At 61.4% G+C, this 42,214-nt stretch carries 36 protein-coding genes, 1 other RNA gene and 1 pseudogene; 16 read left to right on the top strand and 22 right to left on the bottom strand.

The annotated features are described in order from the left end of the window. Nucleotides 1–265 (bottom strand): annotated as a pseudogene (locus ACINK1_RS08090) (DUF302 domain-containing protein); the annotation flags it as partial. A 319-nt stretch (nt 266–584) separates the two neighbouring features. Here ACINK1_RS08090 and ACINK1_RS08085 point away from each other — a divergent pair. Next, a complete protein-coding gene (locus ACINK1_RS08085; RefSeq protein WP_395760065.1) occupies nt 585–2,942 on the top strand; it encodes a hypothetical protein in 2,358 nt (785 codons plus the stop codon). Nucleotides 2,943–3,010: 68 nt separating this feature from the next. Further along, on the top strand, nt 3,011–5,047 hold the full coding sequence (locus ACINK1_RS08080; RefSeq protein WP_376800060.1) for a mechanosensitive ion channel family protein: 2,037 nt from the start codon (nt 3,011–3,013) through the stop codon (nt 5,045–5,047). A gap of 24 nt (nt 5,048–5,071) precedes the next feature. Here the strand turns inward: ACINK1_RS08080 and ACINK1_RS08075 are convergent, their stop codons facing one another. Then, nucleotides 5,072–6,964 (bottom strand): autotransporter domain-containing protein, encoded by a 1,893-nt coding sequence (locus ACINK1_RS08075; protein ID WP_376800059.1) that lies wholly within the window; start codon nt 6,962–6,964, stop codon nt 5,072–5,074. Nucleotides 6,965–7,197: 233 nt separating this feature from the next. Continuing rightward, nucleotides 7,198–7,881: an SDR family NAD(P)-dependent oxidoreductase gene (locus ACINK1_RS08070; RefSeq protein ID WP_376800058.1), complete on the bottom strand. Its 684-nt coding sequence runs from the start codon at nt 7,879–7,881 to the stop codon at nt 7,198–7,200. A 260-nt stretch (nt 7,882–8,141) separates the two neighbouring features. Between ACINK1_RS08070 and ACINK1_RS08065 the strand changes: the two genes are divergently transcribed. Next, nucleotides 8,142–8,663, top strand: coding sequence for a response regulator (locus ACINK1_RS08065; RefSeq protein WP_376800057.1), 522 nt, complete (start codon nt 8,142–8,144; stop codon nt 8,661–8,663). Nucleotides 8,664–8,675: 12 nt separating this feature from the next. Here ACINK1_RS08065 and ACINK1_RS08060 read toward each other — a convergent pair whose 3' ends face one another. Beyond that, complete coding sequence (locus ACINK1_RS08060; protein ID WP_376800056.1) at nt 8,676–9,404, bottom strand: LuxR C-terminal-related transcriptional regulator; 729 nt, start codon at nt 9,402–9,404, stop codon at nt 8,676–8,678. 140 nt (nt 9,405–9,544) lie between these two features. Here ACINK1_RS08060 and dapE point away from each other — a divergent pair, with 140 nt between their 5' ends. Both dapE and ACINK1_RS08050 read left to right on the top strand, forming a co-directional pair. Then, nucleotides 9,545–10,726, top strand: a complete 1,182-nt coding sequence (gene dapE, locus ACINK1_RS08055; RefSeq protein ID WP_376800055.1) for a succinyl-diaminopimelate desuccinylase — start codon at nt 9,545–9,547, stop codon at nt 10,724–10,726. Between the two features lie 3 nt (nt 10,727–10,729). Beyond that, nucleotides 10,730–11,320 carry a hypothetical protein gene (locus ACINK1_RS08050; RefSeq protein ID WP_376800054.1) on the top strand — a complete coding sequence of 197 codons (591 nt, stop codon included), beginning with the start codon at nt 10,730–10,732 and terminating at the stop codon, nt 11,318–11,320. On the opposite strand, the gene truA is transcribed toward ACINK1_RS08050, so the two are convergent. From truA to def, 3 genes are read right to left on the bottom strand one after another with little or no spacing between them, the layout of a single operon-like run. Beyond that, entirely contained in the window at nt 11,261–12,064 is an 804-nt protein-coding gene (gene truA, locus ACINK1_RS08045; protein ID WP_376800053.1) for a tRNA pseudouridine(38-40) synthase TruA, read from the bottom strand. The genes ACINK1_RS08050 and truA overlap by 60 nt on opposite strands. Beyond that, nucleotides 12,064–12,996, bottom strand: coding sequence for a methionyl-tRNA formyltransferase (gene fmt / locus ACINK1_RS08040; RefSeq protein ID WP_376800052.1), 933 nt, complete (start codon nt 12,994–12,996; stop codon nt 12,064–12,066). Before fmt ends, truA begins: the two co-directional genes overlap by 1 nt. 44 nt (nt 12,997–13,040) lie before the next feature. Then, nucleotides 13,041–13,556, bottom strand: coding sequence for a peptide deformylase (def, locus tag ACINK1_RS08035; protein WP_376800114.1), 516 nt, complete (start codon nt 13,554–13,556; stop codon nt 13,041–13,043). Between the two features lie 111 nt (nt 13,557–13,667). Here def and ACINK1_RS08030 point away from each other — a divergent pair, with 111 nt between their 5' ends. After that, nucleotides 13,668–14,828, top strand: coding sequence for a DNA recombination protein RmuC (locus ACINK1_RS08030; RefSeq protein WP_376800051.1), 1,161 nt, complete (start codon nt 13,668–13,670; stop codon nt 14,826–14,828). An 11-nt stretch (nt 14,829–14,839) separates the two neighbouring features. On the opposite strand, the gene recR is transcribed toward ACINK1_RS08030, so the two are convergent. After that, nucleotides 14,840–15,445: a recombination mediator RecR gene (gene recR / locus ACINK1_RS08025; RefSeq protein WP_376800050.1), complete on the bottom strand. Its 606-nt coding sequence runs from the start codon at nt 15,443–15,445 to the stop codon at nt 14,840–14,842. A gap of 141 nt (nt 15,446–15,586) precedes the next feature. On the opposite strand from recR, the gene ACINK1_RS08020 reads away from it, so the two are divergent. Further along, nucleotides 15,587–16,564, top strand: a complete 978-nt coding sequence (locus ACINK1_RS08020; RefSeq protein ID WP_376800049.1) for a hypothetical protein — start codon at nt 15,587–15,589, stop codon at nt 16,562–16,564. A 9-nt stretch (nt 16,565–16,573) separates the two neighbouring features. Here the strand turns inward: ACINK1_RS08020 and ACINK1_RS08015 are convergent, their stop codons facing one another. The 3 genes from ACINK1_RS08015 to ffs all read right to left on the bottom strand — a co-directional run bounded on the left by ACINK1_RS08015 (nt 16,574) and on the right by ffs (nt 18,945). Beyond that, on the bottom strand, nt 16,574–16,894 hold the full coding sequence (locus tag ACINK1_RS08015; RefSeq protein WP_376800048.1) for a YbaB/EbfC family nucleoid-associated protein: 321 nt from the start codon (nt 16,892–16,894) through the stop codon (nt 16,574–16,576). Further along, the gene (locus tag ACINK1_RS08010) at nt 16,882–18,753 is read right to left on the bottom strand and encodes a DNA polymerase III subunit gamma/tau (RefSeq protein ID WP_376800047.1); all 1,872 of its coding nucleotides are present in this window, start codon (nt 18,751–18,753) and stop codon (nt 16,882–16,884) included. Before ACINK1_RS08010 ends, ACINK1_RS08015 begins: the two co-directional genes overlap by 13 nt. Nucleotides 18,754–18,847: 94 nt before the next feature. Beyond that, nucleotides 18,848–18,945: signal recognition particle sRNA small type (ffs, locus tag ACINK1_RS08005), an RNA gene on the bottom strand. Between the two features lie 176 nt (nt 18,946–19,121). Here ffs and nudC point away from each other — a divergent pair. Beyond that, on the top strand, nt 19,122–20,087 hold the full coding sequence (gene nudC / locus ACINK1_RS08000; RefSeq protein ID WP_376800046.1) for an NAD(+) diphosphatase: 966 nt from the start codon (nt 19,122–19,124) through the stop codon (nt 20,085–20,087). Nucleotides 20,088–20,096: 9 nt separating this feature from the next. On the opposite strand, the gene ACINK1_RS07995 is transcribed toward nudC, so the two are convergent. Together ACINK1_RS07995 and ACINK1_RS07990 are read right to left on the bottom strand one after the other, a co-directional pair. Further along, nucleotides 20,097–20,969 carry a prephenate dehydratase gene (locus ACINK1_RS07995; RefSeq protein WP_376800045.1) on the bottom strand — a complete coding sequence of 291 codons (873 nt, stop codon included), beginning with the start codon at nt 20,967–20,969 and terminating at the stop codon, nt 20,097–20,099. 41 nt (nt 20,970–21,010) lie between these two features. Then, a complete protein-coding gene (locus ACINK1_RS07990; RefSeq protein ID WP_376800044.1) occupies nt 21,011–21,757 on the bottom strand; it encodes a 3-deoxy-manno-octulosonate cytidylyltransferase in 747 nt (248 codons plus the stop codon). A 256-nt stretch (nt 21,758–22,013) separates the two neighbouring features. On the opposite strand from ACINK1_RS07990, the gene ACINK1_RS07985 reads away from it, so the two are divergent. The 7 genes from ACINK1_RS07985 to ACINK1_RS07955 all read left to right on the top strand — a co-directional run bounded on the left by ACINK1_RS07985 (nt 22,014) and on the right by ACINK1_RS07955 (nt 31,334). Continuing rightward, nucleotides 22,014–22,523 (top strand): c-type cytochrome, encoded by a 510-nt coding sequence (locus ACINK1_RS07985; protein ID WP_376800043.1) that lies wholly within the window; start codon nt 22,014–22,016, stop codon nt 22,521–22,523. 117 nt (nt 22,524–22,640) lie between these two features. After that, nucleotides 22,641–24,494: an extracellular solute-binding protein gene (locus tag ACINK1_RS07980; protein WP_376800042.1), complete on the top strand. Its 1,854-nt coding sequence runs from the start codon at nt 22,641–22,643 to the stop codon at nt 24,492–24,494. A gap of 2 nt (nt 24,495–24,496) precedes the next feature. Then, nucleotides 24,497–26,359, top strand: coding sequence for an extracellular solute-binding protein (locus tag ACINK1_RS07975; RefSeq protein ID WP_376800113.1), 1,863 nt, complete (start codon nt 24,497–24,499; stop codon nt 26,357–26,359). Next, entirely contained in the window at nt 26,359–27,471 is a 1,113-nt protein-coding gene (locus ACINK1_RS07970) for a microcin C ABC transporter permease YejB (RefSeq protein WP_376800041.1), read from the top strand. Before ACINK1_RS07975 ends, ACINK1_RS07970 begins: the two co-directional genes overlap by 1 nt. A gap of 20 nt (nt 27,472–27,491) precedes the next feature. After that, nucleotides 27,492–28,613 (top strand): ABC transporter permease, encoded by a 1,122-nt coding sequence (locus ACINK1_RS07965; RefSeq protein ID WP_376800112.1) that lies wholly within the window; start codon nt 27,492–27,494, stop codon nt 28,611–28,613. After that, nucleotides 28,610–30,241 carry an ABC transporter ATP-binding protein gene (locus ACINK1_RS07960; protein ID WP_376800040.1) on the top strand — a complete coding sequence of 544 codons (1,632 nt, stop codon included), beginning with the start codon at nt 28,610–28,612 and terminating at the stop codon, nt 30,239–30,241. The genes ACINK1_RS07965 and ACINK1_RS07960 overlap by 4 nt, the downstream gene beginning before the upstream one ends. Before the next feature lie 136 nt (nt 30,242–30,377). Further along, nucleotides 30,378–31,334: a glyoxylate/hydroxypyruvate reductase A gene (locus ACINK1_RS07955; RefSeq protein WP_376800039.1), complete on the top strand. Its 957-nt coding sequence runs from the start codon at nt 30,378–30,380 to the stop codon at nt 31,332–31,334. Here ACINK1_RS07955 and ACINK1_RS07950 read toward each other — a convergent pair. The 3 genes from ACINK1_RS07950 to ACINK1_RS07940 form a co-directional block, all read right to left on the bottom strand. Further along, nucleotides 31,331–32,077 carry a C40 family peptidase gene (locus ACINK1_RS07950; protein WP_376800038.1) on the bottom strand — a complete coding sequence of 249 codons (747 nt, stop codon included), beginning with the start codon at nt 32,075–32,077 and terminating at the stop codon, nt 31,331–31,333. The two genes, ACINK1_RS07955 and ACINK1_RS07950, sit on opposite strands and share 4 nt — an antisense overlap. A 2-nt stretch (nt 32,078–32,079) precedes the next feature. Further along, nucleotides 32,080–32,430 carry a MarR family transcriptional regulator gene (locus tag ACINK1_RS07945; protein ID WP_376800037.1) on the bottom strand — a complete coding sequence of 117 codons (351 nt, stop codon included), beginning with the start codon at nt 32,428–32,430 and terminating at the stop codon, nt 32,080–32,082. Nucleotides 32,431–32,493: 63 nt separating this feature from the next. Next, on the bottom strand, nt 32,494–33,900 hold the full coding sequence (locus ACINK1_RS07940; RefSeq protein WP_376800036.1) for a M17 family metallopeptidase: 1,407 nt from the start codon (nt 33,898–33,900) through the stop codon (nt 32,494–32,496). A gap of 114 nt (nt 33,901–34,014) precedes the next feature. On the opposite strand from ACINK1_RS07940, the gene ACINK1_RS07935 reads away from it, so the two are divergent. Then, nucleotides 34,015–34,941 carry a tetratricopeptide repeat protein gene (locus tag ACINK1_RS07935; RefSeq protein WP_376803887.1) on the top strand — a complete coding sequence of 309 codons (927 nt, stop codon included), beginning with the start codon at nt 34,015–34,017 and terminating at the stop codon, nt 34,939–34,941. A 52-nt stretch (nt 34,942–34,993) separates the two neighbouring features. Here ACINK1_RS07935 and ACINK1_RS07930 read toward each other — a convergent pair whose 3' ends face one another. From ACINK1_RS07930 to ACINK1_RS07905, 6 genes are read right to left on the bottom strand one after another with little or no spacing between them, the layout of a single operon-like run. After that, entirely contained in the window at nt 34,994–35,968 is a 975-nt protein-coding gene (locus ACINK1_RS07930) for a type II secretion system F family protein (RefSeq protein WP_376800034.1), read from the bottom strand. A gap of 11 nt (nt 35,969–35,979) precedes the next feature. Next, entirely contained in the window at nt 35,980–36,978 is a 999-nt protein-coding gene (locus ACINK1_RS07925; RefSeq protein WP_376800033.1) for a type II secretion system F family protein, read from the bottom strand. Nucleotides 36,979–36,982: 4 nt separating this feature from the next. Next, nucleotides 36,983–38,458 carry a CpaF family protein gene (locus ACINK1_RS07920; RefSeq protein WP_376800032.1) on the bottom strand — a complete coding sequence of 492 codons (1,476 nt, stop codon included), beginning with the start codon at nt 38,456–38,458 and terminating at the stop codon, nt 36,983–36,985. A gap of 27 nt (nt 38,459–38,485) precedes the next feature. Further along, complete coding sequence (locus ACINK1_RS07915) at nt 38,486–39,805, bottom strand: CpaE family protein (protein ID WP_376800031.1); 1,320 nt, start codon at nt 39,803–39,805, stop codon at nt 38,486–38,488. Nucleotide 39,806: 1 nt separating this feature from the next. Further along, complete coding sequence (locus tag ACINK1_RS07910; protein WP_376800030.1) at nt 39,807–40,529, bottom strand: CpaD family pilus assembly protein; 723 nt, start codon at nt 40,527–40,529, stop codon at nt 39,807–39,809. A 24-nt stretch (nt 40,530–40,553) separates the two neighbouring features. Further along, complete coding sequence (locus tag ACINK1_RS07905) at nt 40,554–42,086, bottom strand: type II and III secretion system protein family protein (protein ID WP_395760064.1); 1,533 nt, start codon at nt 42,084–42,086, stop codon at nt 40,554–40,556. Between the last annotated feature and the right edge of the window lie 128 nt (nt 42,087–42,214).

Raw genomic sequence — 42,214 nt, 5'->3', positions numbered from 1 at the left:
TGCGCCGGGCAAAATCATTGCGATAAACCCCCAGAACACGATTTCCCGCGATTGTGAAGCCTTGCGCCTTGGCACCGTCGGTGGCGCTGGCGAAATTGACGATGTTCATCTGATTGGCCTTCACGGCTGCTTCGGTGCGCGCGACCAGCTCGGCAAATGACAGCTTGGTTTCAATGACGATCCAGCCCGCCGGTGTCTTGAACGGGGCGGCCGAGGCGGAACACATTGCCAGGACAGCAATCATGAAAGACAGGATCAAACGCATAGCTTCCTCCCAAATGATCTCGAAAATTTTTGCCAGGCCCGAGACGCCAGAGTTACACGGGGCACGATCCAGCAGGTAGTGACGAGTTCGTGACGATATCGTGTCGCCAAGGGATTGGCAAAGCGGTCACCAAGTCACGGAATGTTGTGAGAGCATTCGCCTTACATGCAGATTGAGGCCGGCGGCGGGCGCCAATTCATTCGACGTTAATGTGATCAATCACATTTCTTGCGTCATCAGTCACGGTGGTTGCGACCATCTTTTGCTGTTTTCTATCTGTAAACCGGGGCAGCGCAGTCTGGCGCCAGATCAACTGAAAATGACCAAAAGATACGGGCTGGTTCTGATCCTCTTCACGTTGGTCTGGCTGTTTGTCTGTTGGCCCTGGCTGTCAGGTGCGCTCACGATTCCCTATGACGCCAAGGCGCATTTTCAAGCCCAGATCCAGTTTCTGGCGCGCGCGATCCATGACGGGCAATCGCCATTCTGGACACCCCATGTGTTTGCCGGCTCACCGCAGATCGCCGACCCGCAGTCGCTGATCTTCTCACCGGCCATCCTGCTGGCGCTCCTCAGCCGCGACCCTACATTCTGGATGGTTGACGTTTTCACCTTTTCGCTTCTGCTCCTCGCGGGCTATGCCGTCATCGCTTTTTTCAAGGATCGCGGCTGGCATCCAGCCGGCGCCCTGCTGGCGGCATGCATCACGGCCTTCGGTGCCTCGGCCGCGTGGCGCATCCAGCATATCGGACAAATCCAGAGCCATGCTTTCCTGGCGATATCGTTGTGGCTGCTTGCGCGTGCGCTGCAACGCGGCACGGTGATGTGGGGTTTTTGTGCCGGGCTGGCGGCTGGCGTGATGATCGTCGAGCCTGATCAGGTCGCCTATCTCGGATGCATCGTGCTCGCGGCGATTATTGCTGACTATCTTCTGGTGCGTGGAGAGATTGCGGCGCGTTTCAAATCACGCCTGCCGATGTTGGTTGCGGCTGTCGCCGGCGGCGCGCTCGTTGTCACGGGGCCGCTGCTGATGACGCTCCTGTTTGCTGAAGCCTCGAACCGGCCGGATATTTCCTTTGCCGAGGCAACGCGCGGTTCGCTGTCACCGGCAGCCTTTCTGACCTTTCTTTTCGGCGATCTCTTTGCTGCCGCCGAGCGCACGCGCCCCTATTGGGGGCCGTCCAGCGAAATCTGGTCACCACAGAATTATTTCCTCTCACCCAACATGACGCAGACCTATTGCGGGGCGCTGGCTGCGCTGCTGCTGGGTGTCAGTTTTGCCTCACGCCTGCTGTGGGTGCGCGAGATGCGGGTCTATGCCTGTCTGCTGGTTTTCAACGTCATCTACGCGTTTGGAAATTTCACCCCCGTCTTTCAGTGGATGTTCAATCTTCTGCCGGGAATTGACGCCTTCCGCCGGCCGGCCGACGCAACGTTCACCTTCGGTTTCATCATCGCCATTGTGAGCGGCTATGTGCTGCATGCCCTGATTGCCGGCAAGGTGGTGTTCACGGTCTGGCGGTGGCGGCTGCTGGCGATAGCGATGATCAGCGCAAGTGCCGCGGCGCTGGTGGCGGGTTATTCGGTCGGCCATTTTTTGGACGCCACGCGCAATCTCGGGCGTGGCCTGCTGTGGCTCGCCGCCGGTGGCGCGCTGCTCACCGCTCTTATGCACCGGAGTGTCTTGCGACCGAACCGGTATTACGCACCGGTTATGCTGTTTCTGCTCGCCGTTTTCCTCGCCGCTGATTTCAGCGCCAATAACGGACCAAGCGAATCCACTGGCCTACCGCCAAAGACCTACGAGGCGCTGAAGCCCGACACCGATAATGCGACGATCAAATTCCTGCGTAGCCATACGCAGGTGGCGGCGAAAGATGCCCGGCGTGATCGCGTCGAACTGCTCGGCGTCGGCTTTATCTGGCCCAATCTCGGCATGGTCCACGGGTTTGACCATACGCTTGGCTACAATCCGCTACGGCTTGCCGATTTCACTGCCGCAACGGGTGCCGGTGACACCATTGCCGGGCCTGACCAGCGCCATTTCACCAAGCTCTTTCCCTCCTATCGCTGCGTGCTGGCTGACCTTCTGGGCTTGCGATTCATCGCTTCGAGCGTCCCCATCGAGCAGATCGACAAGCGCATCATGCCGGGCGATCTCACCATCGTCGAGCGCACCAAGGACGCCATCATCTATGAAAACAAGCGCGCCCTGCCGCGCGCCCTGTTTGTGCGCGATTTCCAGGTGGCGGATTTCGATCAGCTGATCTCTTCCGGGCAATGGCCCGATTTCGACCCGAGGCGAACGGTTCTGCTGGAAAATGCGCCTGACCCCGTCAATGTCCCGGCCGTCAGGGAAAACATCCGGCTGACGGCGGCAGAGACCGCCCTGCGCGAGAGCGGGCCGCATGTCAGCGCCTTGCAACTCAATGAATATCACAACACGATCATTCGCCTGACGGTTGACAGCAGCACCTCCGGCTTCGTGGTGCTCAACGATGTGTGGCATCCGTGGTGGCGCGCAACGATCGATGGCGAGGCCGTCGACATCCTCAAGGCCAACGTGCTGTTCCGCGCCGTTGCCGTCTCCCCCGGGCGCCATGAGATTGTCTTTGAATTCAAACCGTTCGCCGGAGCGATCGCCGAACTCGGCGAACGGCTCTTTGACCAGCAGTGATGTCTCAGGCTTCCGCAACGGCGCATCCTCTTCTATAGTTTGGAAGATATTTGCCGGGGATTGCCAAAATGCTCTCAGTATTCCGCAGGAACGACCTGCGTCACGGTCTCGGCGCACTGACGCTTTTGATCCTGACGGGCGGCGTGGCGCGCGCGGCGGGGGAAGTCAGTTTCGGCGTTCCGCGCGGCATGGTGTCGCGCATGGTCAGCAATTTCGGCCAGATCCGCGATCACGTCAGCGGCGTTCTCTCGGCACTCCCTCATGTGCCGCAGGAGCTGGCGCAGACCATCAAGGCGATCATCGCCTCGTCCGGTGATCGTGGGACGCTCGCACTGGCGTCCGGAGTCATCCTGATCCTGCTGATTTTACCGAAGTTGCTGGCGAGGGTGCCGCCACTGAAAGCGTTGCGGCCTGATGTTCCCGAGCGCTCACTGGCAGGGGCTGGCAGACGGCTGGCGTTCGACGTTGTCGATCTTGCCGTCATGGTGCTGCTGGCGATCATTCTTGCCGATGCCGTTTTTTCCTCCAATGCGCTCATCGACCGGTTTTGCCTTGCGCTCATCGATACGACGTTGCGCCTGCGGCTGGCGATGTTCATACCCTTGGCCGTGCTGCGGCCGGGCGAAAGCGTCTTGCGGCTGGTGCCGGCCAATGACGTTCAGGTGTCGCGCGCGATGCCCCTTGTCTGGGTGGTGGTCGGACTGGCGGCATCCTTCATCACCCTCATTCCGGTTCTTTTCGAAGCGGGCATCCCCGCCGTCCATACGGCCGATGAGCCGTGGCGCGCGGGTCAGGCTCTGGCCGTCATAGTCGGCAGCCTTGTCAGCCTTGGCGCGCTATGCGCGGTAGAGCGGTTTTTTTCAGCAGCCCAACCCGCTCAGCCCGCGATGAGAATGTCCGGCCTTCTCCTTGTCGGCATATTCTGGGCGGCATGGACTTACGGCGTGATCTCGCTTGATTTTGACTTTTATTATGCTTTCGCCGGGCTGGCGATCCTGGCCGCCGTGACCCTGCTGGTCGATCGTTTCCTGCTGCTGGCCACGGCCCAGATGTCCAAGGCAGCCGATGGCCTGCCTGATTCTGCGATGGCCTATGCGGCGGCGTTGTGCCGCTGCGCCCGCGTCGCAGCCCTGGCAACGGCGTTCGTCCTCCTCAGCCGTTACCTTCTGTCGCAAGCGCTCGTCATGTTCACCATCGAGCGCTGGGCCAACATTGAAGGGGGGCTGGTCAGCGGCCTCCTCTATCTGGTTGGCGGCTACGTCTCCTACGAACTCACGCGCGTGTGGGCGCGCATCAAGTTTGGCGTACGCACGCAACCCCTGGTGCCCGGCATCGACGACGGGGACGACCCTGAACCAGCGTCCCGCCTGTCAACCATCATGCCGCTGGTGCAAGGCTTCGTCGGCGTCACCATCCTGGGCGTTGCCATTATCGCAGCGCTGTCCGAAATCGGCGTCAACATCACGCCCTTGCTGGCAGGTGCCGGCATCTTCGGCCTTGCCATCAGCTTCGGATCGCAATCGCTCGTGCGCGACATTGTCGCCGGCCTCTTCTTCATGGTCGATGACGCCTTCCGCGTCGGTGAATATATCGAGGCCGGGCGGCTGCGCGGCACGGTGGAGCGTATTTCACTGCGCTCGTTACGGCTGCGCCATCACAACGGGCAGATGCATACCGTGCCTTTCGGCCAGCTTGGCTCGATCACCAATCACAGCCGTGACTGGCTGACCGTCAAATTCAATCTGCGCTTTGCCGGCGATACCGATCTTGAGAAAGTGCGCAAACTGGTCAAGCGCATTGGCCAGGACCTGCTGAATGACCCTGAAATCGGCCGCGAATTCCTGCTGCCGCTCAAAATGCAAGGCATTGCCGACGTCGTCGAGAATACGTTGATCCTGCGCTTCAAATTCACCGTCAAGCCAGGCAAGCCAACGATTGTCCAGCGCGAAGCGCTGAAGCAGATGGTGCTGGCGTTCCGTCAAAGTGACATTGCATTCGGCTCTCCTGGCGTCATCGTCCAGGGTGATAGCGAGCGACAGAAGGCGATCGAAGGAGCTGCCGGGGCGGCCATCATCAACGCGGCAAAACCGGCGGCGGCGGAATAATTGCTTCCGCCGCCTGCGTCGATATCAGAATTTGAAGCTGGCGCCGAGCGAGCCCTGGTGACGTGTCTGTCCGCGATCACCGGTTGAGCCGCGATAGTCAGCGCGCGCGACGATGGTGCCAAACGACCAGTCAAAACCACCGCCATAGACCACACCGACACCGACCGGGTTGGCAATCTGCACGGCGAAAGCCTGCGCGGTGTTATTGGTCAGCCGGCCGGTGACGGAGCCTGCCGAACCGGTGAGGTAATCCTCATAACCGATCAAAGCGCGCAGCGTTGCCTGGTCATTGAAGGCGTAGGCAGCACGCAACTCGAAGGCTCCCGCCAGCGCATCGACAACCCGGCTGTTGAGGCTGACGGCGGCGACGACGCCGGTCTCGGTAAAGCCGTCAACAGTGGTGCGCAGGTACTGGAAGCGGCCTTTTGGCGTTACGGTCAGCTTGTCGAATTTGTAGTCATGACCCAGTTCACCAAGGACACTCGCCGAATAGCCCGTCGGGTTGGCCTCGTTAACCAGAGGTCCAAGGGTGCGGCGCTCATAATTATCGTAACGATCGAAGCTGGCGCCGCCGCCGAAATTGACAAACGATCCGCGACCGAAGTCCCAGCGAGCGAGGATGTCACCGCCAATCTGCGTGGCATTGAGCTTGATCTGACGGTTGCCGTCGGCAAGCCGGTTGCCGCCAGCAACCTCGCCGGTGGTGAAGTAGAAGGAGGCGCCGAGCGTGATACCATCGCCGATATTCCGCAGGCCGCCCAGTCGTACGCCGCCGGTGGTGTAATCGTTCAATGGCGTTGATGTGGTGCCGGCTGCGGTCAGAATGCCATTGGCGGACCGGCTATTGGACGAGCCGGCATCGCCGGTGCCGTAGATGAAGAACTGCCATTGCCCGCTGGTCGGGACGACACGGCCAAGCTGATCAACCGCACCGAGGGCGGCCGAGCGGCGCAGGGCAAACGAGGTGTCGGAGAGGACCTGATCGGCGGTGGCGGCGATGGTCGGAGCCTGCAGATATTGCTGCACGGTGGCGGCAATCAGGCTGTGGCCACGCTCGGTGGGGTGAACGGTGTCAAAAAACAGGAAATTGTTGAACTGCGCCGGGCTTGCCGCACAGCTCGGAGTGAGGAGGCAGGCCTGGGTCACGTTGGTGAAGCCAAACGAAGCCGGATTGGCAACGATTGCCCGAAAGATCTCATCGACCGGGACCGAGATAATGTTCGTATTGGGCAAGGCGGCGGCAGCACCGGTCAATTGCGCCAGCAAGGCCCGGTTGAAATTGCCTGAGGCGAGCCCTGCCAACTGGGCATTGGCGGCAACCGTATTATAGGCCGGCAGAGAGGCGAAATCGGGCAGGTTGAAGACCAGCAAGGTCCGCGCGCCCGCCGCCGACAGCTGGCGCACCTGATTGCCGATATCGACCGCCGCCGTATTGGTTACGGTGACAGCTGCGCCCGGCGCCGCAGCCACCGGAATATCGCCGATGGCGACCTGATTGGTCAGATCAAAGATGTTGTTGGCGCCGCCCCATAACGACACCACGTCACTGGTGCCAAAACGGCCACCGCGGGCAAGATAGGTGTTGATCTGTGTCTGGATCGAAACGGGCTGGGTCGCTGTCCCCGCCGCAGTCTGGGCCCCGCCAAAGGCGAAATTGATATTGCCGGTATTGGGATTGACGGTGGTGAAGAAATTCGTCGACGGCCCGAAGAGCTGGGTGATCCAGGTCGGCCCGTTGGAAAATTGCTGCAGGCGCAAGGGGAGATAGTTGGGAACCGCTCCGCCAAACACCGTGGCGACATTGCCCTGATCGGTCAGACTGTCGCCAAAACCGACGATACGATCAAATTGCTGTGCCTGAGCAGACACTGCGGCGCCGGCGCATGTCAAAACGGCTAACAGAGATGCGCGAAGCATGTTGGACGACATGATACCCCCCCGGAAACAGTCAAGCGCATGAACAGCGCGTGTTGCCGGAAAAACTATCTTACTGCCCGTTTAACAGGCAAGCGCGCCTCGACCGGTCCAGGCCTTTCCACGTCGGTTTTGTGACGAAAGCATCGTTTTGTGTCCGTTTTGTCACAACAACTTACGTAACGTAAGGAACGATTGCGACGAGTTCTGCGATCCGACCACGAGCCCGGCGATTCTCAGAACTTTTCAACCCAGGGTCGTACCTCGATCTCCCAGCTCCAGCAGGAGCGCTCCTGGTTGATGAGGTCGAGATAGGCGCGGGCGATGGCGTCGGGATGGAGCTTGTCGTGCTTGCCTTCAGCATCAGGATAACGGGCGGACAGAATAGCCCCGTCGATGATGACATGGGCAATATGGATGCCTTGAGGATGGAATTCGCGAGCCATGGACTGGGCAAGCCCGCGCAGGGCAAACTTGCCCATCGCAAAGGGCGCCGACTGGGGATAGCCTTTCACGCCGGCCGAGGCGCCGGTGAAGAGGATTGTGCCGCCGCCACGCTTCAGCATCGCGCGCACCGCCTGCTGGCCGACGAGGAAGGCACCGAACGCGGTGATATCAAGTGTTTTGCGCACATCACCAGGGTTGAGGTCGGCAAGCGGGCCACGGACACGAAACGACGGATTATAAATCACCACGTCGAGATCGCTGCCAACCTCGGAGAACAGAGCGGCGACGTCGTCTGCGTCACTCGCATCGCATGTGTGGACGCTTGCTTTCGTCGCCCTGGCAAGATCGCCGAGTTTGGCGATGTTGCGGGCGGCAAGGGCCACTGAGTAGCCCTCACCATGCAACAGACGGGCGAGCGAGGCTGATAATCCATCGCCGACGCCGACGATAAGGGCCCTGCACCTTGCTGACATGCTGTTCTCCTTTGGCGTGATGCGTTCTACCGTCCGCCTGGCAGCTCTGCCAAACACGATCGATGCACGACTTCGTGACGATCCGGGCGGAAAAATCCATGCAGGCAACGCGGCCAACTGGCCAGCGAATCATACCATTTTGTCGATTTGCCGTTCCCGATTTTTGGTGACGTCGATCTCAGGTTGCGCTTGCCAACTTTAAGACGTTGGAAATTGAGCAATGCTTGAATGGCTTAAGCCAGCAGGTAGCAGAAAGCTGCGTGGTACAAGACGGAACGGATCGCCCGGAGGGTGAAATGCTGGTTGAGCGACGAGAGATTGCCGATGTCCATTTCCTCCTGGTTGAGGATGATGCTGACGAGGCGGCGTTGCTGCGCCGTGTGCTGCATCGCTCCTCGCACCATATCTATTGCCGCGAACTGGTGAATGGCCGCCAGGCTGTGGACTACATCCGCCGCGTGGCAAACGACAGCGCTGTCGGCCTCCCGGACCTCATTTTGCTCGATATCCAGATGCCGGTCATGACCGGTCTTGAATTTCTAGCCTGGCTACGGGCTGATGCCCGCTACAACGCCGTTCAGGTTGTCGTCCTCACAGGCGTTCGCGACGATGCGATCCTGCGTCAGGCGCTGGCGCTCGGCGCCAATGCCGCGCTCAACAAGGAACTGCGCCGCGAGGATGCCGACACGTTACGGCAGATGATTATCGATGTGTGGTTTCACGGCGAAGTCTACTATTTCGCCGAACAAACCGATGCGCCAGGCGCATCGCTGATGCCATAAACTGTCGCGTGTTTAAGCAATCACGCCGCTGCGCAAGGCCTCTGCCACGGCGTGCGAACGGTTCTGGGCGCCAAGCTTCGCGGCCGCATGCTTGAAATGGGTTTCGACCGTCGTCTGGGCGATATCAAGCAGTCCGGCGATGTCTTCCGACGTCCTGCCTTCGCTTGCCCATCTGAGGCATTCGACCTCGCGTGGCGTCAGCCGTCGCGGTTTACCCGAAAGGCGGGCATAGCGTTGCGAGATGGAACGCAGCAGGGGAAGGGCGATGGCGCCGATCAAGCCTTCGTCGATTGCGCTCAACGGCCGATTGCGGCCAGCCCATATCTCGCTTGCAAGACCAGCCCGTCGGGGAACAGCAAACAGCCATTGCGGACCCAGTTCAGCCATATCGGCGACCGACACCTGCGCTTCGGCAAGCAAGGATGCCTGCGTCATATCCGCCGGTGTCAGCACACCGCCACGCGCGCGCCGCGCGGCAGTCGCGAGAGTGCCGAAATGCCAGTGCGCGGCAAGGGCGCGCGCCTGTATACGGCTGCTCCAGGTCGAAAAAAGTATCCTGACGCTTCTGTCACTCGTCTCATCCTCGACCATCATCACCAGGTGCAAATGGTCAAGCTCAAGCACACGGCGCAGATGCTCGGCCATCGTTGGCGGCGGGGCCAAGGCCGTCGGCACGCTTGAAACAGAAGACGGAACGCCGGTTGAACCACGAAATTCCACGGTCGGTCTGATCAGGTGCATGGGAGGCTCATTCTTTTGGAGCGAGTGAACGAATCAACCTATCCCATAACGGGAATAATAAATAAACACACTTTATGCGTGTGTTGTAAATTTCTCTTGCCCGGTTGACCGGCGGACATGCCCCGCTTAATCCCCGCACCATGGGCACTATATCCTCATCACCCGCTTCCGCGCTGACGCTGGCCCAAGGGCTCATTCGCTGTCCGTCGGTGACCCCTGCGCAAGCTGGTGCGCTTGACTACCTCGAAGAGGTCTTGCGACCAGCGGGGTTTATGACCGAGCGCCCGGTATTCCATGACGCCGGTACGCCGGACGTTGAAAACCTTTATGCGCGCATCGGCACATCATCACCCGTGCTGGCGTTCGCGGGGCACACGGATGTGGTACCGCCGGGCGATATCACAGCCTGGTCAGCCCACCCGTTCGCAGCTTTGATCCGGGACGGCCTGCTCTATGGCAGAGGGGCAACAGACATGAAGGGCGGGATTGCCGCCTTCACCGCCGCTGCCCTTGACCATGTCGCGCAGGGCCGCCTCGCCCATGGATCGATCGTCTTTCTGATCACGGGCGATGAGGAAGGGCCGTCGGTCAACGGTACCGTCAAACTGCTCGACTGGGCGACCAGACGCGGCGAGCGCTTCGACCATTGCATTGTCGGGGAACCAACAAGCAGCGAGAGCGTCGGTGATACCATCAAGATCGGCCGGCGCGGCTCCTATTCGGCAAACCTGACGGTGCGCGGGCGACAGGGACATGTCGCTTACCCCCATCTGGCGGATAATCCGCTGCCGCGGCTGATGGCACTGCTGGCTGAACTCGCCTCACCGCTCGATCATGGCACGCCGTGGTTTGACGCATCGAACCTCGAGATCGTCGGGGTCGAGGCCGGCACCGGTGCCTTCAATGTCATTCCCGAAACGGCGCGGGCAAAGCTCAATGTCCGCTTCAACGATCTGTGGACGCTTGAGCGACTTGAGAGCGAGATCAGACGCCGCCTTGATCCGGTCGCCGGACCCTCCGCCTACGCGCTCGAAGCGGTGCGCGGCAATTCGCAGGCCTTCCGTACCGAACCCGGCGCCTTTCTGGACCATGTCGCGCAGGCCGTCGCGGCAATGACCGGCAAGACGCCCGCCTATTCAACGTCCGGCGGCACGTCGGATGCGCGCTTCATCAAGGATTACTGCCCGGTCATCGAGCTTGGCCTTGTCGGCAAAACCATGCATCAGATCGACGAACATGTGGTCATCGATGAGCTTGCCCGACTGCAAGCGATCTACGCTGCGGTTATCGCTACTTATTTCGATCATTCGGCCAGGGCGTGAGCGATGCCAAGCGGAGCCGACATCAGAGAAGCGATGGCCGGGGCGTGGCGCCTCTTCTGTGGCGATCCCAAGGGGCTCGAGCGTTTTGATCTGTCGGCTGAAGGGTTCTTCCGCTCCTTCTGGGTGATTGTCCTGGTGGCACCGATTTATGCCTCATCGGTGCTGACCGAACGCAACCTATTGCTGAGCGAGCGTTTCTCGTCTGACGATTTCAGCGACGGGCGGTTCTTTCTGGTGCGAGCGCTCACCTTCATCGTCGACTGGTTCGCGTTTCCGCTTGTCATGGTCGTCGTCACCCGCAGGCTGCAGCTGGGGGCGCGTTATGCGGCCTACATCACCGTCAGAAACTGGACCGCCCTGCCCTCGGCTGCCCTTACGTCGCTGCCAACGATTGCCTATGGGCTTGACCTCGTCCCCATTCTGGTGACGACGCTTGCAACCTACGTCTTCCTGATTGTTGTGCTCAGATTTGGCTGGTTTATCGCCAGATCCGTGCTGCAAACGAGTGCAGCGATCGCGGCGGCAATCGTTGCCCTAGACCTCGCCCTCAGCCTCCTCATCGGCCGGATCGGTGATGTCCTCGCCGGCCTGTGACGGCGCGGCATAAGACACGCTTGTGAGATAAAGGCCGTCGGGAGGGGCGAGCGCGCCACAGCGCTCGCGCGAGCGGGCCTCGAGAATTTCAGCAATCCACTCGTCAGGCCTGGTGCCCTCGCCTACCCGCTTCAGCGAGCCCACCATCGAGCGCACCTGATTGTGGAGAAACGAACGCGCCTCGACCTCAACGATCACCTGGTCGCCATGACGGCGCACAGCCAGATGACGCAGCGTCTTCATCGGCGATTTCGCCTGGCAATCGACATTGCGGAAGGTGGTGAAATCATGATGGCCGAGGAGATGGCGGGCGGCATGGTTCATGGCGTGCGCATCGAGGCGGCGGCGCGCATGCCAGACGAGCCCGCTGTCAAGTGCTGGCGGGCTGCGGCGGTCGAGAATAAGATAGCGATAAGCGCGCCCGCGAGCACTGAAACGGGCATCGAAACCGTCCGCCACCTCGGATGCGCCGAGGATCGACACCGGATGGGGGCGCAGCATGGCGTTGATGCCATCGCGCAGGCGGCCTGGCGCCCAGGAGCGCGGCAGATCGGCATGGGCGACCTGGCCCAGCGCATGGACGCCGGCATCGGTGCGGCCGGCGCCGTTGACGCGGATCGTCGCGCCGGTGAGCGCGAACAAGGCGGCCTCGATGACGCCTTGCACGGTCAAGGCATCGCTCTGATACTGCCAGCCCCTGAAAGGGCGCCCGTCATACTCGATATCGAGGCGATAACGCGGCATCAGCGCACAGTCATGCCGGGGGCCAGGTCAAGCCCGCGCAAGGCGGTGTCGCGGTCCATGACCTTGCGCCCGGCACGCTGGACAAGCAAAGGGCGGACCGCGCCTTCAGCGCAGGCGATGGCAAGTCGATCATCGAGGATGGTTGCCGGCGGCCCGGAGGCGTCAACATATTCACAGCGCAGGATCTTGAGACGCTCGCCCCCCTGCGGTGTCATGATCTCGCACCAGGCGCCGGGAAACGGCGACAAGCCATGAATGTGGCGACGCACAACGCTGGCCGGCTTCGCCCAGTCGATGCGGGTCTCGCCCTTGTCGATTTTGCGCGCATAGACAATTCCCGCATCGGCCTGCGGCGTGAAGCTCAACGTACCAGCCTCCAGGCGGCGCAAGGCGTCCACCATCAGGCCAGCGCCGACAATCTTCAAACGATCATGCAGATCACCCGTCGTATCGTCACAGGACAGCAAAGAGCGGGCACTCATCGCCACCGGGCCGGTATCAAGCCCCCTCTCCATGCGCATGACCATGACGCCAGTCTCCTCATCGCCCGCCATCACTGCGCGATGAAGGGGTGCCGCCCCGCGCCAGCGCGGCAATAAAGAGGCGTGGAGATTGAGGCAGCCATGACGCGGGATCGCCAGCACCGCAGGCGGCAACAGCAGACCATACGCAACCACGAGGATGACATCAGGAGCCGTAGCAGCGAGCGCGGCCACATCCGCGCCATCACGAAAATCGACCGGCGTCCTGATATCAAGGCCGTGCCGGCGGGCTGCCAGTTCAACCGGCGTGGCAACAACGCTCATCCCGCGCCCTGCCGGGCGGGCAGGCTGGGTATAAACCGCTGTCACGCGATGCCCGGCCGCAAGTACCGCCTCAAGCGTCGGCACGGCGAAATCAGGTGTTCCCATGAAAACGACGGAAAGAGGCATGGTGTTCCTGTTGCACAAAGCTGGCGTCCCGACAGTGGGCCGGGCTATTTTTCGGCCTGTCTTGCTGCCTTGGCAAATTTCTTGATCACGAGCTGTCGCTTCAGCCGCGACATATGGTCGATGAAAAGCACGCCGTCGAGATGATCGATCTCATGCTGGAGGACGGTAGCGAGCAGACCCTCAGCCTCGACCTGATGGGCATTGCCTTTCATGTCTTGGAAGGCCACGGTGATACGCGCGGGGCGCTCGATCTCGCCGTAATACTCCGGGATCGACAGACAGCCTTCCTCATAGCCAACCAGTTCGTCGGACGAGGCCAGGATCTGCGGGTTGATGAAGGCCTGGGGCGCCGGCGGCTCGTTCTTGCGTGCCAGATCAACCGTGACCACACATCTGGCGACGCCAATCTGGATGGCGGCAAGACCAATACCGGGCGCCTTGTACATGGTTTCGAACATGTCGACGATCAATTGCTCCAGCTCGCCGTCAAAGGCTGCAACCGGCAGGCTTTTCTGGCGCAGGCGCGCATCGGGTAAGGTCAGGATCGGGCGGACTGTCATAGCCGCGAGATAGGGCGCGCTGGCGTCAGCGTCAATCATGGGCAGGCGAAATTCAGTGAATTTGTTCACGGTTCGGTCTCATCAAACGCGTAAATCAGCTAGAGTGGTGTCATGATCGATTCGATTCTTGTCATTGGTGGCCGCCCGCTCGACGGGTTTGAGCTGGTGCTTCTCGCCGGGCTTCTATCGGGGGTGCTGATGGCCATTCTGGCCTGGCGCTCATCACGCCTGCAGACGCGGCTAGCTGGCGAAGCGCAGGCGCGGGCACGCGAGATGGAAGACCGTTTGCGCGATGTCATGGCAGGCCAATCAGAACTTGCCGGCAGGCTTTCAACCATGACCCACCTGATCGGCGAGCGGCAGAGTGACATGCATCAGGCCATGAGCGAGCGGCTTGACGCGGTCGGACATCGGCTGGGGCATGGGCTGCTCGAATCAGCCCGTTTTACCGGCGATCATCTGACAAAACTCAATGAGCGGCTGGCCGTCGTCGAGGGTGCCGGCCAGGCCATCGGCGCGCTGGCTGACGAGGTGGTCGGGCTTAAATCCATTCTATCCAACAAGCAGGCGCGCGGCGCTTTCGGCCAGGCGCGGCTTGAAGCCATCATACAGGACAGTCTGCCGCCGAGCGCCTATGCTTTTCAGCCAACGCTGTCCAACAACAGCCGGCCCGATTGCATCGTGCGCCTGCCGACGACAAGCGAGGTGCTGGTTGTCGATGCGAAATTTCCGCTCGAAGCGATTGCCGCCTGGCGCCATGGCGGCGATGGCGAGATGGCAAGGGCTGGCGAGCAACGCGTGCGCGGGGATATCGGCCGGCACATCGATGACATAGCGCGCAAATATCTGCTGCCCGGGGAGACGCAGGATATCGCCTTGATGTTTGTCCCTTCCGAATCGCTCTTCGCTGACATTCAGGAAAGCTTCTCCGATGTCGTGGAGCGGGCGTTCAAGGCGCGCGTCGTGCTGGTCTCGCCCTCCCTGCTCATGCTTGCCGTCCAGGTGGTGCAATCGCTGGTGCGCGATGCGCGCATGCGCGATGAGGCGCGGCGTATCCAGGTCGAGGTCGGGCGATTGCTGGAAGATGTGCGGCGGGTGAGCGAGCGGGCAGGCGCGCTTGACAAGCATCTGCGCAAGGCCGGCGAGGATGTGACAGGTCTCATCCTGTCAACTGAAAAGGTGACCCAGAGGGGGCTGCGTATCGCCACCGTTGATTTGTCAGAAGGTGAACCGCCGGCGGCGCAACTGCAACGGCCGCTCGCGGCTGAATGAGATGACAGCCCTCAGAACGGCAGGCGCGCCCGCAACGCCGTCGTCAGCGTCCCCTCATCGAGATAATCAAGTTCGCCGCCGACCGGCACGCCATGGGCAAGGCGCGTGACCTTGACGCCGGTCGCGGCCAGAAGATCGGTGATGTAATGGGCCGTCGTCTGGCCTTCGACGGTGGCATTAAGGGCCAGAACCACCTCATCGATCTTCTCATCAATGATACGCCCCGGCAGCACGGCCAGATGAAGGCGGTCAGGTGTCACGCCATCCAGCGCCGACAAGGTTCCGCCCAGCACATGGTAGCGCGCACCGGCGGCGGCCGCGCGCTCCATCGCCCACAGATCGGCGACATCCTCAACGATGATCAGCATGCCTCCCTGGCGCTGCGGATCGCGGCAGATCGAACAGGGATCGAGTGTATCGACGTTACCACAGGTGCGGCAGACGATAATCTTCTCGGCGACATCACGACAGGCCACGGCCAGCGGATCGAGCAATTGTTCGCGCCGTTTGATCAGAGCCAGCGCCGCGCGGCGGGCAGAGCGCGGACCAAGCCCCGGCAGACGGGCCAGAAGCTGGATCAGGCGATCTATTTCAGGGCCGGCACTGTAGCGGATCATAGGCACTCCGGAGGGGTCAGACTCAACCAGGCGGGATTTACCATGTTCGGCTGTCCATGCACCAAGTTTAGCCATGAACGCTTGCCAGTATGTCACAATTGCAGTAGCAGCCCGGTTTGGCTGCGATAACAGAGCAGGCACATGTCGCGTTTTATCTGTATGCTGATTGCTGGAGGGCTTGGCGCCCTGTGTGCGGGGTGTTCGAGCCTTGAAGGATCGAGCCCGCTCGCCCTGCCAGCCTTTCCAAGCCTGCCGGCATTCTCGGCCGCCGAACCGGCGGCAAGCCCGGGAACGCGCCCGGCTGTCGACCCCTTGGGTGTCAACGCTCCGACGCCGCCTGCCATTCGCGCCGCCAGCAATGATCCCCGGGGCCTGACAGCGCCGGAAGCCAATATTCTGGCAAGCTCCGGGCCGGTCAAGGCTGCCGTTCTGCCGGCGCTGATCGGGCTTGGCTACAAGGTTGCGACCGACACCCCCTATTCAACCGTCCTCACAAAGCTGTCGGGATCGCGCCTGTCGACGATCCGCCTTACCGTCACCTTCGCCTCTATCGGCACGCAGACGCGGGTGATTGCCGATTTGCGCCGGACCGCGAGTGGCAGCAGCGAGATCGAGCCGGCGCTCGATCATCCCGACCGCGATGCCATCCAGGCGCGCCTCAATCAGGTCAAAGCGCAGCTTGACGCACGACCAGCGCCGCCGCCTGCACCAGTGGCAGGTTCGGGGGCGACCGGCGCGCCCTCGCCGCTGACGCAAGCGCAACCGGTAGCCGCGCCCCAGCCAGCCCAACCGGCTCTGCCCGCGCTCCAGCCGGTGACGCCGGCACCACCAGTGGCGGCCGCACCCGAACCCCCGCCCGCCAATCAGCCGGCCGAACAATCCTGGTTCCCGCAGATTCCGTTTCCGCGGCTCGGCGGCGAGCCGAGCAGCGCGGTCGTTCAGCAGGCAACACCCAATATCGAGGCGCAGCGCCCGGCCCGACGTTCAGACAATCCGTTCAGAGAATTGATCCCCAATCTGCCGCCGCCCAACCTGCCCAATTTATTCCCGGCAGCGCCCTCCGACGCAACGCCTGATGACCGGCCGCTGCGCAAGGGCCAGACCCGCGTCAGATTGTAAGTTCGAAAATCAGAAAGGCAGCTTGAAGCCCGGCGGCAGAGGCAACCCCGCCGTCAGGCTCTTCATCATGTCGCCCGAAGCTGCTTCCACCTTGCGCCGGGCATCGGCGTGGGCAGCGATCAACAGATCCTCAAGGATATCCTTTTCGCTGACAAGCAAAAGCGACGGGTCGATCGCAACGGCTTTAAGGTCGCCCTTGCCGTTGAGGCGCACCCTGACCAGGTCGCCTCCGGCGAGGCCCTCGATCTCGATGCGCTCCAGATCATCCTGCGCCGCTTTCATCTTGGCCTGCATGTCCTGGGCCTGCTTCATCAGCTTCATGATGTCCATGGGGCACTCTCATCATTGTCATCATCTGGAACGGTCATGCCGGCGTCACCTGCCCCGGTCGGCTGCGGTGCGTCCGGCATGCGGATATCGATGATCTCGGCGCCGGGGAAACGGGCGAGAATAGCCGAAACGCTCGGGTGCGAGCGGACGTCGTCGACCAGCATCTGTCGCTCGACGTTTGCCTGCTCTTCCAATGTCGGCAGACCCTGCTCCTGCGACAGGGTGATGAGCCAGCGCTCGCCCGTCCATTCCTGCAGTTTGCGCTGCATGTCGGGAACAAGCGTTGCGGCCTGGCCGTCGCGAAACCGAAACTCAATTCGCCCCCGCTCGAAGCGCACGAGGTGGATCGAACGCTCCAGCGCGGTTTTCAGGCGGATGTCGCGTTTATGGTGGGCGAGAGCTACCAGATCCTCGAAGCGCAGCAATTCGACAATCGCCGTCGGGCGGGCGTCAGCGAGTGCTGCGGGCGCGGGTGACTGGCTCACCAGGCGCGGTGTGGTGCGGGTGGCGGCCTTAGCCGGTCCCGGGCCGGGTATCGCCTGCGAAACGACCTCAGAGCGAGCAGAGGGCATATTTTCCGATTGCGCTCCTGTGGCGGCAGGACCAGCCGCCGGCCCGCGCCCGGCGGGTGGCGGAGATGTTTCACGGCTTGGCGCCGGCGCACCTGTTTCGTCGCCCCGCTGCAACCGTTTCACCACATCCTCAGGGCTTGGCAATTCAGCGACATGACACAGGCGGATGAGCAGCATTTCAACCGCGCTTGCCGGGCGCGGCGCCTCTTTCAGCTCCTCGCTGCCTTTGAGCAACATCTGCCAGGCGCGTGACAAGGTGGCCTGCGACAGCCCGGTGGCAAGCGTGGTGATGCGCTCGCGCTCGGCCTGCGGAACGGCATCGGAGCCCGCTTCGATGCCGACAATCTTGGCGCGGGCGAGCGCATGAACGGCTTCCGCCATTTCGCCAACCAGGATCGCCGGGTCGACCCCGTCGCGATAATGCGCAGCGAAGAGATCAAGGGCTGCAGCGGCGTTGCCGCGCATAACCGTGTCAAGGAGATCGAAAATCCGCATGCGGTCAGCCAGCCCCAGCATATGGCGCACGGTTTCTGCGGTGATCGCCTCCTCGGCGGACGCGTTGGCCTGATCGAGAAGCGAGAGGGCGTCGCGCACCGAACCTTCGGCGGCACGCGCGATCAGCAAGGCCGCGTCCGGCTCAAGCATCATGGCCTCGGCGCTGGCGATCTTGTTGAGATGGGCGCTCAGCACGTCGATATCGATACGGCGCAGATCGAAGCGCTGGCAGCGCGACAATATGGTGACCGGTACTTTACGAATTTCAGTGGTGGCAAAGATGAATTTGACGTGCGCAGGTGGCTCTTCAAGGGTTTTCAGCAGCCCATTGAATGCTGCTTTCGATAACATGTGCACTTCGTCGATGACATAGACCTTATAGCGCGCGCTCATTGGTGTGTAGCGGGCGGCATCGCTGATCTCGCGGATGTCATCGATACCGGTATGGGACGCGGCGTCGATTTCCATGACATCAAGATGGCGGCCCTCAATGATGGCCTCGCAATGAATGCCATGGGTGGGCATGTGAATGGTCGGATGATCGGCCATGCCCGGCAATTGGTAATTGAGCGCGCGGGCAAGGATACGCGCCGTCGTCGTCTTGCCGACACCGCGCACGCCGGTCAGCATCCATGCCTGTGGCAGTCTGCCCGTTTCGAAAGCATTGGACAGGGTGCGAACCATTGCCTCCTGGCCGATCAGATCATCGAAGGATCGCGGGCGGTATTTGCGGGCAAGGACGCGATAGGCACGAAGCGGCGTGGCGGGCGGCTTTATGATGTTGTCAGCCATCTTGTACCCTCGGGCGGTCAGATTGGTTCCGCCGGCCCGATCGCGCCTCAGCGCTGGCAGGACGCTGGATTGCCGCCAGATTCGGCCTGGCAAAGGTGGGAGGCTGAACAACAACCCGCGCCGAATTCGTTAGGGCTGCTTCCTCTCGGACCTGACCCGATTGGCGAGCGGCACGCCTGCCGCCAACCTCCCGGGCCCTATATGGAACAGAAGCAGGGCCCTGTGCAAGGCAGACGGCGAGCGAACGTGCCTTGACGGCGCAGGCGCATCGCTTAAACCTGTGTACGGCCAACCGATGCGGCCCATCGCAGCTGGTTTCATCGCGGCGGTTTTGGCCATCCGCCCCGCCCTTCCGCCGGGATTTTTTGATGCTCAATGCCGATCCTCTCCCTGTCGGGACCGCGCCCGCCTTTGTCGCCGACGAGCCCAGCGCGCGCGCCGGCTATGGCAATAATCCGCTGGATCGCAAGGCGGAATGGCGCGATGACGAGGCGCGCCTCGCGTCGCTGCAAACGGCGACAGCGCGGATGATCGTCTATGCCGCTGACAAGGCCGTGCTCGGGGCACCCCCGGATTTTTCATCCACCATGACGATTGCAACAGCAGCGGCACTTGGCGCTGCCCCTGACATTTTTCTCGGCATGCGTGGCGATGTCGCCTATTTCGCCGGCATGGCGGATGAAGAGAGCGACAGCCTCAAAGCCAGGGGTTTTGTGGTGATCGATCTGCGCTCCATTGGCGTTCAGGGGCTGGTGCCGTCGCAGGATCTGGCAATTCTCGGCCATGCCAAGGGCATTCTCGCCTGGCACGCCACTCACCCGCATTGCGCGCGCTGCGGCGCCAGAACCGTGATCGCTTCCGCCGGCTACCGCCGGGAATGCCCGTCGTGCAAGGCGAGCCATTTTCCGCGCACTGATCCGGTAGCGATCATGATGGTGGTGCGCGGCGATTTCTGCCTGCTGGCGCGCAAGCAGGCCTTTGCGCCGGGCATGTATTCCTGCCTCGCCGGTTTCATCGAGCCTGGAGAAACGCTGGAGGATGCAGTGCGCCGCGAGACGATGGAGGAGGCGGGGGTACGCGCCACACGTGTCGTCTTTCACGCCGCCCAGCCCTGGCCGCTTCCCTTCAGCCAGCTGATGATGGGATGCCTTGCGCAAACCAGCGATGAGGCGATCACGCTTGACCACACCGAGCTTGAGGATGGCCGCTGGTTCAGCCGCGCCGAATGCCGCATGATGATCGATAATACCCATCCGCAAGGGCTTTTCTGCCCGCCGCCGATGTCGATTGCGAACCTGCTGCTGCGCGACTGGCTGGATGGCAGGCTGGCGTGAGCTGCGGCCCTATTTCCCGCCCGGCACTTCCAGCGGCTCGCGGAAATTGTCGCGGAAGGGATGGGCGGGGTAGACGCCCAGCAAGGTGAACTCCCGGCAGTAATAGGTCATTTCGTCGAGCGCCCGCGCCAGGCCCGGATCGTCGGGATGGCCCTCGACATCGGCGTAGAACATGGTGGCAAAGAACTGGCCCTCGAGCATGTAGCTTTCGAGTTTCGTCATGTTGACGCCATTGGTGGCAAAACCGCCCAGCGTCTTGTACAGGGCGGCTGGAACGTTGCGTACGCGAAAGACAAAGGTGGTGATGCAAGGCTGGACACCGCGCACCGGCACGCGCTTGTCCTTGGCAAGGATGACGAAACGGGTCGTGTTATGGGCCTCATCCTCGACGTTGCGGCGCAGGGTATCGAGGCCGTAAATCTCGGCGGCGACGTCGGAGGCAAAGGCAGCGCGCGTCAGATCGCCCGATTGGGCCACTGCGCGGGCAGCCCCGGCATTGTCGGCCGCCACCACGCCCTTCAATTTCAATTCGCGGATGATCTTGCGGCATTGGCCAAGCCCCATGACATGGGCTTCCACGGTTTTGATGGTTTCCGTCGTAGCCCCTCTGGGGGCGAGAAGCTGGAAATGAATCGGCAGGAAAAATTCGCCAACGATCGATAATCCTGATCCTGGCAACAGGTGATGCACATCTGCAACACGTCCGGCCAGCGAATTTTCAAGGGCAATCATCGCCAGCGAGGCGCCGCCATCCTGCACCGTCTGAAAGCAATCCTGGAACGTGTCGCAGCCGACCGCCTCCCAACCGGGAAAGACCGAACGGCAGGAGGTGTGCGAGTAGGAGCCGGGCTCCCCCTGATAGACGATGGTGTTGCTGGTCATGGGCCCAAGGTCTGCTTGCGTGTTTAAGGTTTGCTGGCGGGTCAAAGAGGGGCGCTGGCGAGGATCGCCCGCGCCCGGTCAAGGTCTTCAGGCGTGTCAACGCCCAGCGGTACCGCATCGACGATGGCAATGTCGATGCGCATGCCATTTTCCAGCGCCCGCAGCTGTTCCAGCTTCTCGCGCTGCTCAAGTGGCGATGGCGGAAGCGCGCAAAAGCGCAACAGCGCCTCGCGGCGATAGGCGTAAAGGCCGATATGGTGGAGAAGCGGCCCCTCTCCCCAGGGAGCGGTTGAGCGCGTAAAATAGAGCGCTTGCAAACAGTTAGGGCTATTTGTGAGCGGCGTTGCCACGGCTTTGACGACATGGCTGGCGGTACGTTCCTCCGCGCGCGTGATGATCGCCGCAAGGGTACCAATATCGGTCGCTGCATTGCCCAGAAGGTCAGCCGCCCGGCGCGGCAAGGCTGGATCAAGCGTTGGCAGATCACCCTGCACGTTGATGATGATGTCATGGCTGGCAACGGGATCGACAATCGTCAACGCTTCGCGGATCCGGTCGGACCCCGAGGCGTGATCAGCGCGCGTGAGGACTGCCCGTCCGCCCGCCGCTGCAATGACGGCGGCGATTTTCGGCGAATCAGTTGCCACCACCACCGGCCCCAGATCAGCCGCCAGGGCCCGGCGCCAGACATGCACGATCATCGGCACGCCATTGATATCGGCAAGCGGCTTGTCGGGAAGGCGCTGGGCGGCCATGCGCGCGGGGATAAGGATGATCGGTCGGGTCATGGTTGGCGTCAAAAAGTAGCACGGGGAGGACGCTTATAATGGATTGCATCCAACAAATGAAAGGCTATACGTAGCGCGTTTTGTCTCGTCATGCGCTTTGCCCCGGGTCATTGATGGTCTCTTCGACCGGGCAAGGACAAGTGGAGAGTGATGGCGAGAGGGGTGAGCGGCGGCGGGATAACATGCACCTCCGCCAAACGACGCCGATCTAGGGAGCTACCGGGTTATGGAATCTTTTGAACAAACCAAAATCGCCATGGCTTTGTTGTTGATGCTGACGCTCACCGTTGGCCTGTCCATTCTCGCCGGCGGGCTTTACGCAGTCGAAAAGCCGGCAAAGCCCGGTTATGCGGTGGCGGTTGCTGAAACGGCGGCGCCAGGTGCGGCAGCAGCAGCCGCAGAGCCGGAAACGCCCATCGCCGAATTGCTGGCGAGCGCGGATGTCAAGCGCGGCGAACAGGCCTTCCGGCCCTGCACCCAATGTCACACACCTGACAAGGGAGGGGCGAACAAAGCCGGCCCGAACCTGTGGGATATCTACGGCGCCAACCGAGCCTACATCGCCAGCTTCAATTATTCCGAGAGCTTCAAGAAAGCGAAAGCGGAAGGAACGAAGTGGGATGCCGAATCGCTTAACAAATTCATCGCCAATCCCCGGACTTACGTGAGCGGCACGGCGATGGCCTTTGCCGGTGTGCGCAAAGCAAGTGATCGCGCCGACATCATCGCCTATCTGCGCTCGCTGTCGGATGCGCCCAAGCCGTGAGGCAAGCGATCAGGTCACGCGTTTGTGGCCTTGGCGGCGCCTTGCCGTCCGCCTAATGTGATCATCAGGGTCGCGCCACTATCATCGGGCAGTCACGGTGTGGCCACGAGGAGGATCATGCGGGCGTTTTCAGCCGGATTGACACTTATCTTTGGTCTCCATTGCCTCGCGATGACGCTTGCCGTGGCGGCGGAACCGGAATGGCGCCACGGCGTGTCGCTTACCGGCGCGCTCAAATACAAACCCGGTTTCGAAGCCTTTGACTACGTCAGGCGCGATGCGCCCAAGGGCGGAACCCTGCGGCTCAGCACAGCTGGCGCCTTCGATTCACTCAATTTCGTTATTCCCCGCGGCAATCCTGCCCCCGGCCTTGAAAGCTACGTCTACCAATCCTTGTTCGTCCATGGCCTCGACGAGCCGGTGTCAAGCTATGGCGAGCTTGCCGAGGCGGTGCGCTACCCGGATGATTTCGCGTTTGTCACGTTTCGTCTCAACCCGCAGGCGCGCTGGCATGACGGCAAGCCGGTCACCGTCGACGACGTGATCTTCTCCTTCAACGCCCAGGTCACGAATGATCCTTCGAAGCGGCTTTATTACCGCGACGTCGTCAAGGTCGAGAAAACCGGCAGCGAGGACGTGACGTTCACCTTCGGGCATCCCGGCAATCGCGAAGTGGCATCGATCCTGTCGCAGTTGCACATCCTGCCCAAGCATTGGTGGGAAGGAACCGACGCACAGGGACGCCGGCGCGACATCACCCAGACGACGCTCGAGCCGCCGCTTGGCTCAGGCCCCTACAAGGTGAAATCCATCGATCCGGGCCGCGCGATTGTCTATGAGCGGGTGAAGGATTGGTGGGGAGCCAAACAGCCGACCAATGTCGGGCGCTATAATTTCGACGAGCTGCGCATCAGCGTCTTTCGTGATTCGACTGTCGAACTCGAGGGGTTCAAGGCAGACGAGATCGACTGGCGCAGTGAGAACAGCGCGCTGCAATGGTCGACCCAATATAACTTCCCGGCGGTCCAGGACGGGCGGGTGGTGAAAGAAAACTTCCCCGAGCGGGCCTCCGGCCGCATGCAGGGATTTGCCTTCAACATCCGCAAGGCAAAATTTTCCGATCCCCGGGTCCGGCTTGCCTTCAACTACGCCTTCGATTTCGAGGAGGCGAACCGCTCGCTGTTCTACGGTCTTTACAAGCGGATCAATTCCTATTTCGAGGGCACGGATCTGGCGTCGAAAGACGTCCCTGCGGGGCTGGAGCGCGAGATTCTGGAGACGGTGCGCGGGCAGGTGCCTGACGAGGTGTTCACCACGCCCTACGCCAATCCGGTAGGCGGCACGGCGGAAAAGGCACGCGCCAATCTGCGCGAGGCCAATCGCCTGCTGGGTGAAGCGGGCTGGGTGATCAAGGACCGCAAACTGGTTCATTCGACGACCGGCGAGACGCTCAGCGCCGAATTTCTTATCAATTCACCCGCCTTCCAGCGCATCATCCTGCCTTACCAATCGGCGCTGGAACGTCTGGGCATCACGGTCACGATCCGCCAGGTGGATCCTTCGCAATATATCGCCCGCCTCAATAATCGTGATTTCGACATCATCGTCGGCGTCTGGCCGCAATCGCTGTCGCCGGGCAATGAGCAGCGCGATTTCTGGGGAAGCGAAGCGGCCGACCACGACAATTCCCGCAATTATATCGGGATAAAAAACACGGCGGTCGACAAGCTCGTCGACCGCGTCATTTTCGCCAGGGATCGCACCGAGCTTGAGGCGGCGACGCGGGCGCTTGACCGGGTATTGCTGTGGAATCAGTATGTGGTGCCGCAGTTCACCCGCTCCGACACATGGACGGCGCGCTGGGATCGGTTCGGCCGGCCCGACAAACTGCCGGCATATGGCAGCAGCGGCTTTCCCGACATCTGGTGGTTCGATGAGGCCAAGGCCAAACGCGTCGGTGGCAAGCCGTGAGCATGCCGCGTCTGACGCGCCGTGGTGCGCTCGCCCTGCCGGCGCTGGGTCTCATCCCGGCCCGGCGCTCCGAGGCGCAGGAGCCCGGTTTCAGCCATGGGTTGTCCGTGTTCGGCGAATTGAAGTACAGGCCGGACTTCCCCCATCTCGATTATGTGAACCCGCAAGCGCCCATCGGTGGCGTCTTTTCGCATATCCCGACGCAGGCCGGCTTCAACCAGAATTTCCAGACCTTCAATTCGCTCAACAGCTTCATCCTGCGTGGCGACGGGGCACTGCAGATGGAGCTGACTTTCGCCACGCTGATGGCGCGGGCCGAAGATGAGGCAGATACGCTTTACTGCCAGGCGGCGCGCGCGGTGCGCTATGACAGGGAGGGCCGGCGCCTCACCTTCCTGCTGCGCCCGGCTCTGACGTTCCATGATGGTTCACCGCTCACCATGCACGACGTTGCGTGGTCGCTGCGGACGCTGAAGGACAAGGGCCATCCGGTAATCGCTCAGGCGTTGCGCGATGTCGAGGAGATCATCGTCGAGGGCGATGACCGGTTGAGCCTGACGCTTGCTGCCACCGCCCCGCGCGATCTGGCCTTGACGGTCGCTTCCCTGCCGATTTTTTCGCGCGCCTATTACGCCAGCCGTGAATTTAACGAAACAACGATGGACGCACCGCTCGGGAGCGGGCCCTACAAGGTGCATCGCCTCGAACAGGGGCGCTTTATCGAATATGATCGCGTCGCGAACTGGTGGGGCTGGCAGGCGCCGGTGATGCGCGGGCGTTATAATTTCCAGCGCATCCGTGTCGATTACTTTCGTGACCGCTCGGTTGCTTTTGAAGCCTTCAAAGCCGGGCAGATTCTCTACCGCGAGGAATACACCTCGCGCGACTGGGCCACCGGTTATGATTTTCCGGCGATCCGCGAGGGCCGGGTGAAGCGCGAGGAAATCCCCGACGAGACGCCAACCGGTACACAGGGTTATTTCTTCAATATGCGCCGGCCGATCTTTGCCGATATCAGGGTGCGCCAGGCGGTCAGCCTCGCCTTCGATTTCGAGTTCACCAACCAGAATCTGTTTTACGGGCGCTACACCCGCAACCACTCCTTCTTCGAGAATTCACCGATGGCGGCGCGTGGCCTGCCGACGCCGGAGGAACTCGCCATCATGGAGCCGTTGCGCTCGCTGCTGCCCGAGGGCAGTTTTGCCGAAGCGGTCAGCCCCGGCGTTTCCGATGGCAGCGGCGCTGACCGCGTGCAATTGCGCAAGGCTGCCAATTTGTTGCGCGAGGCGGGGTTGAAGCTCGACAAGGGGCGCGCGGTTTTTGCCAATGGCGAGCAGCTTGGCTTTGAATTTCTCATCACCGATCCGACGTCCGAGCGCATCGCGCTACCTTATACCGAGAATTTGAAGCGGCTGGGGATCGATGCGCGCATCCGCCGTGTCGATCCGGCGCAATACCAGGCGCGCGTGAAGGATTATGATTTCGATATCGTCACGGTTCGCAACGGGATAGGTCTCACGCCAGGTGACGGGCTGCGGCGCCTGTTCTCCTCGATGGATGCGGATCAGCCGGGTTCGCAAAACCTCGCCGGCATCAAGAACAAGGGGGTCGATGGCCTGATCGAAAGAGCGCTTGCCGCGCCGACGCGCGAGGACCTCTACACGGCTTGCCGGGCACTTGACCGGGCGCTCAGGGCGCTTCAACCTTGGGTGCCGCAATGGTATCGCGCGACGCATTGGCTGGCCTATTGGGACATCTATGAGCGACCGTCGAATCGCCCCAAATACGGGCGAGGATCGATCGATACCTGGTGGCGCGATGCGGTAAAGGCATCCACACTCGGCAAAGGTGCGGTGGGAGACTGATGGCTGCCTATCTGTTGCGACGCCTGCTTCTGATCATTCCAACCCTGATTGGCATCATGCTGGTCTCGTTCGCCATCATCCAGTTCGCGCCGGGCGGACCGGTGGAGCAAATTCTTGCCAAGCTTTCGGGCGTCGACGTGTCGGCCACCTCGCGCATCGGTGGTGCATCAAGCGATCTCAGCGGCGGCGGCCTGCGCCCCGGCGGCGGCGACCAGTCCTCGGTGCCGGCACGCTATCGCGGCGCGCAGGGGCTTGACCCGCAATTCATCAAGCAGCTTGAAGCCCAGTTCGGTTTCGACAAACCGGCACCCGAGCGCTTCGGGCTGATGATCTGGAATTTCGCCCGCTTCGATTTCGGCAAGAGCTACTTCCGCGACACGCCGGTGCTGAAGCTGATCGCCGAAAAACTGCCGGTCTCGATGTCGCTTGGCCTGTGGATGACGCTGCTTACCTACGCCATCTCCATTCCGCTTGGCATCCGCAAGGCGCTCAAGGATGGTTCGGCCTTCGATGTATGGACGAGTGCCGTCATCGTCATCGGCTATGCCATACCGGGCTTTCTTTTCGCCATTTTGCTGATCGTGCTGTTTGCCGGCGGCTCCTTTTTCGACTGGTTTCCATTGCGCGGCCTGTGGTCGGACAATTGGGCGAACCTGCCCTGGTATGGCAAGGCCCTCGATTATATGTGGCATCTCGCCTTGCCGCTCACCGCCATGGCGATTGGCGCCTTCACGACGACGACGCTGCTGACCAAAAATTCCTTCCTCGATGAGATCCGCAAGCAATATGTGATGACAGCGCGGATGAAGGGACTTGATGATCGGCAGGTGCTCTATGGCCATGTCTTCCGCAACGCCATGCTCATCCTGATTGCCGGTTTTCCAGGCGCCTTCATCCACGCCTTCTTCACCGGGGCGCTGCTGATTGAAACCATCTTCTCGCTCGACGGGCTGGGGCTGCTTGGTTTTGAATCGGTGGTCAATCGCGACTATGCGGTAGTGTTTGCGACGCTTTACATCTTTTCGCTGCTCGGCCTCGTGGTGAACCTCATCTCCGACCTCACCTACACTTGGGTTGATCCGCGCATCGATTTCGACCGGCGCGAGGTCTAGGCGTGAACGACAGCACCCCCATGCCGCTCGCGGCCGCCACCCTCGCCACAAGCCGGCTGTCACCGCTCAACCGGCGCCGGCTCGCCAATTTCACCGCCAATCGCCGCGGTCTTTGGTCGCTGTGGATATTTCTCGTGCTCTTCGTCGTCACTGGCGTAGCCGAATTCATCGCCAATGACCGGCCGCTGATTGCCGTCTACAAGGGCGAATTGCTGTTTCCGGTGGTGATCGATTACCCGGAAGAGAAATTCGGCGGCTTTCTGGCCGTGACCGATTATCGTGACCCGGAAATCCGCCGCGAGATCACCGCGAACGGCTTCATGATCTGGCCGGTGATCCGCTACAATTATCGCACGGTTCGAACCGATGGCGGGCCGTTCCCGGCGAAACCCACCTGGCTGAAAAAAGACAATCCTGACTGCAGCGCAAGTGCGGAGGAAAAACGCCCGCTCGATTGCGCGCTTGGCAATTGGAACTGGCTTGGTACCGATGATCAGGGGCGCGATGTCGTGGCCCGCCTCATCTATGGTTTTCGTATCTCGGTTCTGTTTGGTCTGGTGCTGGCGAGCATATCCTCGGTGATCGGCGTGATGGCCGGCGCGGTGCAGGGTTATTTTGGCGGCATGGTCGACCTGCTCTTCCAGCGCTTCATCGAAATCTGGACATCGATCCCGGCGCTTTATCTGCTGATCATCCTTGCCGCCGTGATCGAGCCTAGCTTCTGGGTGCTGCTTGGCATCCTGCTGCTCTTTTCATGGGTAGCGCTGGTGGGCGTTGTCAGGGCGGAATTCCTGCGCGCGCGCAATTTCGAATATGTGCAGGCGGCCCGCGCCCTTGGCGTGTCAAACCCCACCATCATGTGGCGCCACGTGCTGCCGAACGCCATGGTAGCGACGCTGACCTTCATGCCGTTCATTCTCAACGGCTCGATCACGACGCTGACCTCGCTCGATTTTCTTGGCTTTGGCCTGCCGCCGGGCTCGCCCTCGCTTGGTGAATTGCTGGCGCAGGGCAAGGCCAATCTGCAGGCGCCATGGCTGGCCCTTACCGGATTTTCCGTCATCGCCCTGCTGCTCTCCCTTCTGATCTTTGTCGGCGAAGCCGTCCGTGACGCCTTCGACCCGAGGAAAGCGTTTCGATGAGCGACACCGCACCGCTGCTTGACGTCCGCGACCTGTCGGTTGCCTTTCATCAGGCAGGGCAGGCAAAACTTGCGGTCGACCGCATCTCGTTTTCCCTCACCCGAGGCGAGACGCTGGCGCTCGTTGGTGAATCGGGCTCCGGCAAATCGGTATCCGCCCTGTCGATCCCGGGCCTGTTGCCGCCATCCGCCAGCCATCCTTCAGGCGCCATCCTCTTCAAGGGGCAAGACCTCATCGGGCTTGACGAACCGGCATTGCGCAAGGTGCGCGGGCGCGCCATCACGATGGTGTTTCAGGAACCGATGACCTCGCTCAACCCGCTGCATACGGTTGAAAAGCAGGTGGCAGAAATTCTTCGTCTTCATCAGGGCCTGTCGGAGCGAGCCGCGCGCGCGCGGGTGATCGAGCTTCTCGATCAGGTTGGCATCCACGATCCCGAAAGCCGGTTGCTCAGCTATCCGCACCAGCTCTCGGGTGGCCAGCGCCAGCGCGTGATGATTGCCATGGCGCTTGCCAACAACCCCGATCTGCTGATTGCCGATGAGCCGACGACGGCGCTTGATGTCACGGTCCAGGCGCAGATCTTGCGCCTGCTGAAAGAGCTGCAGGGGCGGCTCGGGATGGCGATCCTGTTCATCACCCACGATCTTGGCATCGTGCGGCGCTTCGCCGACCGGGTGGCGGTGATGAGCCAGGGGCAAATCGTCGAGCAGGGTGATGTCGAAGAGGTGTTCCAGCGCCCGCAGCATGCCTATACGCGCCGCCTGATGGCGGCTGAACCGAAGGGCGAGCCACCGCTCCATGACGACAGCAAGCCGGTGGTGCTGCAGGCCAGCGACATCAAGGTGTGGTTTCCCATCCGGCGCGGCTTCTTCCGCTCCGTTGTCGGGCACATCAAGGCCGTCGATGGCATCGACATCACGGTGCGCGAAGGCCAGACGCTTGGCTTGGTCGGCGAATCAGGCTCAGGCAAGACGACGCTGGGGCTGGCATTGCTGCGGCTTATTTCCTCGCAGGGGCCGGTGGCATTCCTCGGCCAGGATATCGGCAAGCTGGGGAAAGCGGATCTGCGGAAGCTGCGGGCCGACATGCAGATCGTTTTCCAGGACCCCTATGGTTCGCTGTCGCCACGCCTGCCAGTTATCGACATCGTCGCCGAAGGCCTCGATGTGCATGCCGGCCGCCTCAGCCGCGAGGAACGGGCAGGCAAAGTGGCCCAGGCGCTCAAGGATGTCGGGCTTGAGCCGGCGATGATGGAACGTTACCCGCATGAATTCTCCGGCGGCCAGCGCCAGCGCATCGCCATTGCCCGCGCCATTGTGCTGGAGCCGCGGTTTGTTGTTCTCGATGAGCCGACGTCAGCGCTCGACATGAGCGTCCAGGCGCAGATTGTCGATCTGCTGCGCGACCTGCAGGAGCGGCGCAATCTCGCCTACCTCTTCATCAGTCATGATCTCAAAGTGGTAAAGGCGCTGGCCAATGACATCATCGTCATGCGCAACGGCAAAGTGGTCGAATCAGGACCCGCGAAGACTGTGTTTGCTGCGCCGCAGAGCGATTACACGCGTGCGCTCTTTGCGGCTGCCTTCGACATCGCGGTGGTAAATGAAAGCGCGGTGAACCAGTGAGCTGGCATCCTCGCAAAAGCGCAACATTTGTGTTGCCTCTCATCAGTCCGGCAGCGGCAGCAAAAGCCGACCGGGCCGGATTGGTCCGCACTGACTGTCTGCTGTCCGCGATGCTCGTGAACGGTGAGGCCCGGCGATGACGATGTTGTTGGCCATCACTGGCGGATCGGACGGGTGGGCGCCCGAGCGGTGGCGGGAGCGCCTGAGGCAACATCTGCCCGAGATGGATTTCGTCATTGCCGGAGTGGATGATTTTGATCCCGCCGCCATCCGCTATGCCGCCGTATGGAAGCCGACCAAGGGATATCTTGCCACGCTGCCCCGCCTGTCGCTTATCTTCAATCTCGGCGCCGGTGTTGACGCGGTGATGGCTGACCCGACGCTCCCTGATGTGCCACTGGTGCGGGTCGCAACCGATGATCTCACCAATCGCATGAGCGAGTATGTCCTCCTGCACGTGCTGATGGCACACCGGCGCCAGGCGCCGCTTGCCTCAGCGCAGAAGCGTCGGCAATGGGATGGGCGGCTGCAATGGGCGGCAAAGGATTTGCGTGTCGGCGTCATGGGACTTGGCGTCATCGGCACGGATGCGGTGCACAAGCTGGCAATGGTTGGCTTCAATGTCGCGGGGTGGAGCCGCACGCCGCGATCGGTGCCCGGCATCGCCTGTTTTGACGGCGCAGCGGGGCTCGATGATTTTCTTGCCCGCAGCGATGTCCTGGTTGTCCTGTTGCCGCTGACGGCGCAGACGCGCGGCATCGTTGACCGCGTTCTCCTGCGCAAACTGCCGCATGACGGGCCGCTTGGCGCACCTGTGCTCATCAATGCCGGGCGTGGCGGGTTGCAGATCGAGGACGATATCCTGGCGGCGCTTGATGATGGCACGCTCGGTCAGGCGACCCTTGATGTGTTCAATACCGAGCCACTGCCAAGTGATCATCCCTTGTGGTCGCATCCACGTGTCACCATCACCCCGCACAACGCCGCTGACAGTGACGCCGAGGCGATTGCCGCCTATATCGCCGCGCAGATCCGCTCCCATGAGTGCGGCGCGGCTCTCGCCAATGTGGTTGACCGCACGCGCGGTTATTAAAGGCGTTTGGCGACGGGCGCGGGATAGCCGGCAGCGCTGATGCGCTCCAACGCCTCCAGGCGGTCCTCGATCACCACTTTCATGTGGTGGGCATTGGCATGAAGAATGCGCTGCTCATCGTAGCAGAAGGCGACGTGACCGGGCCAGAACAGGAGATCGCCACGGCGCAAGGGAGTGCCGGGCGAAAGCGCTGTACCGAGCGCCTGCGACTGGGGACCTGAATCACGTGGCGCGTTACGCCCGGCCATCGCCAGCGAGAGTTGCACCAGCCCTGAACAATCAATGCCCCTGACTGATTTGCCGCCCCACAGATAGGGCGTGTGCAGCAGCGTTTCGGCGGTTGCGATCACATCGCTTACTGTTTCGTCCAGCGCCATGAGATGGTCAGCGATCAGATATTCGCCGCGCGTGCTGCGCGCATAGCGACCCTCATGGCCCTCGATTGCCAGTTCGGCGCCCAGCAGCATGTCTCCAAGCGCTGGCGTCTTGAAATCAGGATGGGCAAACAAGAGTGTGCGCGGCACCGCAACGCGATGGGTCATCATGCTGGCGGATGTTGTGAGCCCCTCGCCCGCAACATACCCCTCATAGGAATCCCGCGCGGAGCGCACGTGAAAATAGGCGCCACATTTGTCGAGAACGGCAATCGTTTCACCGCGCAGAAGCTGCGTCGACAGCATCGCGGCGGGTGAGGCAGATTGCCGTACATCAACCAGCGATTGCATAACCTGACGTGTGTCCATGCTCAACTCCTGCGGGCGACGTTCCTGGCGCGCTCCACAATGCTGTCTGCAAGTTTCTCAATCCATAACGCGCCCTTGACGGTGCGCTGGATGACGACATTGCGGCGATCATCCTCATCGCGCCGGCGTTGCACCAGATCGCGGGCGCCCATGGTATCGAGCGCACGGGTGATCACCGGCTTGGTGACGTCAAGCTTTTTGGCCAAACCACGCACGGTATGCGGTGGCGCCTCGAGATAGATGGTGAGCAGGATCACCATCTGGCGGGCGCTGAGATCGGTGTCATCACCATGCACGTGAGCCAGCATGACATCGTGCCACAGCTTCAATGCCGCGGAGGGGCGCAAATCCATCGCTTGATACAGCCTTTTATTTCGCTTTCGATACAATATCGACGAGCGATTGCCAAAACAAGCCTAGGCGATGGAGCCATAACGCCGGTACAGCACGTCATAGAGGGCGCGCACGCCCTGAACGTCACCGCCTTCCGGGCGACCGGGATTTGTCTGCGGCGACCAGCCATAGATATCGAGATGGACATGACATCGCGAGCGCTCGACAAAGCGGTCAAGGAACAGGGCGGCCAGCACCGAGCCGGCAAAACCCGATGTCGATACATTGTTGATATCGGCGATCTTTGAATCAAGCATCGAGCGATAAGGTTGCCACAGGGGCATCCGCCACAGCGGATCGCAGGTTCGCCCGGCGGCAGCGGCAAGCTCTCCGGCGATCTGTTCATCCTTCGTGTAGAAGGGCGGCAGATCAGGGCCCAGAGCAACACGTGCAGCCCCGGTGAGGGTGGCCATATCGATCAGCAATTCGGGTGCTTCCTCGTCAGCCAGTGTCAGCGCATCAGCAAGAATGAGCCGGCCCTCCGCATCGGTGTTGCCGATCTCGACATTGATCCCCTTGCGGCTTGGATAGATGTCGCTGGGGCGGAAGGACAGGCCCGAGACGGCATTTTCAACGCAAGGCAGGATGATGCGCAGGCGGACATTGAGCCGGCTTTCCATCACCAGCCGGGCAAGCGCCAGAACAGCGGCCGCGCCGCCCATATCCTTTTTCATCAGCAACATGTTGCTGGACGGCTTGAGATCAAGGCCACCGGTATCGAAGGCGACGCCCTTGCCAACCAGCGTCACCTTCGGCGCCGTCTCATCCCCCCAGCGCATATCAACCAGACAGGGCGGGCGCGAGGAACCTTTGCCGACGGCGTGGATCAGCGGAAAGCCGCGTTCCAGCAATTCGTCTGCGACGATAATTTCACTCGTGGCATTGTGTGTCTTCGCCAGAGCCACCGCCGCCGCCGCAATCTCTGCCGGCCCGAGCGCGTTGGCGGGCATGTTGATCAGATCGCGGCCGAAAGCCACCGCATCAGCGATCCGCCTCAGCTCGGCGCCCGCGACGTCGCGGGGAATTTTCAGGCGGCATGATTTGTTGCCCTGAGAGCTGCGATATGTGGTGAAGCGATAGCTGTGCAGCGCAAAGGACAGAGTGGCCAGCGCCGGATCATCGGCAGCATTCGCCATGTAATAATCACCTGGCGGGAGCAAGCCGGCAAGCAGGCCCGGCAAAAGCGGCGTGCGGAGCGCATGACCCTCCTCGCCCAATCCGAACAAAACGGATTGAATACGCCCGCCTGCTCCCGGCAGGAGGAGGTGGCGCCCCGCGTGCGGCTCAAACCCGGTATGGGTGATCCAATCCCTGGCCGAGGATGACATCACGGCCGTGACCTGAGCCAAGGTCTGGGGCGAGGCAAACCAGATCGGCACGGCCTGCGGCGGAAGGTGGTCGATGAGGCAGTCTGATGCGGGCACGGTCATCAACTTTCCTGTGAGTGATTGTGGCTAGATATTGCTGCGTGAAAGATGCACGGCGGGCAAGCCAAAATAAGCAATTTAACCAAACATTAGGGTTAACGCTTCAACAATGGCGGCATGAATGTCATGTCCCCTCCTGAACACCTCATGCTGAGCGCCGCCCATTCAGACCGGACCCGGGCAGCGAGGCTCGTCGCGTTTGGTCGTCGTCGCGGCCTTCTGGCCAGCGTTGCGCTGGCACTCGTTCTCACCGCCTGCTCGCCACGCGGCAACAGCACGCAAATCCGGCGCCCGGACATCGGCAGCCAGGCCGACGTCGTACAGGCCAGCCAGTACTGGAGCGAGCGTTTCAACGCCAATCCCGGCGACGAAAAGGCAGCCTATGCCTATTCACGTGCGCTCGCTGCGCAGGACCAGCGCGCGCAGACCGTCGCGGTTCTCCAGAAAGCCGTTCTTGCCAATGGCTCGTCGAATTTCCTGAAAGGAGAGCTTGGCAAGGCGATGGCGGCGAATGGCCAGTTCACCGAAGCGTTGAGTGTTCTTGCCCAGGCGCACAGCCCCGACCGGCCCGATTGGCGGTTGCTGTCAGCGCAAGGAGCTATTTATGATCAGATCGGGCGTGCCGAAACGGCGCGCGAGCATTATCAGTCCGCCCTTCTGATTGCCCCTGGCGAAGCGTCGGTTCTGTCTAATCTCGGCTTGAGCTACGCGCTGTCGGGTGATCTCAATGCTGCTGAAACCTATCTGCGGCAGGCAACCGCAACAAGCAAATCGGACGAGCGGGCGCGCCAGAACCTGGCGCTGGTGATTGGCTTGCAAGGGCGCTTTGACGAAGCCGAAATCATCGCCAAAAAAGATTTACCTCCCGAGCAGGCGGAGAAGAACATCTCGCTGCTGCGTGGTCTTCTGAAGCAGGCCAATACGTGGGAGACGATCCGCAATGGTGGCAAGGAGGTAACGGGCAGCAGCAGCGTGACCGGCGCCAAAGCGCCAGCACAGGCCAGCCGTCAGACTTCCGGACCTCTCAGCCTGCTGCAGCGCTAGACAGCCCCGCCTGGGTTCACCGCTCGACGATGGTTGGTCCAGCTATCGGGTCTTACTGATTCATGACGCGAATAACTGCCGGGCCCAAAATGACCACAAACAACACCGGCAGGAAGAACACGATCATCGGCACGGTGAGCTTCGGTGGCAGGGCCGCGGCCATTTTTTCCGCTTCAGACATGCGCATATCGCGATTTTCCTGAGCCATGACGCGCAGGGTCTGACCTAGAGATGTTCCATATTTCTCAGCCTGAATGAGCGCGAGGCTCACAGCCTTGACGCCGTCAAGCCCGGTGCGCTGGGCAAGATTTTCATAAGCCTGGCGGCGGTCCGGCAGATAGGACAGTTCTGCTGTCGTCAGCGACAACTCTTCGGCGAGCGGTACTGATGTGCTACCAATTTCGACAGCCACTTTACGGAAGGCGGCCTCGATGGCCATGCCGGATTCAACGCAAATGAGCAGCAGATCAAGCGCATCGGGAAAAGCGCGCTTGATGGTCTGCTGCCGTTTCTGGATGATATTTTTCAGGTACAGACCAGGCAATTGAAAGCCGATCCAGGTAGCCGCAATCGCCATGCCAAAGCGGATCAAGGGCGGCTGATTCACTTCCACGACGACAAACACGTAAAACAGCGTTGCCAGAAAGGCGATGGGCGGGAGTACCAGGCGGAAGAGGAGGAAGGTGAATAGCGGCGCCTGGCCGCGAAAGCCCGCCATCAACAATTGCTGCTTCATGTCGTTGGTACCGACATGCTTCACAAGCTCAAACTGCTCCACAAGTTGCCTGAGGAAGGCCTTCGGCTCATTACGCAGGCTCAGTTCGCGCTTCTCGCGGTTCATCTTCTCGCGTGAGCGCTGCCGCAGCCGGTCGCGTTCGGTGGCGACCGATTTCATGCGCGATTTCAGCTTGTCGTTCTGCAGGAACGGCATAGCGAGCGTCAGCACGGTGGCGATGGCGGCAATGAAGGCCAGCAATGCCAGCATAAAGCCGCGATCATAAATCAGGGCGACCAGGCGCTCGGCCATATCAAGCTTCCTTAAAAGTCGAAATTGATCATTTTACGCATGACGAGGATGCCCGCGAGCATCCACAGCACTGACCCGAACATCAACAGCTTGCCCTGCGATGTGGTCCACAAAAGCTGGATGTAATCGGGCGCGCTGAGATAGACCATGATGAGCACCAGAAACGGCAAGGAAGCGATGATCGCCGCCGACGCCTTGGCTTCCTGCGACATCGCATTGATCTTCGCTTTCATCTTTTTGCGATCACGCAGCACCTTGGACAGATTGCCGAGAATTTCAGAAAGATTGCCGCCCGAACGCTGCTGGACGGTGACAACGATCGAGAAGAAGTTCGTCTCGGGGATCGGCACGCGAGCAGCGAGCCCCTCAACTGCCTCCGCCAGCGGGATGCCCAATGTCTGGGTTTCGATCATCTTGCGGAACTCGCTCTTGACTGGCTCCTGCGCTTCCTGGGCGCAGATGCGAATGCAGTCGACGAGCGGCAGACCTGCCTTCACGCCACGCACAATCACGTCGATTGCATTGGGGAACTCGTCGATGAATTTGGAGAGGCGGCGGTTCTTGAGGAAATTGACCAGCCAGTTTGGAATGCCCAGACCAAAGACGAAGCCGACGGCAAGCGCAATCAACGGATTTTGGGCCACGATGAAAGTAGCGATGGCGCTAACAAGCGCCGCAACCCCCGAGCCGATGAAGTACCCGCGCTTGGTCCAGGAAAGACCTGCCTGCTCGAGCTTGATGTGAAGGGGGACATTTTTCGATGAGCGGTTGCGGCGCTCTTCGCTTTCCTTCAGCGTATCCTCGATCTGCTTGCGCCGCTGCGTAGGGTCGCCGCCCGCACGCGCGTCGACGCCGCGCCTGCCGTTAATCGCAGCGATCTTCTCGATGCGCTTGGCTCCGGCATGTTCACCGGAAAGGCGACCATAGAACAACACATAGGCGAGGCCGCCGCCACTGATGATACCCAGCATGGCGGCAAGGACCTGGCGCAGCAGCGGGTCGAGTACCATCTCCCTACCCCGCCCGCTTGCTGGCGTCGTCGGAGACTTCGGCCGCGTCAAGAGCGGCAGCAAGCTGCTTTTCAACTCCGTAATAGCGAGCGCGCTCCCAGAAGCGCGGCCGCCCGATGCCGGTCGAGCGGTGGCGCCCGATGATCTTGCCGTTGAGGTCCTCACCGATCAGCTCATAGAGAAACAGATCCTGGGTGATGATCACATCACCTTCCATGCCGACCACTTCGGTGATGTGGGTGATACGGCGCGACCCGTCACGCAGGCGCGCCGCCTGCACGATGACGTCGACCGAGCCAACGATAATCTCACGTACCGTCTTTGCCGGCAGGCTGAAGCCGCCCATCGCAATCATTGATTCCATGCGCGACAGGCATTCGCGCGGTGTATTGGCATGGATGGTGCCCATCGAGCCGTCATGACCGGTGTTCATGGCCTGGAGAAGATCGAACACTTCGGGGCCGCGGACCTCACCGACGATGATGCGTTCAGGGCGCATGCGCAGGCAGTTCTTGACGAGATCGCGCATCGTCACCTGCCCCTCGCCTTCGAGGTTGGGCGGGCGCGTTTCAAGGCGCACGACGTGGGGCTGCTGCAGCTGGAGCTCGGCTGCGTCCTCGCAGGTGATGATGCGCTCGTCATCGTCGATATAGCGCGTCAGACAGTTGAGCAGCGTCGTCTTGCCGGAACCCGTGCCGCCGGAAATGACGGTGTTGCAACGGACCTTGCCGATGATCTTGAGGATCTCGGCACCCTCGGGGGAAATCGACTGGTACTTGACCAGCTGATCGAGCGTCAGCTTGTCGCGTTTGAATTTGCGGATGGTGAGCGAGGGCCCGTCGATGGCCAGCGGCGGAACGATGACGTTGACGCGGCTGCCATCGGCCAGGCGCGCATCGCACATGGGTGAGCTTTCATCGACACGTCGTCCAACCTGGCTGACGATACGCTGGCAGATATTCAGAAGCTGACCATTGTCGCGGAACCGCACATTGGTCATCTGCACCTTGCCGGCAACTTCGATGAAGGTGCGGTTGGCGCCGTTCACCATGATGTCGGCAATATCGTCGCGCGCCAGCAACGGCTCCAGCGGGCCGTAGCCCAGAACGTCGTTGCAGATATCGCTGAGCAATTCCTCCTGCTCGGCAATCGACATCACGACGTTCTTGATGCCAACAATCTCGTTGACGATGTCGCGGATTTCCTCACGCGCTGCTTCGGTGTCAAGGCGCGCCAGCTGGGCAAGATCGATGGTGTCGATCAGAGCGGAAAAGATTGCTGTCTTGACGTCGTAATAATCGTCGGATTTGGCAGTTTCGCGCGGTGGTCCGCTCATCGGCACCGGGCCGCCGATCTCAATGGGCATATGCGTGGTCGGCGGTTTCGGCAGCGCTGACCCCGGCGGCGCAATCGGATTTGGCATGGGCGGACGCGCCAGCGCGCCCCCTGCCGAATCACTTGAACCACGTTTGCCGAACATAACTGCTACTCCGCTTTATCGCCTGTCTCAGGCCTTTTTTCTACCTGCCAGGAGGGCCTGGATCTGACCGACAAGTGGTAGGGAGAGATTGCCAAGCCGATTGCGTCCCTTGCCGGCGAGCGAGCGAGGTTCAATCAGTTCGGCGATCACCCGGATCGCATCGCTTGCCTTCGATGTTTTCTGCACTTCAGCGATCATCTGCCCGTTATTGGCCGCCAGTCCGAACAGGTTGGCGTCAAAGGGCACGGACGCCGCCAAGGGCAAATCGAGCGCACGGGCAAAATCATTGGGCTTGATCTCGGGGCGCTTCGGCATGCCGACCTGATTGAGCACCAACTTGGGCGCCGGGTCGTGCGGGCGGGCCTGACGAAGGAGATCGACCATGTTCTTGGCGTTGCGCAAATTCGACAATTCCGGCGCGCAGACAAGAATGATCTCATCACAGGCGATCAGCGTGCGGCGAATCCAGCCATTCCAGCCATGAGGCATGTCCAGTATCGTCACAGGCGCCGAAACGCGGACGAGATCGACGAGCTGCTCGAAGGAGCCTTCCGCAAAGTCATAGGTGCGATCAAGTGTCGAGGGCGCCGCCAGCAGGTGCAGATGCGGGCTGCAATTGCTGAGGAGACGGTCGAGCATGGTGGCATCAAGCCGGTCCGGCGCCAGTACCGCGTCGGCCACGCCCTGGGCGGGATCCTGATTGAAATTGAGATTGGCAGTGCCAAATGGCAGGTCGAGATCGGCGATGATGGTGTCGATCTTCATCGTGTTGGCGAGGCGTTCAGCGACGTTGTGGGCAAGCGTCGAGGCGCCCACACCCCCCTTGGCGCCGACAAAGGCGATGTTGCGGCCAATCGGCTTGGCGGCCGGATCAGCATAGATGTCGGAAATGATCTCGATGACGTCGAGGGGGGCGATCGGCACGACGGCATAATCGGCGATACCAAGCTGCGTCAGCTCGCGATAGAGCAGGATGTCATTCACATGACCGACGATAGCAACCCGCGTGGTCGGATCGCAGACGTCGGAAAAGGCCTGCAGGTCACGCAGTAATCCCTCGCGCCTTTCGGTGGTTTCGAGAATGACCAGATTGGGCGTTGGTGCATCGCGGTAAAATTCAACAGCTGCGGGAAGGCCCCCGGCCTGCACCTTGATGTGAACGCGCGCCAGGCGGCGGTCCTCTCTGGCTGTTTCGATAGCCGATTGCAGCTCGTGGGTTTCGCAGAATGCCTGAACGGTGATGCGCGGAATGGGACGGATGCCGCGACGCACCCGCGCCGGCCCGGTGGCGGCGCCCGGTTCGTCAAGCATGGCGTCATGCGCCATCTGCGCGTGAGCGGGGTTCATCTCAGCCTCCCTGGCCGATAGTGCTGGCGGTGCCGGCGTTCGGATTGCGGTAATTGGTCTTTGGATCCTCGCCCGTGCGATATTTCTCAAGGACGACGGCGCGACGCCCGCCGCTTGGCTTGTCAAGCGGACGCGGGCGCGACAGATCGTTGGGGTTGGCGATGATGGCGGCCAGATTGGTCTGGCCAGCGCAGCCGAAATTCTCCCATTGACGATTGAGAACGCTGCTGTTGAGGTCGTCGGACACGCGGCATGGATGGGGAACGGCAGCGGTGAGCCGGTTGTAGGTCAAAAGGATGGGTGGCGTCTCAACGGCTGCATCAGCGCGATAGGGTTTGATCACGATAGCGCTTTGCGACACACCAGACTGCTGGAGAATGGAGCGAACATCACGTGCCAGGCGCACAGCGTTGGTTTCATTGCTTGCCCCCGAGGGGACGGCTATCGCCAGACTGCCTTCGCCATCATTGCGGAAGGCCTGGGAAAAACCTTCGATCGCCGAGCGCTGCAGGCTGGTAATTGCAGGTGCGTAAGGACCAACGGCTACCGCCGCGCTCTGGGTCGAGCGGGTGAGCAGGATGGGGTGGCGCTTGTCATAGTCAACCGGTTGATCGAGCAGCGCCTTGAATTCGGGCGAGCGGGCACATCCGGCCACGCCCAGCGACAGCACTGCCATGATCAGGCAGGGCGCCATCGCCGCAAATTTACCAGGGTGAAAAGGCATGTCGGGAACTCCTTGCTCAGCCCATTACTCGTAGATGAAACCGAAATGACCCTTGGGTCGCTCGCCGTGAGCGAGCGGCCCCTTGACGCCATTGGCCTTGACCAGACGGTTGAAGATCGCCGCTTCCGGATCGCTCGCGTTGACGAAGCCATCGGTTGGCAGGGCGAAATCCTGCCGGGCGCCAGGATTGGCGATATAAGGTGTGATCAGCACGACAAGCTCGGTCTGGTTGTTGAGAAAGTCCTGACTGGAGAAAAGCGGGCCAAGGACCGGCAGGCGGCGCAGACCGGGAATGCCAACGACAGCCTTGCGGGTCGTGTCCTGGATGAGGCCGGCCAGAACGATCGTGCCACCGGAGGGCAATTCAACCGTTGATTCCGCCCGTCTTACCCTGAGGCCCGGAATGTTCAGGCCATTGAGGACGACGCCGTTCGACGGATCAAGCTCGGAGACTTCCGTTTTGGTGCGGATGGAAATGCGCCCCTCAGAGAGAACGATTGGCGTAAAGGCAAGCCCCACACCGAACTGCTTGAAGGTCACCGTGATATTGCCTTGCAGATCGCGCGAGGCCGGCACGGGGAATTCGCCACCGGCAAGGAAGCTTGCCTCCTCACCCGACACTGCGGTCAGCGATGGTTCGGCGAGCAATTTGGCCAGCCCGCTGTTTTCCAGAACGCGGAGCTGAATGAAGGTGTTGAGCCTGCCGCCAAGAATTCCGGTCAGCGTCGTACCGCTCGTCGACTGCGACCCGTTGACGGGGTAATTATTCTGCTCGTTGAACTGAAAGGTTGAGGGTCCAAACGTCCAGGTTCCCGCAAGATTGACGCCAAGCTGCTTGATCGCCGTGCGGTTCATTTCAGCGACCACGACTTTGAGATGGACCTGTTCCTTGCCAACGATGGTCAAGGCGTTGACGATGCGCGAACTGGATGCTGATGAGCCGGCGCTACCGCCGGGCGGGACCGACAGGCTGAGGCTGCTGGTACCGGTATTGTTCGAATTTGTGGCGGCGGCGGAAGGCTGCCGGCTGACGAACTGCTCGGACACATCAATCGCCGTCTTCACATCAGCCGCCGAATTCACCTGGCCGCTGACGATGACGTTCTCGCCAATGCCCTCAGCTTTGACGTTGGTATTGGGAAAGAGCCGGCGCAGCGTCGCATTGAGGCCATCAAGATCGCGCTCGACGATGACGTTGATGGTGGCGATCTGGTTGCCGGCGCCATCGAAGAAGAAGACGTTGGTCGAGCCGACGCCGGTGCCGATGACGAAGATGCGCTTGGCGGAGCGGACGATGGCGTTGGCGATGGCCGGGTTCGATACCAGGATATCCTTGGCGTCCTGATTGAGTTCGACAATGACCGATTTGCTGACGCCGATGCGCACTTCCCGCGCCGAATGACCAGCCGAGACGCGCACACTGCCATCGCCATCGTTGCCGCGCCGGGGGGCCGCGTCACTCGCGGTCATGACCAGCAAGGTGCTGGCAATCAGTGCCAGACGCTTCAGAGCGTGATGATGGAACATCGATAATTTCTCCAAGACCTTGCGGATCATTTGCCTGCCAACGGAACCTGGACGGTTACGCCATATCGAATGATGGTCATGCTGCCGCCGCGCTGCTGGATGTCGGCTGTTTCGCCGCCATCGCCCTGCGAAGCGGGGCCATCGGCCAGGCTGCGCAG

It is taken from the genome of Raskinella chloraquaticus (SeqCode) (assembly GCF_021731865.1).
GTDB classification, from domain to species: domain Bacteria; phylum Pseudomonadota; class Alphaproteobacteria; order Rhizobiales; family UBA4765; genus Raskinella; species Raskinella chloraquaticus.
Note: the sequence above shows the minus strand (reverse complement) of the source record. Positions and strands in the feature narration are given on the sequence as shown.

Bases quoted from the DNA above. Each gene is read 5' to 3' on its own strand.
- ACINK1_RS08085 (WP_395760065.1), top strand. From the start codon at position 585: ATGACCAAAAGATACGGGCTGGTTCTGATCCTCTTCACGTTGGTCTGG.
- ACINK1_RS08080 (WP_376800060.1), top strand. From the start codon at position 3,011: ATGCTCTCAGTATTCCGCAGGAACGACCTGCGTCACGGTCTCGGCGCA.
- ACINK1_RS08075 (WP_376800059.1), bottom strand. From the start codon at position 6,964: ATGCTTCGCGCATCTCTGTTAGCCGTTTTGACATGCGCCGGCGCCGCA.
- ACINK1_RS08070 (WP_376800058.1), bottom strand. From the start codon at position 7,881: ATGTCAGCAAGGTGCAGGGCCCTTATCGTCGGCGTCGGCGATGGATTA.
- ACINK1_RS08060 (WP_376800056.1), bottom strand. From the start codon at position 9,404: ATGCACCTGATCAGACCGACCGTGGAATTTCGTGGTTCAACCGGCGTT.
- dapE (WP_376800055.1), top strand. From the start codon at position 9,545: ATGGGCACTATATCCTCATCACCCGCTTCCGCGCTGACGCTGGCCCAA.
- ACINK1_RS08050 (WP_376800054.1), top strand. From the start codon at position 10,730: ATGCCAAGCGGAGCCGACATCAGAGAAGCGATGGCCGGGGCGTGGCGC.
- truA (WP_376800053.1), bottom strand. From the start codon at position 12,064: ATGCCGCGTTATCGCCTCGATATCGAGTATGACGGGCGCCCTTTCAGG.
- fmt (WP_376800052.1), bottom strand. From the start codon at position 12,996: ATGCCTCTTTCCGTCGTTTTCATGGGAACACCTGATTTCGCCGTGCCG.
- def (WP_376800114.1), bottom strand. From the start codon at position 13,556: ATGACAGTCCGCCCGATCCTGACCTTACCCGATGCGCGCCTGCGCCAG.
- ACINK1_RS08030 (WP_376800051.1), top strand. From the start codon at position 13,668: ATGATCGATTCGATTCTTGTCATTGGTGGCCGCCCGCTCGACGGGTTT.
- recR (WP_376800050.1), bottom strand. From the start codon at position 15,445: ATGATCCGCTACAGTGCCGGCCCTGAAATAGATCGCCTGATCCAGCTT.
- ACINK1_RS08020 (WP_376800049.1), top strand. From the start codon at position 15,587: ATGTCGCGTTTTATCTGTATGCTGATTGCTGGAGGGCTTGGCGCCCTG.
- ACINK1_RS08015 (WP_376800048.1), bottom strand. From the start codon at position 16,894: ATGGACATCATGAAGCTGATGAAGCAGGCCCAGGACATGCAGGCCAAG.
- ACINK1_RS08010 (WP_376800047.1), bottom strand. From the start codon at position 18,753: ATGGCTGACAACATCATAAAGCCGCCCGCCACGCCGCTTCGTGCCTAT.
- nudC (WP_376800046.1), top strand. From the start codon at position 19,122: ATGCTCAATGCCGATCCTCTCCCTGTCGGGACCGCGCCCGCCTTTGTC.
- ACINK1_RS07995 (WP_376800045.1), bottom strand. From the start codon at position 20,969: ATGACCAGCAACACCATCGTCTATCAGGGGGAGCCCGGCTCCTACTCG.
- ACINK1_RS07990 (WP_376800044.1), bottom strand. From the start codon at position 21,757: ATGACCCGACCGATCATCCTTATCCCCGCGCGCATGGCCGCCCAGCGC.
- ACINK1_RS07985 (WP_376800043.1), top strand. From the start codon at position 22,014: ATGGCTTTGTTGTTGATGCTGACGCTCACCGTTGGCCTGTCCATTCTC.
- ACINK1_RS07980 (WP_376800042.1), top strand. From the start codon at position 22,641: ATGCGGGCGTTTTCAGCCGGATTGACACTTATCTTTGGTCTCCATTGC.
- ACINK1_RS07975 (WP_376800113.1), top strand. From the start codon at position 24,497: ATGCCGCGTCTGACGCGCCGTGGTGCGCTCGCCCTGCCGGCGCTGGGT.
- ACINK1_RS07970 (WP_376800041.1), top strand. From the start codon at position 26,359: ATGGCTGCCTATCTGTTGCGACGCCTGCTTCTGATCATTCCAACCCTG.
- ACINK1_RS07965 (WP_376800112.1), top strand. From the start codon at position 27,492: ATGCCGCTCGCGGCCGCCACCCTCGCCACAAGCCGGCTGTCACCGCTC.
- ACINK1_RS07960 (WP_376800040.1), top strand. From the start codon at position 28,610: ATGAGCGACACCGCACCGCTGCTTGACGTCCGCGACCTGTCGGTTGCC.
- ACINK1_RS07955 (WP_376800039.1), top strand. From the start codon at position 30,378: ATGACGATGTTGTTGGCCATCACTGGCGGATCGGACGGGTGGGCGCCC.
- ACINK1_RS07950 (WP_376800038.1), bottom strand. From the start codon at position 32,077: ATGGACACACGTCAGGTTATGCAATCGCTGGTTGATGTACGGCAATCT.
- ACINK1_RS07945 (WP_376800037.1), bottom strand. From the start codon at position 32,430: ATGGATTTGCGCCCCTCCGCGGCATTGAAGCTGTGGCACGATGTCATG.
- ACINK1_RS07940 (WP_376800036.1), bottom strand. From the start codon at position 33,900: ATGACCGTGCCCGCATCAGACTGCCTCATCGACCACCTTCCGCCGCAG.
- ACINK1_RS07935 (WP_376803887.1), top strand. From the start codon at position 34,015: ATGAATGTCATGTCCCCTCCTGAACACCTCATGCTGAGCGCCGCCCAT.
- ACINK1_RS07930 (WP_376800034.1), bottom strand. From the start codon at position 35,968: ATGGCCGAGCGCCTGGTCGCCCTGATTTATGATCGCGGCTTTATGCTG.
- ACINK1_RS07925 (WP_376800033.1), bottom strand. From the start codon at position 36,978: ATGGTACTCGACCCGCTGCTGCGCCAGGTCCTTGCCGCCATGCTGGGT.
- ACINK1_RS07920 (WP_376800032.1), bottom strand. From the start codon at position 38,458: ATGTTCGGCAAACGTGGTTCAAGTGATTCGGCAGGGGGCGCGCTGGCG.
- ACINK1_RS07915 (WP_376800031.1), bottom strand. From the start codon at position 39,805: ATGAACCCCGCTCACGCGCAGATGGCGCATGACGCCATGCTTGACGAA.
- ACINK1_RS07910 (WP_376800030.1), bottom strand. From the start codon at position 40,529: ATGCCTTTTCACCCTGGTAAATTTGCGGCGATGGCGCCCTGCCTGATC.
- ACINK1_RS07905 (WP_395760064.1), bottom strand. From the start codon at position 42,086: ATGATCCGCAAGGTCTTGGAGAAATTATCGATGTTCCATCATCACGCT.